Here is a 57671-nt window from a genome sequence, read left to right on the forward strand (position 1 = left end):
CTGCCTCCCGTAGGAGTCTGGACCGTGTCTCAGTTCCAGTGTGACTGATCATCCTCTCAGACCAGTTAAGCGTCATAGCCTTGGTGAGCCATTACCTCACCAACTAGCTGATACTATATAGTCTCATCCTACACCGAAAAAACTTTCCCTACTCAACTTGTGTTAAGCAGGAGTATAGAGTATTAGCAGTCGTTTCCAACTGTTGTCCTCTTGTGTAGGGCAGATTAACTATACCTTACTCACCCGTGCGCCACTAATCCACTTCTAGCAAGCTAAAAGCTTCATCGTTCGACTTGCATGTATTAGGCACGCCGCCAGCGTTCACTCTGAGCCAGGATCAAACTCTCCATAAAAAATAATTGGATAAGTTTAATCTTTTTCTTCAAAGAAAAAGTTGATTGTTAAGATTTAAAAATAAATCTTTCTGGCTCAATCGATCACTTATTTAGATTTCAAAGATTGACTATAAGATTTGATTAACAATATTAATAATTTAAAGAACAAATACTAAAAAATTAAGACAAAAAGTCTTAGCTTTTTAAAACCCTTTCGTTTGAAAAGGAAATGAAATTATAGCAATAAAAGCTTAAAGTTTTATTAAATAGATTGGATATGTGGGGAATTTGTTTTAGAATAAGAGAGATGCCGGGGGGGGGGGATAAAAAACTCCAAAAATTTTAGCAAGGCTTTTAAATTTTACATAAAACATATTTAACTATAAAGTTAAAACGCTTGTTTTGCCAAAATAATATATGGTTTTAACCAAATAGTTCCATAGCGTCTTTGTATGCACTAATTAATGAAGCTAAAGTAACAAAACCACCGATAATTAAAAAAATCATTTCGATTTTTTTTCTTTTATTCTCTTTTATCTTTTCCTTTTTATCTTCTTCTTGATTTTGTTCAATATGTAAAATATCAACAAGATTTTCTATCTGGATTTTAAGTTCTTGATGTTGCTCTAAAATATTGTAATATTGAAATATAATTTTCCATATTGCATGTTTTTGTTGGTAGTTATAGTGCACTGGATTACTAAAAAAATACTTTAGATTAAAAACATAAAAATCTTTTTTAATATCAATAACATCATGATAATTTTCTTTATCTATAATGCTTGAAGTTAAATTTAAATAATACTCCATTTTCTCACGATAAGCCAAAGAAAGCGCGAACATAGTCATTGTATCGTTAAATTTACTTTCACAATTATTAAATCTAGCCTGAAACAAAAAGCCTTTTTCTGAAAACACAACTTTAATATCTGGATTATCATAACAATTTGATTTATCTATTTTTAATGTAGAACTACCTCTTAATAGTTGCGATATTTTACCATCATTCATGTTTTCATCAGTATATGCAACTATATGATCTATCACACCTTTTTTAAATTGACAATACTCTTGACTTACCGAGACTCCATCTTTTATACATATAATACATATATCAAAAATTTTATATATTAATATTGTATCTTTGGCATACTTTTGATCTTCTATATTGGTATAAATTTCTAAATTTTGAGCCAAAAAGGTATGAAAAAAATCTTTTGTTCTTGTATCTTTTTTAAATTTATCCTTGCAAAAATTTTCGATAATTTTAACTTGATATGTATTTATCATGACATCTTCCTATTTTATAATATTATAAATTTAACTTATTGTTATAAATACGATTAAGATGAATTGTAAAAATTTAAATGCTTAAAAGAATTTTAAAATAGTGGTGCGGATGAAAGGACTTGAACCTTCACGCATTGCTGCACCAGATCCTAAGTCTGGCGTGTCTGCCAATTTCACCACATCCGCAAAAGTGGTACGCTCAAGAGGATTCGAACCTCTGACCTACGGCTTAGAAGGCCGTTGCTCTATCCAGCTGAGCTATGAGCGCAAAAAAATAAAAGTAACAATGGGCTTATGGTGCGCCCGATAGGAATCGAACCCATAACCTACAGATCCGAAGTCTGTCGCTCTATCCAGTTGAGCTACGAGCGCTGATGGGGTGAGTGATGGGAATCGAACCCACGACCCTCAGGACCACAATCTGATGCTCTAACCGACTGAGCTACACTCACCATTTATAAAAATGGTCGGGGTGAAAGGATTCGAACCTTCGGCCCCTTGGTCCCAAACCAAGTGCGCTAACCAGACTGCGCTACACCCCGATGTACAAAAATAAAGCGTTATTTTACATAAAAAAATATTAAAAGTCAAGATAAAAAAATATTTAGCATAAAAAATGCTAAATATTTTAAGAATTGTTTGTTTGTTTTTTTTGTGAAATGATGTTTAAAATTTCAACTATCAAAGAAAAAGCCATAGCTGTGTAAATATATGCTTTATCTATATGGATATCAAAACTTTCACATACTAAAACAAAGCCTATCATTACTAAAAATGCCAAAGCTAAGATTTTAATGCTTGGATATTTTTCTACAAAATCTGCAATTGGTTTAGAAGCAAAAAGCATAACTAAAACTGCAATAATCACAGCAATAATCATAACCTCTATATCTTGAGCAATGCCCACAGCAGTAATAACACTATCAAGAGAAAATACTATGTCTATCACAGCTATTTCAGCAACTACAACCCAAAGATTATTGCTAATTTTTATATTACTTTGACTTTCCTCTTGGTGCATTATACTTTCTTTAATTTCCTTAATAGACTTAACTATTAAAAACAACCCTCCAAGTAAAAGCACTAAATCCCTACCTGAAATTTCATTACCTAATATACTAAATAAAGGTGTGACAAGTTTCATTACCCAAAATAAAGACAATAATAATAAAATTCTAGTAATCATCGCAAAAGCAAGACCTAGAATTCTACCCTTATCTCTATGTTCTGGTGGTAATTTAGAAACTAAAATCGCTAGAAAAATGATATTATCAATCCCTAGTACAATCTCCAAAGCTGTAAGAGTAAGCAATACCACCCAAGCATCGACACTAAAAATCCATTCAAACATTTACTTTCCTTAAACAAAAAGCGTAATTATAGTGATGAAAAATTAATCATTTTCAAAAATTTTTACAATGGTTTCGGGCAAAAGTGTATGTTCGAGCTGGTGGATTTTATCTTCAAACTCTTCAAAGCTTAGCTTAGCTTTTTCAAACGCCTTTTGTGCAATGATTTTACCACCATCAAGCTCTTCATTAACCCAATGCACACTAATGCCTGCTACTTTCATATCACTTTCATAGCTTTCTTTGATAGCATGGGCACCTTTAAACAAAGGAAGCAAAGAAGGATGAAGATTAATAGCTTTTATATTTTGAGTGAAAATAGGACTCAAAATTCGCATAAATCCTGCTAAGATGGTCAAATCTGCTTGACTTTCTTTTATAATTTTTACTAATTCTGCGTCAAATTCTTCTCTTGAAGTAAATTTTTCATGTTCTATGATTTTAGTATCAAGATTATATTTTAAAGCTCTTTGTATGCCATAAGCTTCTTTTTTATTGCATACACACAAAACCACTTCAAAGGTATTTTTACCAAAAGTTTTTTTATGTAATTTTTCTAAAATATTTTCCAAATTGCTTCCATTACCACTAAATAAAACTGCTAATTTTATAAGCATTTTAACCCCTTTATTAATTTTAAAGCATCAAAACTAATTTTATTTTTCTTATAATTTTTAGCTACTAAAGCATGAGCTAATACTGCATTTTTAGCAGCTTCTAAAGCATTAAATTTAGCTCCAAGCAAGGCTGCTATCATGCCACTTAGCACATCCCCACTTCCACCTTTTGCCAAAGCTTCATTGCCACAATTTACTACAAAAAGTTTTTCTTTTTGAGCGATGATGGGATTAGCCCCTTTTAACACCAAAGCACATTGGAATTTAGAACTAAATTTTCTTGCATAAAAAAAGCGTTTGTTTTGAATTTCTTCTACACTTACATCCTCATTAAAACAAAGTTTTAAAAGCATAGAAAACTCTTTAGGATGAGGGGTTAAAACAACATCTTCTCTATTAAGATATGAAAGCAAATTTTCACTTTGAAAGCAATTTGCATCTAAGACTAAAGGAATGTTTTTTAATCTTTCATCTTTTAAAATACTTAAATCATCAAGTCCCATACCTATAGCAGCTGCATTTATTTTGCCTTCAATATCATCTTTTAGCATAATCAAAGGCGAAAAGCTTTCTTTAGCCACTAAAGACACAAGCCCCGCTCCAAACTCTAAAGCACCAAGTCCAGCTAAAGTACCCGCGCTTTTATTGGCAAAAATATAAACATGTCCAAAATCACCTTTATTTGAGTTAGCCTTTTTTGTAATGAGTTTTAAATCTTTTTTTTCTAGTAAAAAGCTTGAAGTATTTTGCATATAAGGTTTTAAACCCAAATTCGCAATTTTAATTTTACCTATAAATTCTTTTGCGAAATCTTCTAATAAAATTTCTTTAATTACCCCCATGCAAAGAGTATAATCAGCCTTAAAACATAGTTCTTGTCCAAGCCCGCTAGGAATATCACAAGCTATTTTTAAAGCTTTGCTTTTAGCAATTTTTTTAAAAATTCTTTGTAAATTTTCATCTAAAGCTTTATTTAAACCACTTCCAAAAACACAATCAACTATAATGTCAAAATCTTTAAATTTAGGTTCTTTTTTTAAGAAATTAAAACCTATATTTTTTAAAATTTGCTCTTGCTTGGTAAACACTGTACTTTTTTTATATGGCACAGTATAAGCAAAAGCTTTTTTTAAGTGTCTAATGGCCACAAGTCCATCAGCTCCATTTCCACCAGTACCAAGCAAAAATAAAATTTTAGCATTTTTTATGTTTTTACTTTTTTTCTTAATCAAATTTGCAAGCTCTATACCTGCATTTTCCATCATTAAAAACTCATTCAAACCTTTTTCAACAAGCTCTTTTTCATAAGAAATATTATCTTTAAATACTACTTTCATCGCTCATCTCACATTTTATAAGCTTTTGGGTTTTAGCGCCTAGCTCTTTAAGCTTTATCACTCTTGAAGCGATATTTCCACTTCCATGAGTAAGCTTTGTTTGCATATTATCTACATTTGAGTTTAATCTTTTGATGTTTTCTTTGATTTTTTCAAAATCATCTAAAACACCCGCAAATTTATCATGAAATTTGCCAAGCTCATCAAAAGCTTTTAGGATATTTTCATTACTTTGTATATTTTTCCATGAAATATTTATCGTATTTAGTGCCATAAAAAGAGTGTTTGGTGTGGTTAAATAAACCTTTTTTTTATAAGCGTATTGATAAATTTCAAGATCTACATTTAAAATCAAATCTAAGATATTTTGATAAGGTATAAAAAGCAAAACAAATTCATAAGTGTGTTTGTCATACTGCATATAAGGCTTTTTGGCTAACTCATCAATCCTTGATTTTAGATTATAAGCTAGATCAAGACAGGTATTTTGACTAATATCTTCAAAAGCAAAATCACTTGGCAAAGAAAATTTTGCATCTATGATTATACTTTTTTGTTTATCTAAAAATACTACCGCATCGGGAATATAGGTTTTACCCTCATCTTGAAATCTCTCTTGCAATTTATACTGCACGCCCTCTACCAAACCACTATTTTCTAAAACAGATTTTAGTTGTAATTCTGCAAAATTACCACGAATTTTTTTATCACCCTTTAAAATTTTAGCTAGCTTATCTGCATTTTCTGTCATATTTTGACTAAATTTAAACATATTATCAATATGAGTTTTAAGACTAATTTCATTTGAATTCAATCTTTCATTGTATTCTTTAACACTTTTTTTCACAGGCAAGAAAATTTCTTCTAATATTTTTTTTGTATCCTCATTGAGCATAAGTTTGTTTTGGTTTAAAATGCTAGCATTTTGTTTTTGTAAATTTTGTTCTAATTCTTGTTTTAATTCTACCAAACCTTGCTTGTATTTTTCTTCTAGTTTTATTAAGGTTTGAGTATATTCTTCTTTTAAGTTCGCACGCTCTTTTAAATGTATATTTAAAAGTTCTTGCTGAGTTTGTTCTTTTTGAGCTAATTTTGCTTCTAAAGCTTCATTTTTAGATAAATATAATATTTTTTCATCTAAAAGTTTGGAATTTTTTTCCATAAGTGTAGTTTTTTCAAGCTCTAAATTAGCAAGTTGATTTTGCAAAACTATGTTACTTTGGTTTAAAAATTCCAATTTTGCTTTTTCTTTTTGGCTTTTAAATACATACCATATAAAAGCTAAAATTACAACAACTAAAAAGGCTATCATGGTATTTTCCATTTTTAAGCCTTTGTTTTTTCAATAAGAAAATAAATATTTTTTTCATTACCTTCTTTAAATTGTTTCATTTGCGGTAAAAACTCTTTTACTAAAGCTCTAAAATTTTTAAAACCAAAATTTTGAGGGATAAAATTTGCGTGTTTTCTATTCATATTAGTGCGAATTTGAGCATATTCAGCACGACCTTTTTCTTCTATTAAGGCTTCTGTGATATTGATTAAATCTTTGATATATTCTTTAGTGCTTAATATTTTTTCTTTAGATTCATCTTGATCTAAATAAAAAAATTCACTAAAAGAATTCACATAAGATTTTACAGCTTGTTTTAAACCCATACCTATAACTTGCTTTTTACCCTCTTTAAGTCTTTGGATTAAACTAGTATAATCACTATCGCTTGAAACAATGACAAAAATATCAATATCTTTTTCATAAAAAAAACTCATAATCTCAGTGATTAAGTACATATCGCTTGAGTTTTTATTAGCTATAAAATTAAATTGTTGCATAGCGATAATAGAATATTGTGCGATTTGTTCTTTCCAATTTTGTATATTTTTTTGTGTCCAATCTCCATAAATTCGTTTTATAACGATTTCTCCATAATCAGAAGCGATATCAAAAATAGATTTTGCATATTTTGAAGGAATATTTTCTGCATCAATAAAGATCGCCACACTTTTGTTATCCATTTTCTCTCCTATGTAGTTCTCATTCTAAAACTTAATGCTTTTAAAATATGAGTTTTTAAAATCAACTCACTTTGCTCTAAATCTGCAATGGTTCTTGCTACTTTTATGGTTTTATTTACCCCTCTTTGAGAAAGATTATATGAATTTATAGCCTTTTGTAAAATTTCATTCGCAGTAGAATCTAAAATACAAAATTGTTTCAGCTGCTCATCATTTAATTTAGCATTAAATTCTTCTTGTTTTCTTTGCTTTTGAAATAAAAATCCTTTAAAAACCATTTCACTCATCTGTTTAGAGCTTAAACTTGTTTTATCTTCATGCGAAATCTCATCCATGGCCACATAAAGATCAATTCTATCTAAAATAGGAGATGAAATTTTATTTTTATATTTTTTAATTTCTATCTCTTGGCAACGACATGCAAGACTTTTAGAAAATAAATTTCCACAAGGACAAGGATTTTGCGCACAAGCAAATAAAAATTTAGTTTCATAAATCACTTTGGTATTAACTCTTGAAATAAGAATTTTAAAATCCTCTAGCGGCTCTCTTAAACTTTCTATGATTTGTTTTGAAAAATGGGGAAACTCATCAAAAAACAAAACCCCTCCATTTGCAAGTGCTATTTCTCCTATCTTAGCATTTTTAGTTCCTCCGCCAAAAATACTAGCTCTAGTACTTGTATGATGAGGACTTCTAAAAACCCTACTAGCACTAAAATCATCATCTAAAGAGTTTAATGACTTATAGGCATTTTGAGCTAAAATTTCTTTCAAACTTTGTGGTGGCATGATGAAAGGAAGTCTTTTAGCACACATACTTTTACCACTACCTGGACTACCTTCAAATAAAATATTATGCATACCCAAAGCTGCTATTATGCAAGCAAATTTAGCATTTTCTTGACCCTTAACTTCTTTAAAATCATAAGGGTAAATAGAATTTTTTATATATTTTTGATTATTGATTTCTATGGCATTTTCAAACAAAGGATGAGCGTTATTTATATGATAATTCTCATAATTTTTTTCTTTAAAAAAATCTATAGCTTGAGCTAAATTTTCCAAAGCATAGATTGTTAAGTTAGGTATCATCGAAGCTTTTTGTGCTATGGCTTTTGGCACCACTACTTTGGCATTTTGTACTTTTGCACTTAAAAAAAGCAAGATAGAAAATAAACTAGCAGTACTTTTAATACTCCCATCTAAACCAAGTTCCCCAAAAACAAAAAAATCATCTAAATTTTCTTTTTGAAATAAAATCAAAATCGCAATAGCTAAGTCAAAATGAGAACCATTTTTAGGGATATCTGATGGACTAAGATTGATAGTGATTTTTTGTGCTGGGAAATTGAAATTTTGACTTAATAAAGTCGCCTTAACCCTTTCTGTGCTTTCTTTGATAGTAGAATTTGCAAGACCTACTATACTAAAACTTGGCAAACCTCTTGTGAAAGTTGATTCTACATCGATAATATCAAGCTCTGTAGAAAAACTTGCACATTTTAGTTTTTTCATTTGTTCTTTTTGGATTTTTTCTTAAAGTCTTTATCAAATTTTTGGCGTTTTAAAAAAGAAAGTTTTTCTATAAATAAATGCCCATCAAGATGATCAACTTCATGTTGAATAGCCACTGCTAAAAAATCATGCGCTTGTAAACTTTGTGGCTTGCCAAATCTATCTTGATAATCAAGTTGTATATTTTTATAGCGCATTACATCTTCATAAAAACCTGGTATGCTTAAACAACCTTCATTGCAAGAAATTTTTTCATCATCTAAAGGTGTTATAATAGGATTAATAATTTCTAAAAGAGTTTGTTTATCTTCTTTTTGCTTACCTTCTTCATCGCCAATATCTACAAGCAAAGCTCTAATTGGCACATCAACTTGAATAGCAGCTAAACCTACACCCTTATTAGCTATCATTGTTTCATACATATCATCTAAAAGTATATGTAAATCTTTATCAAAATTTTCTACTTTTTTTGACTCTAAAAATAATCTTGGATTAGGATAGGTAATTATTTTTCTTATCATTTTTCTTTTTCCACTATTATAAAGGGTTCTAAATTTTTTCCTGAATCTTTTAAAGCTTCAATGCATTTTTCTATTAATTCTTCACCTTTGCTATCTTGATTAACAGCACTTATAGCCACTTCAACATCTACATCTATTTCTTTATCTGCTAGGAAAAAATTTGAATTTTCTAAAGATTCTAAAATTTTATTGCATATTTCTTGTGCTTTTTCTAAATTTGTATGAGAAATCATCATAGCAAAAATATTGTTTCCGCAATGAGCAACTATATCACTTGAAGAGACATTTTTGCTAAAAATTCTACACACACTCTTTAGGAAAGCATTTTTTTCTTTCTGGGTATAAGTTTGCTCAAGAATTTCTTCTTTTACTCTAAAAAATATTAAGGAAGTATGATAATTATATTTTGCATTACTTTCAATGCTTTTTTCTAAATTTTCTAAAAAGTATTTTTTATTATAAACTCCAAATTTAGAGTCAAAATCACTTTGCTCTTCTATATGTTTATAAGTTTGTCTAACCTCATCAAAATTTTCTTTAATCTCATCTGAATACTTGTCTAAAATACTAGAAAATCTTGAAAGATCTGCTTCAAGAGCGTGAATTACGTTAGATACTGCTAAATTGCCTGTACTAATTGCAAGCTCTGAATTACGTCTTCTTAGCATATCTTTAACTGTTTCAAGATGCCTATAAATCATAGCAATGTATTGTAATAATGCCGAAGTAGAACTAAAACTTTTTTTGATTTCTTGCTCTATATTTGCACGTTTGATACCATCATCATTTTGCTCAAATTCCATAATCTCACTAACTTTTTTCTTAAAAGCCACCGGACGTTCTTCAAGCATTTTTTGAAAATAAACTCCATAATTAGTTGGTGTTGGAGGTACATTATCTTTTACAAGCTCAGTCAAAATAGACTTTGCAAATTTTTCAAATTCACCTCCACTAATTTTTTGAATTTTTGGAGCTTCTTTGGCTGGAGTTGGATCGCTACTTAAATTTAAATCAGCAAATAAATCATCATCTAACATTGCTATGTTTTTCCTTATTTAAAACTTTTTTCCAAAACCTTATCGATTAAGCCGTATTCTTTAGCCTCTAGCGCACTCATAAAAAAATCTCTATCGGTGTCTTTTTCTATTTTAGAGAGTTTTTGTTTGGTGTTTTTAGCCAAAATATCATTTAAGATTGCTTTTAATCTTAGAATTTCTTTTGCTTGAATTTCTATATCAGTTGCTTGTCCTCTTGCTCCACCTAGTGGTTGATGGATCATAATTCTTGAATTTGGCAAAGCAAATCTTTTCCCTGGAGCACCACAACTTAGCAAAAATGCACCCATTGAAGCAGCTTGACCAATACAAATAGTACTTACATCAGCTTTAATATAATTCATTGTATCATAAATACTAAATCCACTGGTTACAACCCCACCTGGTGAGTTAATATAAAGATAAATATCTTTTTGAGGATCTTCAGCCTCTAAAAACAAAAGCTGAGCTACGATAGAAGCAGCAAGATCATCATTGATCTCACCACTTAGCATGATAATTCTATCTTTTAAAAGTCTTGAATAAATATCATAACTTCTTTCGCCTCTGCTTGTTTTTTCAACCACATAAGGTATGTATGAGCTCATTATTTTTCACTTTCTTTTTCAGTTTTCTTTTTGTCATTTTTTTTGAAAATATCAGCAAAAAGTTTTTCTTCAATTAAAGACATTTTAATAGCAGGCAATGCACCTTGTTTTTTGTAATTATCTAAATGTTCTTGCGGGTTAAAACCATATCTATAAGCTTCAAAATAAATCGCTTGGATTAATTCTTGATCGCTTACTGTAACATTCCTAAGTTTTGCTAGCTCATCTATAATGAAAGTTAATTTTACGCTTTTTTGCGCATCTTCTTTAAAACTTTCTCTTTTTTCTTTGTATTTAGCCTCATCTTTAAATTCTTTTAATTCTTCTTCGCTTAAAGTTCTCAAAGAGCTTCTAAATTGCATATCTGTTTCTTGTTCTACTATATTTCTTGGTAAAACAAAGTCAAACTTAGCTACCAAAGCTTCTGCAAATTGATTTTTAAGCTCATCATTGATAAGTTTAAAGATTTTTTCATTTTTTAGTTGCTCTTTTAATTTTGCATCTAATTTTTCAACACTTGGTTCTTTTTCTTCAGGCAACAAGCTTTTTAAAAGCTCTTCATTTAACTCAGGTAATTTAAGTTCTTGAATTTCATGAATTTTTACTTTAAATACCGCATCTTTTCCTGCTAAATGTGCTGCACCATATTCTTTTGGAAAAGTTACATTAATATCTTTTTCCTCACCTGCCTTTAAACCAATCATACCTTCTTCAAATCCTGGTATGAATTGTTTTGAACCAATTTCTAAAACATAATTTTGAGCTTTTCCGCCATCAAAAGCTTTACCATCAACAAAACCTTCAAAATCAAATTTAGCAAAATCGCCTTCTTTTAAAACTCTTGCTTCTTTAATCGCTTCAGGAGTAGCAAATCTTTTTAATAATTCTTCTTTTTTTGCATCAATTTCTTTTTGAGTTACTTTTGGTGTATTATAAGTTGGAATTAGTTCTTCATATCCATCTAATTTTACTTCTGGTCTAAAAGATAATACCATTTGAGCCTCAATAGCGCCATCTTTTCTATCAAATTTTTCAAAATATGGCTCACCTACTAAATCTTTAGCCTCTTTTTGAACTTCTTTTAAAGCACCATCTACAGCATTTCTTAAAAGATCTTGCTCCGCATCTCTTGTAAGCTCTTTTTCATATCTTTTAAGTATAGCAGCAACAGGAACTTTTCCTGCTCTAAAACCATCCATTTTCATAGTTTTAGACGCTTTTTTAGCTAATTTTTCAACTTCTGCTTTAATAGCTCCTTGAGCAATTTTCACAGTAGCATTTGCATTTGCAAAATCAATTAGTTTTGCTGTAACTTCCATAATATTTTCCCTTTTTAAATAAAATTTTTTGATAATATACCAAAATTTTCCTTATCACTTTATATAAAAATAAAAATATGTTAAAATTTTAATTTTTGATGGAGAAAAAATGCAAGAAAAATTTGAACAATCAGTAAAAAATATGTTAGAAATTATCGGGGAAAATCCACAAAGAGAAGGGCTTTTAAAAACTCCTACAAGAGTTTTTAAGGCTTTTGAATTTTTAAATAGCGGTTATAAACAAGATCCAAAACAAATACTAAATGATGCCTTATTTGAAAGTTCAAACAATGAAATGGTTTTAGTAAGAGATATAGAATTTTACAGTCTTTGTGAACATCATCTTTTGCCTTTTTTTGGGCGCGTGCATGTTGCGTATATACCAGATAAAAAAGTCGTAGGACTTAGTAAAATTCCACGCCTTGTAGAAGTTTTTGCAAGACGCTTACAAATTCAAGAACAACTCACAGAGCAAATCGCAGAAGCTTTGATGGAACATGTAGGTGCAAAAGGTGTTGGAGTAGTTATTGAAGCAAGACATATGTGTGTTGAAATGCGTGGGGTACAAAAGGCAAATTCTACCACTAGCACTTCAGCATTAAGAGGTAGCTTTTTAAAAAGTGAAAAAACAAGAAAAGAATTTTTTACCTTAATTAACTCAGCAAAACAGGTTAGGTTTTAATGGGTTTAGAAAAACTTCGTAGCAAAATTGCTTCACAAAATCTTGCTAGTGTTTTTGGACAAATTACTAAAATTTCAAGTACTAGTATAGAAATAAATGGTTTAAAAACTAGCATAGGTGATATTATTAAAATAGTTTCTAGTGAAGATGAGAGCAAAGAAGCTATGGCTATGGTGGTAGAAGTAGATGAGAATTTAAGTTATTTGAGTCCTTTTGGTTTTGTGGAAGGTTTTAAAATAGGTGATCGTGCTTTTATTAACGATGCGGGTATGCAAATAGGTGTTAGTGATGAACTTTTGGGAAGAGTGGTTGATCCTTTTATGCGACCAAAAGATGGTAAAGGGCCTATTGAGGCAAGTAAATTTATGCCTATTATGCGTGCACCTATTGATGCAATGAAACGAGGTTTGATAGAAGAAGTTTTTCCAGTAGGTGTTAAAACAATAGATGCGCTTTTAACTTGTGGGGTAGGACAAAAACTTGGGATTTTTGCAGGAAGTGGGGTAGGAAAATCAACCCTTATGGGTATGATAGTAAAAAATTCCAAAGCTCCCATTAAAGTGATAGCTTTAATAGGGGAACGTGGTAGAGAAATTCCTGAGTTTATACAAAAAAATCTTGGTGGTAAACTTGATGATACTGTCATAATCGTTGCAACAAGTGATGATAGCGCGCTGATGAGAAAATACGGAGCATTTTGCGCTATGAGTGTGGCTGAGTATTTTAAAGAACAAGGCAAAGATGTGTTATTTATCATGGATAGTGTAACGCGTTTTGCTATGGCTCAAAGAGAAATAGGCCTAGCTCTAGGCGAGCCTCCTACAACAAAAGGCTATCCGCCAAGCGTTTTAAGTCTTTTACCTCAGCTTATGGAGCGCGCAGGAAAAGAAGAAGGCAAAGGAACTATAACAGCTTTTTTTACCGTGTTAGTTGATGGAGATGATATGAGTGATCCAATAGCTGATCAAAGCAGATCAATACTTGATGGCCATATAGTGCTTAGTCGCGAACTTACTGACTTTGGAATTTATCCGCCTATAAATATACAAAATTCAGCCTCAAGGGTTATGGGAGATATTATTAGTGATGAACACAAACTAGCTGCTAGAAAATTTAAGCGTTTAAATTCTTTGCTTAAAGAAAATGAAGTTTTGCTTAGAATTGGTGCTTATCAAAAAGGCACTGATAAAGAACTTGATCAAGCCATTGCTAAAAAAGACTTTATGCAACAATTTCTAAGTCAAAATCCTGAAGAAAGTTTTGAATTTGAAGATACCATTAATATGCTTAAGATGATTGATATGCAATAATTGGAATGATTCTTGCTTTTTTATGATAAAAAGTCATGAAAAAAGGATGGATCATGTCAAATGTAACGTTTTTGGATCATCAACAAAGTTTAGGTTTAAAATATACTGATATTTGTCAAAATATTTTTGAAAGAGAAATCTTTACACATATGTTTTTAGAGTGTGTAAGCTTTGTTTTACTAGAAGATAAAGCTAAGTTAAAATACTTAAAGATTATTAATTCAAAAGAAGAATTTATCGTTGAATTTAAAATTAATAATCAAAAAAAATCTTTTATTATCAATGATAAAAAAAGCTTGAATGCAGAATTTAGTGCAAAAAGAATGACTCAAGATGAGTACGAAAGAGAAGTAGCTAGAATCTATCAAATAGAAAGATATTTAAAAACACAAAGTAATCTTCAAAATTTTTCTAGCGAAATTAGCGCTACCATGAAAAATCTTTTTAAAGATATGGATGAGTTTAAAAACTATATCGATATGCTTGAAGCAAAAGAAAACACTCACAATCACTACTTATCAAAAATTTATAATATAGCTTAATATTAACCAAACTTTGCCGATAATATTACTAATCCAAACAAAAGGAGTATGTTATGGGCGAAGTTACTAACAATCAAGCAAGTTTAATGCTTAACATTGCAACTACTATGATGAAAAAAACCATAGAAGCCAATGAAAATGCAGTAATGCAAGTACTTGAAGGCGTAAATGCAAACCCTGCTCCAACTACTACTCCTAGCACTAGTTCAGGATTACTTGACATTTACGCTTAATTTTTCTCTTCGATTCAAAAATTTTGGCATAGCTTTTGCTTTTTTAAAGCTAAGCAATATTTTTGAAGAGAAGAGTTATGTTTGTAAATTCTAATGTCAATCCGTATCAGAATTTTGCAAATTATCCTTTTGCAAAGACTGGACACGCAGAAGAAAAAAAAGAAAATACTAATATTAAAAGTGATTTACTTGATATAAAAAGTTCTAATTTAGACTATAAGGTGACTTATGCAAGTGAATTTGGTTTTAGAATCAATGAGCAAGGTTTTTTTGAAAAAGATCTTAATAAAGCAGCTGCTTTGCCTCTTGATTATGATATTAATATAAAAAGCATAAGAGAAATTTCAAAACAACTTATAAAGCTTGATGAGAATTTAAACTATAACAAAATAGACTTACCAAGACTTTTAAATACTTATCATAATACATTAAAAACCATCAACCATGAATTTCAAAAAAATGATAATGGCTTTTTAAATAAAGCTCAAATTTCAGAGTTAAATCAAGGCTATAGTTATACTTATGAAGGAAAAATTTTAAAAGTTTATGAAAATGCTAAAAGTTTACAAAATGCAAAAGAAACAAATAAAAATTTAAACACCTTAATGCTTGATAATAAAATAGGCGACTTTGCGTTTAATACAAGCATTGAAAATACAGCTAGCAATCCTATTATAAAACCTTATTTAAACCGTCAAGGCGCAGTTTCTAAAAGTGGATTATTGCTTAATTATATTTATCATGATTTAAAAGAACAAAATCATCAAAAGGCTAATTTCTTTTTATCTCCTATTGAGTTAGATATGTCTTCTAATGTAAATTTTCAAAAACTCATGAGAGGTCAAATGAGCATGCAAGATTATCTAAGTGAAAGCAATAAAGAAAAAATGAGTTTTGATCTATACTTACATATTAATGGGGTAGATAAAAATAACACTTCAGAAGATAAGCTTTCAGTTTTTTTTCAACAATACATTAACTATCAACACAGTATCAATATGCAAGAATTTGCCAATTCAAGCTCTATTTATAGTCTTTATAGTGAACAAATTAGCAAAGATTTTGAAGTTTTAAAAAAAGACTTCAATCAAAATGATTCTAATATCGATCTTGAAAAGATTAATACCCAAAAAGAACTTTTAGATACTCAATTTTTAGAAAATCGCAAAAGGCAAGCAAGTATTAATAAAATTTTACACTCTTATTTAAACGCTATGGCTTAAACTTGTGCTAAAATAATAATAAAAATTTTTGCACAAGTTAAAAACTTACTTGATTTAATATTAAATTTAATATTTTAGTGTATATTAACAAAAAAGATAAAAATTATCCTAATTAAAGGAGCATAATTTGAGAGTTTATTTAGATAACAATGCAACAACACAGCTCGCACCAGAAGCTTACGAGCTTATGAAACCTTTTTTAAAAGAACATTATGGCAATCCAAATAGCCTTCATCAATGGGGTAGTACAACTCATCCTGCTTTAAAAGAAGCTATGGATAAACTTTATACAGGACTTGGAGCAAGCGATTTAGATGATATCATTATCACTTCCTGTGCTACAGAGAGTATTAATTGGGTATTAAAAGGTGTGTATTTTGATAGAATTTTAAATAGCGATAGAAATGAAGTAATTATTTCTAGTGTAGAACATCCTGCAGTAGCAGCTAGTGCTATGTTTTTGAAATCTTTAGGAGTAAAAGTCATAGAACTTGGCGTTGATCATGAGGGTGTTTCTAGTGTAAAAGATTTAAAAGAAGCTATTTCAGATAAAACTGCGCTAGTAAGCATTATGTGGGCAAATAATGAAACTGGTATGATTTTTCCTATAGAAGAAATGGCTCAAATTGCTCATGAATATGGAGCATTATTTCATACTGATGCAACTCAAGCTGTTGGAAAAATCAAGGTTAATTTTGCAAAAGCTGGGGTTGATTTTGCTTCATTTTCTGCACATAAATTTCATGGTCCAAAAGGTGTAGGTGGACTTTATATTAAAAAGGATATAGAATTAACTCCGCTTTTACATGGTGGTGAACATATGGGTGGTAGAAGAAGTGGAACTTTAAATGTACCATATATTATAGCAATGGCAGAAGCTTTAAGAATTGCAAATACTATGCTTGATTTTGAAAACTCACACATTAGAAGATTAAGAGATAAATTAGAAGATTTAATTTTAGCTATGCCTGATACAAGTGTAGTTGGAGATAGATCAAGAAGAGTTCCTAATACAATATTAGCAAGTATTAAAGGCGTAGAAGGCGAGGCTATGCTTTGGGATTTAAACAAAAATGGTATAGCAGCAAGCACCGGTTCAGCCTGTGCTAGCGAAGCACTTGAGAGTAATCCTATCATGGAAGCAATTGGCGCAGAAAATGACTTAGCACACACCGCTCTAAGACTTTCTTTATCAAGATTTAACACAGAAGATGAAATTGATTATGTAGCAGAGCAAATAAAAAAAGCAACGCAAAGACTTAGAGCAATCTCAAGTACTTATGCATATAAGCCTGAAAACATTTAAAGGATAAAAAATGGCAAAGAATAATTTAATTGGCGGATCAATTTGGGATGAGTATTCTCAAAAAGTACAAGATAGAATGAATAACCCTCAGCATATGGGTGAATTCACACAAGAAGATGCGCAAAAAGCAAATGCAAAACTTATTGTTGCAGATTTTGGAGCTGAAAGCTGTGGTGATGCGGTTAGGCTTTATTGGTTAGTGGATGAAAAAACTGATAAAATCATTGATGCTAAATTTAAAAGCTTTGGCTGTGGTACAGCAATAGCAAGTAGTGATACTATGGTTGATCTTTGTATAGGTAAAACTGTAGATGAGGCTGTAAAAATTACAAATTTAGATGTTGAATTTGCTATGAGAGATAACCCTGAAACTCCTGCGGTTCCACCGCAAAAAATGCACTGTTCGGTTATGGCTTATGATGTTATCAAACAAGCTGCAGCGCATTATAAAGGTGTTAATCCTGAAGACTTTGAAGATCAAATCATAGTTTGTGAATGTGCTAGAGTAAGCCTTGGAACCATCAAAGAAGTAATTAAACTAAATGATTTACATACAGTAGAAGAAATCACGCAATTTACTAAAGCAGGAGCTTTTTGTAAATCTTGTGTTAAGCCTGGAGGACATGAGAAAAAAGATTATTACCTTGTAGATATTTTAGCTGAAACTAGAGCTGAAATGGAAAGAGAAAAGCTAAAAGATCAAAGCAAAACCGATATTGCTTTTGATGATATGACCATGGTTAAACAACTAAAAGCAGTAGAGGCTGTTTTAGATAGCGATGTGCGTCCTATGCTACATGGAGATGGTGGGGATTTAGAAGTAATTGATATTCAAAAAAGTGACAATAAAAATATAGATATTTACATACGTTATCTTGGAGCATGTAGTGGCTGTTCAAGCGGGAGCGGTGCAACCTTGTATGCTATAGAAAATATTTTACAAGAAGAACTTAGCCCAAATATACGCGTTATACCTGTTTAAGCAGTTTTTCTGCTTAAACTTTAAATTTCAAGCCTTTTTATGTTAAAATAACGCATTAATTAAAAATTTAAAAAGGCTATTTATATGCAAAGACTTCAAACCTTTGTTAAAAGCGAAACTTTTCCGGGTGTTTTGCTAATATTTTTTACCGTACTTGCATTAATTTTACAAAACAGCTCTTTAACGGATCAATATACCAATTTTTTAAATATTCCTTTTGGGTTTCAAGCAGGAAGTTTAGAAATTTTTAAACCTTTGCTTTTATGGATTAATGATGGACTTATTGCGATTTTTTTCTTTGCAATAGGGCTTGAATTAAAATATGAAGTAACAAGAGGACAGCTAAATAGTATAAAAGCTATGTCTTTACCTGTATTTGCTGCACTTGGTGGTATGATAGTACCTGCATTGATTTTTGCGTTTTTTAACTATAAAGATGCTTTTGCTTTACAAGGTTGGGCTATACCAACAGCGACTGATGTGGCTTTTGCAGTAGGAATTTTAATGCTTTTAGGCAAAAGAGTACCTACTTCTTTAAAATTATTCTTACTTTCTTTAGCTATTTTTGATGATTTGGGTGCGATTATTGTGATTGCTTTATTTTACACAAGCGAGCTTTCAGTATTTGCTATGATCGCTGCTTTGGTATGTATATTAGCACTTTATTTGCTAAATCATTTTCATGTTACTAAAAAATCCTTTTATATCATTATAGCTATAGTATTTTGGATAAGCATGTTAAAAAGTGGAGTGCATGCAACTTTAGCGGGTGTGATTACTGCTTTATTTATACCACTTCAAACAAAAAGTGGTGAATCTTTTTTAAAAGAAATCGAACATGATTTAGCACCTTGGGTAAGTTATTTTATTTTACCTATTTTTGCCTTTGCAAATGCAGGTGTTGATTTAAAAGATATGGATCCAAGTTTTATGTTTTCTTCTGTTAGCTTAGGTATTATTTTAGGTTTATTTTTAGGAAAACAAATAGGTGTCTTTTTATTTTCATATATTAGTATAAAACTAGGTTTAGCAAAACTTCCGCAAAATGTTAATTTCAAACAGCTCTATGGGGTTTGCATACTCACAGGTATAGGTTTTACCATGAGCTTTTTTATAGATGGCTTAGCTTATCAAAATAGTGATATTTTTGCATATTCAGATAAGCTTGCTATTTTAATAGCCTCTTTGTTAAGTGCTGTGATTGGCTATGTTTATTTAAAACTCATTTATAGTTTCAAAAAATGAAATTTAAAAACCTCCAAAGCTTTTTATCTCTTGAAATTTTAGGAGGATTGTTGCTTTTAATAGCAACAATCTTTGCCTTGCTACTCAAAAATAGCCCTTATGGACAACACTATATGAATTTTTTAAGTGTAGAAATGGGTGTAAAAGTGGGTGTTTGGGAACTTTTTAAACCTTCTTTGTTATGGATTAATGATGGACTGATTGCAATTTTTTTCTTTGCAATAGGACTTGAATTAAAAAAAGAATTTGTTCAAGGAGAATTTAAAACTCTTAGCAATATTACTCTACCCTTAATAGCTGCTATAGGTGGTATAGTGGTACCTGCTTTGATATTTTGTGCTATTAATTTTAATGATACTTATGTTTTAAAAGGTTGGGCCATACCTACTGCAACTGATACTGCATTTGCTCTAGTTATACTTGCAATGCTAAAACAACGCATACCAAGTTCTTTAAAAATATTCTTAGTATCTTTAGCGATTTTTGATGATGTAGGAGCTATTTTAATCATTGCTATTTTTTATACAGGAGAGCTTTCTACTTTAGCTTTTTTTGTTGCCTTTTGCTGTATTGTAGGTTTGTTTTTACTTAATCGTTTGGGCAATGAAAGAAAATCATTTTATTATATACTTGGAGCATTACTTTGGCTTAGTGTATTAAAAAGTGGAGTACATGCAACTTTAGCAGGTATCATCACGGCTTTATTTATTCCTGTGCATACAAAAAACAACCATGGCCTATTAGAAGAAATTGAGCATGGTTTAAAATTTTGGATAGCTTTTATAATACTGCCACTTTTTGCTTTTGCTAACGCAGGGGTTGATCTTTCAAAAATTGAAGCACATATGCTATTTAGTGGTGTAAGTGTAGGGATTTTCTTAGGCTTATTTGCTGGAAAACAACTCGGTGTATTTGGCTTTGCTTATATGGCAATTAAATTTAAACTTGCAAAACTGCCAAAAGATGCTAATTTTAAACAACTCTATGGAGTTTGCATACTCACAGGTATAGGTTTTACTATGAGCTTTTTTATAGACGCCCTTGCCTATGAAGCAAGTGATATATTCAATTTTGTAGATAATTTTGCTATTTTACTAGCTTCCTTAGCTTCAGGTGTATTTGGCTATTTTTATCTACGTTTTGTAAAATAATTAAGCTTTTTTTAAATTAAATAAGATATAATTTCATTTCTTAATTTAATGTTTTGGCCCATTCGTCTAGCGGTTAGGACATCGCCCTTTCACGGCGGTAACACGAGTTCGAGTCTCGTATGGGTCACCACTTTTTAACTTCTAGATACAAAAATTGATTATAAATTCTGACATTCCATAAGGAGATTTCATTTGTGCATATAATAAATATATCAGACAAAAAAGATCTGTCAACAAAAGCTTCCAAATGGTTTTCTGAAAAATGGGGTATAGATGAAAAAATTTATTTTGAAAGCATAGAAAGTAGCTTTAACAGTCAAACTATTCCTCAATGGTATTTAGTTTTAGATAAAAACTCTATTATAGCTGGAGCTGGAATTATACAAAACGATTTTCACAACAGAAAAGATTTGGAGCCAAATTTATGTGCTTTATATGTTGAAGAAAATTACAGAGGAAACAAATTAACTAATCAATTATTAAAATTTATAAAAAATGATTTGAAAACAAAAAATATAAATAAATTTTACCTACTGACAGAACTTGTAGGATTTTATGAAAAATATGGTGGAATTTTTATTGAAAATATTATGGATAATGAAGCTTGTTCTTTAAGAGTTTATAAGATAGAATTTTAGCTTTCTTTATTTTCTCCATCCTTAAAAGAAAATATAGGTAAACTTAAACCATAATATATAGCCAAAAGTCTTGCTATGGTTCCTACAATCAATGAAGCAAGAATTACCCATAACTCATCTACGCCCAAAATATACAATATATAATACAAAGCACCTGTTAATATAGCAACACCCGCGTAAATTTCTTTTTGAAATACAAGTGGTATCCTAGCACACAATATATCTCTTAAAATCCCACCAAACACACCAGTAATCACAGCTGAACTCACAGCCACTATAAAACCATACCCCATTTGTATTGCAATTTGTGCGCCTAAAACACTAAAAACAACCAAACCTATAGCATCTAAAATCAAAAAAAGTTTTTCAAGTCTTATAACATATTTAGCAATTTTTGTTGTAATCATAGCTGCAACACAAATTAAAATCACATACTCAGGAGTTTTAATCCAAGTTAGTGGATGATGATCAAGCAAAATATCTCTAATCGAACCTCCGCCAATAGCTGTTACCAAAGCTATAAATATCACTCCAAAAAGATCCATTTTATGCCTTCCTGCAGCAATAGCTCCTGTCATTGCATCAACAGTAATTCCGATAATATAAAGTATAGTTAAAAGCATAATAAGTTTTAAAAAACCCTTGTTAAAACAAGGGTTAATTTTTACTTACGATATCAATGATATTTTGAGCTACTTTTTTAGCAATAGGCTCAACAAATTCAGCAGGAGAAGTAAATCCTACACAAGAGCAATTAATCTCACCTAAAACATACTTATCTTTACCATTCTCATCTGTATCTAAGATAAAATCAGCAGTCCAAATCAAAGGAATATCATAATTTCCAAGTTTTGAACGAATTTCAGGTAGGGTTGCTAAAAACCAATCAACCAATCCTTGCCAATCTTTTGGCTCATCATATCTATATTTTGCACCTGAAAAAAGTGTAGCAGAGAATGCATCAGCACCTTCTGCAGGCTTTTTATGCACTACATAAATTGGAGTATGATAAAGCATTAAAATTCTAATTTCACCTTCTTTAATACGCGGTAAGAAAGTCATATCTACAAGCATACCATTATCACCTATAATGTATTGCTCACAAAAGTCCATAAACTCACCAAGTTCTCTTTCTTCTGTATGATTATCTTTTGCTTCTGTGCATTTGATTTTTGCATTTAATGGCACGCTCACAGCTCCTGCTGGTAGCTCATCTATCAATCTCACACGCCAAATTCCCTCACCTGTTGAGCCACGATTTTGTTTTAAAACCCTCTCACCCTTTGCTAAAGTTTTTGGGAAACTTTCTTTAAAAGTTTTAATATCATAATACGCATAAGTATCTTCAGGTACTAAAGCTGTTTTATTAAGCTTAGTAAGTGCATCTTTAGCGCCATATCCTATCATCGCATCAGGATGAGGCATACCTATAACTCCATTTGCACAAAGTTTTCTGAGCATATCAAAATACTCGTTTTCTTCTTTTAAATTTCCTGGGTTGATTCTAGAAACATAAGCATCAGCATTGTTTTTTACATATTCATAAATTTCATCTTTTTTCTCTACTTCAAAAAAGATAACCTCAGCATTCCAACCTTGTTCTTTTAAGGCATTTACCATAGGCATAGTATCTTTTCTATGACCATCTTCACCTTTATCGCTACCACCTCTAACTTCAAAAAACACAATATTTTTTTTCATATTTCTCCCTTTTTAAAGATATTTTATCATCATATCTAAATAAGTATTAAATTTTTATTTATTTTTTACATAAACTCGTTGTAAATTTTGCAAATTTGAGCTTGCATTTAAAAGCAAAGCATCAGCCATGCAAATTGCCACCATAGCATTTACCACAACACTACCTCTTATACCTACACAAGGATCATGCCTGCCTTTTAACTCGTGTATAATATTTTCTCCTTGAATATTTTGTGTTTGTTGGGGTAAAAATATAGAAGGGGTTGGTTTAAAATATGTTTTTATATCAATAAAATCCCCATTAGAAATTCCACCTAATACTCCACCACTATGATTACTTAAAAATACCTCATCTTTTAACTCATCATTATTTTGACTTCCATACATATAACTACTTTGAATACCGCTTCCTATTTCTATAGCTTTAACCGCATTTACCCCCATAATTGCATGAGCAAGTTTAGAATCAAGCTTATCATACAAAGGCTCACCTAAGCCTTTAATAGGATTTTTTACTCTAGTAAACACTCTAGCACCTATACTATTTTTAGCCTTTTTAGCCTTTAAAATTTCATCTTTGAAGTTTTGCTCTAAATTTTTATCTAAAGCATAAACTTCACTATTTTTAGCATAATCAAAATCAAACTCATCATTACTAAGTTTGCTATCAATGCTTCCTACTCCAAAAACTCCGCTCATTATTTCTATATCAAATTCTTTTAAAAGCATTTGTGCCACAGTTCCTGCTGCTACTCTTACTACACTTTCTCTAGCACTAGCTCTTCCACCACCTCTATAATCTCTAATGCCATATTTGTGATAATAAGTAAAATCAGCATGTGCGGGACGAAACACATCTTTTTCATAATCTTTCGAGCGTGTATTTTCATTATACACCAAAACACTTATAGGAGTTCCTGTCGTATAACCCTCAAAAACCCCACTTAAAACTTGAGCCTTATCTTCTTCTTTTCTAGGGGTGCTAAATTTATTTTGACCTGGCTTTCTTTTATCTAGCATTTCTTGTAAAAAATCAAAATCAAATTTCACCCCTGCTGGCATACCATCTATCACACAACCTATAGCTTGACCATGAGATTCACCAAAGCTTGTAAATTTAAATCTTATTCCAAAGCTATTCATAGTTTTCCTAATTTCTCAAGTGCAATTTTAGCACATTGTTGTTGGGCTTCTTTTTTACTACCTGCTGTAGATCTTGCTACTTCTATACCTTGAATTTTCACTGCAATTTCAAATTGCTTTTTATGATCAGGTCCAAAAGCCTTTACTACGATATACTCAGGCGTGCCTGCCATATTTGCTTGTGTAATTTCTTGAAGTCTTGTTTTATAGTCTTTAAACAAACTTTGTGTGTCAATATGCGGATAAACTTCGTTAAGTAAATTTAATGCTATATTTTTGGTTTTTTCAAAACCTATTTCTAAATACAAAGCTCCCATTAGCGCCTCAAAAGCATCAGAAAGTATGGAAGGTTTATTGCGTCCATCGTTATTTTCTTCTGCAATAGACATAAAAATACATACTCCAAGATCAAGTTTTTGCGCTAAAGTTGCAAAAGATTTTTCATTTACCAAAGCTGCTCTAAGTTTAGAAAGATTTCCTTCTGAGTCTTTTTGAAATTTAAAAAACAAAAACTCCCCTACTACTAAATCCATTACAGCATCACCCAAAAACTCTAATCTTTCATTATTATAAGGCTTTTTGTAACTTTTATGCGTTAAAGCTTCGATGAGCAATTGCTCATTTTTAAAATGATAATTTAGTCTTTCTTGGAGTTTTTTAAGCATTTATTGACCTTTCTTCTTGGAGCTTTAAGGCTGCATTTCTTGCTAGCTCATCGCAACGTTCATTTAATTCATGGCCATTGTGTGCTTTGATCCAAAAAGCAGTTATTTTATGATCTTTAGCCACACTTAAATACTCTTTCCAAAGATCAATATTTTTTTTACCTTTAAAATCTTTTTTTATCCAGCCCTCAAGCCATTCATTAATACTTTGTACCATTAAATTTGAATCTGTATATAATTTTACCTCACATGGTTCTTTTAAAGCTTTTAAAGCCTCTATAATAGCCATTAACTCCATACGATTATTTGTTGTATTCTCACACGCCCCACTTTGTTCTTTTTGATGATTTTTATAAGTTAAAACATATGCCCACCCTCCAAAGCCAGGGTTGTTTAAACAAGAACCATCAGTATAAATTTCAATATTTTTCAAGCTTTTACCTCATAATAAATCTCACATTTTCCAAATTCATAACAAAATGGACAATGATAAAAAAACAAAGGACTTTGATTTTTACAATTATTACACACATAAGTAAAGCTAAGATTTGCACTTAACTCATTATCGTTTAAAATTTTTAAAATTTTTAGTTTGTGATTTTTGATAGGAATAGCTTTTGTGCTTAAATTTTTTGCATAAAAAAACTCATGATATTTTTCATCTTCAAGATTAAGCGGACTTTTGCATTCATTAAGTAAATCAATGACATTTTCAAATTGAGGCATTTGAGTAAGTTTATCTTTATAATGCAAAAAGCAAAGTCTTAAAATATACTCATTATCCTTGCTCAAAGCTAGAATTTCTTTTAGTTTTTGCTCTTGCTCTTTAGAACTTGCTTGAATTTTCAAAGCCTTTATCAAAGCTTTTTCTGCATATATATTTTCTCCTAGCTCAAACAAACACTCTAAAACATCTAAAACCTTATCATAATCTTTGAGTTTTAAATAAACAATTTTTAAAAGTTTTAAGCTTTCTTTATTGCGTGCTTTGATCTTTAAAGCATTTAATAAAGCTTCCACGCTACGCTCTAAAAACCCTGCTTTTAAATAAACTTGTGCTAGTGAAAAAAAGATAAATTCTTTTTGGCTTGCTTCATTTGCTTTTTGCAAAGCTATGAGATAAATCCCCACAGCTTTTTCAAATTCACCGCTTTTAGTAAAAATTTGAGCTAAGAAATTTAAATTTTCTATACTTAAATTAGCATTTTTTAAAATTTGTTGGTGTGTAGAATTAATTTCAAATTTTTTTACAAAACGATCAAGTTTGCTTTTTTGGTCTTTACTTGCAAAAATACGCCATATATAATGTGAGCTAGCTATGATAAAAACCAAAGCAGTTAAAACAATAAGACCAAATAAAGGATCGCGGTATTCTACAAAGAAAAAATCCATAACCTTACAACTTAATTTTCAAATTTATAACAATTATAGCTAAATGCTTATATAATTTTCTTTAAGGTTTAAAGATGATAGAACAAGCAAGTATAGAACAACTTTTACAAAAAACAGATATTGTTGATATCATAGCTCATTATGTTGAAGTAAAAAAACAAGGCTCAAGCTATGTTTGCGTTTGTCCTTTTCATGATGATAAAAATCCTAGTATGCATATTAATTCTATTAAAGGATTTTATCATTGTTTTGCATGCAAGGCTGGGGGTAATGTTTTTAAATTTGTAATGGATTATGAGAAATTAAACTTTGTTGAAGCAGTAGAAAAAGTTGCTTCATGGAGTAATTTTTCACTTACTTACACCTCACAAAAACAAGATAATAAAAAATCCATCATTCATATCTTGCCTACTCTTAATGCTTTTTATAAACAAAACCTAGCTAAAAACAAAGAAGCCTTAGCTTATCTTTATAAAAGAGGCTTAAATGATGAGGATATTAGAACCTTTGAACTAGGCTTTGCGCCAAGTTCCAATGAAACACTAAGACTTTTACAAAATGAGCAAATCACTCAAGAAGAAGCTTTAGAGGTAGGTGCGATAAAACAAAATGAAAATGGCGCTTATGCAAGTTTTATCAACCGCATTACTTTTAGCATTTATGATCATAAAAATTTACTCATAGGCTTTGGTGGTAGAACTTTAGATGAAAACAATATGGCAAAATACGTTAATTCTCCCCAAAGCAAACTTTTTGATAAATCACGCGTTTTTTACGCACTCAATTTAGCAAAAGATACCATTTATAAACAAAAAGAAATGATAATTTGCGAGGGCTATATGGACGCTATAGCCTTTCATAAAGCAGGATTTAAAAATGCTGTAGCGGTTTTAGGAACAGCTTTGGGTGAAAATCACATACCTTTGATAAAAAGATTAGAGGCAAGAGTGATTTTGTGTTTTGATAATGATAATGCAGGGCTTAATGCTGCTGTGCGTTCAGCACATTTGCTAAGTTTAGCAAAAATTGATGGAAAAGTAGTCTTAATAGAAGGCGGGAAAGATCCAGCTGAACTTGTAGCAAGCCATCAAGAAAAATTACTTTTTAATATTTTAGAAAAAGGCATAGAGCTTGGAGAATTTTATATAAGAAGTTTGATTGCAAGTTGTGATTTAAGCTCAGCACTTAGTAAACAAAAGGCTTTAGAAGAGGTACAAAAATACACTTTTAATCTTGAGCCTTTAGTAGCAAATTCTTACACTACCTTAGTAGCAAATCTTTTGGGTGTAAATATTAATGATATAAAACTTTCTAAAAATACAAGAAAAATAAGCTTTACTAATCCCATCAAACAAAGTAAAATCAATAATATAAGCGAATTAGAGCTTTTGAAATTTTTATATGAAAATAATGAAATTATAGGGCTTTTTAAACTTTTAAGCGCAAAAGAATATTTTTTACACCAAGATATCACTAAAGCTATTTTAGAACAAAAAAACTTTGAAGATCCTAGCATAAGAGAGCTTTATGAATTTGAAAATATCAAAAACTTAAGCAATTTAGAAGAATTTTTATATGCTATTTGCAAGATCAACCTTGCATATTTTAATAAATTAAAAAGTTTAAATTTAAAACAAGCCTTTAAAAAACAAATTTATAATTTACTCAATCAAAATTTAGAAAAAATCAAAAAAAGCTATCAAAACGATGAAGTTTTTTTTAATCACTTGATAGAAGTTTTAAAAAGCGTGCATTTTTTAGATGATGAGGAAAGCTTGGAATTATTTTTAAATAGACTACAAAAAAATATCAAAGATAAAAAAGCAATTCATTATAACTTCGAAGAAGAAGTTTTTTAAATAAAAACTTGCACAAAAATTAAAAAATATTCACTACAATATGCCAAAAATTTCGAAAGGAAAAAATGAAAGCATTAGCACTTTTTAGTGGCGGGCTTGATTCTATGCTTGCTATAAAACTCATAAGCTCTCAAGGCATAGAAGTAAAAGCTTTAAATATCAATATAGGCTTTGGTGGCACAAGTGATAAAAGCGAACTCATGGCAAAACGTGCTGCTATGGCAGGAGCTAGTTTTGAGATGATAGATGTAAGAAATGCTTATTTGCAAGAAGTTTTATTTAATCCTCAATATGGATATGGAAAACATTTTAACCCTTGTATAGATTGTCATGCTTTTATGTTTAAAACTGCTCTTTCTATGTTAAAAGATGAAAACGCAAGCTTTATCATCACAGGAGAAGTGGTTGGCCAACGCCCAATGAGCCAAAGAAATGATGCTATGGCAAAGGTTAAAAAACTAGCACTTGATGAAGAAGATTTAATCTTGCGTCCAATGTGTGCTAAAAATTTACCTCTAACCAAACCTGAGCGTGAGGGTTGGGTTGATAGAGAAAAGCTAGAAAGCATAAGTGGAAGAAGCAGAAAAAGACAACTAGAACTAGCTGCCAAATTTGGTTTTGAAGATTTTGAAAGTCCAGGTGGTGGATGTTTGCTCACACTTGAGAGTTTTTCAAATAAAATCAAAGATTTTATTAAATTTGATAAAAATATGCAAGTTAATGATGCGCAACTTTTAAAATACGGACGCCACTTAAGACTTCCAAATGGCTCTAAAATGATAGTAGGTAGAAATGAGTTAGAAAATCAATTTTTAAAAGAATTAAAAACTCAAAAGTATGAAGAATTAAAACTTTTTGATTTAATAGGTGCTTATTCTTTAGTAGATGAAAACATCAATCCGCAAGATCTTGAACTTGCTCTAAGCATAGCGCTAACTTATGCTAAAACTCAAAATAATACAAAATACAAAATAGGCTTTAAAGATAAAATTTTCCAAAGTATGGCTTTTGAAGATAAAAATAAAATTCAAGAATATTTTATAAATTAAACTACCCTTTAAAGGGTAGTTTTTTAGAATTTCTTTCTTCTAACCTCTGCTACAATATCAGCTGACATAGAATCAACTTCATTTGCTACAGAATTTGTTGCGTGCGCAATTTGTGAATTTTCTTTAGTTAAACCATCTATTACTGAAACAGATTGATTAATTTGTGAAATTCCTAAAGCTTGCTCTTTAATACTCTCACCCATTTCATTAATAGATTGAACTAAGATATTAGTATTAGCTTCAATCTCACCTAAAGACTTTTGAGTTCTTTCAGCTAGATTTCTAACTTCATCCGCAACAACAGCAAAGCCTCTACCATGTTCTCCTGCACGAGCTGCTTCAATAGCTGCATTTAATGCAAGCAAATTAATTTGATCAGCAATATCTCTAATAACATCAGTTACATCTTTGATATCGCTACTTTGTTTAATAACCTCTTCAGTTCTTGCTGCTACTGCATTCATAGAAGCACTCATTTCCTCAACCGCAGCGGCACTTTCTTGTAAAGAATCAGCTTGTTTTTGCGCACCATCATTAAGTTTTAATACACTTTCTTTTAAAGCATCAGCTTTAGTTTGAAGCATTTCTCCTTGACTTAGCGAAGCTTGAAGCATTTTTCTAATCTCTGCACCTACTGCATTAAGTGATTTTTCTATCTCTCCTTCTGCATTGTCAAGTTTATCTGAGAAATCAAGATTTTGAAAACTAGCAAAAACTCTTTCTATTTCATTTAAATCTTTACCTATTTTCATTTGCATATCATCAAGCATTTTATTTAATACTTCTTTTAACTCTACAAGTTTTGGATTTACAGGATTTGCATTTATTCTTTGAGTAAAATGTCCTTTTTCTATGTCGCAAGAAACTTCTAGAATATTTTGCACTGTTATTTCATCTTTTTCTAAGCACGTATGAATATATTGAACATTATCATTAATCATTAATGCCATTTTTCCAAGCTCATCATTATATCTAGGTGTTAAAACTTCAACAGATGCTACTTCGTGATTTAAATATTTAAAAAATTTCATCAAATGGTTTTGCAATCTTTGTATTCGTATTGAGACAATTCTTTTTACCGAAGTACTAATAACAATCACAATGAAAACTACCGCAATAACCGAGCTAATTAGGATAATATTTCTAAGTTCTGTAATAGGTGCATAGACAGTTTCATTTGGCACAATAGCTAACATTGCCCAGTGAATTCCTGTATTTGGCCATATTTCAAACACCCTTATAGCCCCATGATATTCGCTACCATCATCTGCTATATAATTAATTGGACCAGCATAGGCTGTTTTTTGTAAATCCACTATAAAAGCTGCATTTTTATTCACATCAGAAATTTTTTTCGTAACAAATTCCGCATTTGGATGTGTAGCTATAACACCATTACTTGCTATTAAAATTCTTCTTGCACCTTGATAAATCGATCTTGAAGAATCATTCAAAAATGTAGCAATAGGCTTAAGATCAAAAAGCATACCGACAACACCTATTGCCTTGCCTTTTTTATCTGTTATAGGTGCAGCTACGTTAAGCCCTAAAAACTTGTTTCCATGAATGTTATACCATCTTGGTTCACCAAAATATAACTTATTTCCATTCATTAAATTTTTAACGGCCCTAGTTTTTGCAATCTCTTCACTTGCTGCTAAAGTTTGCATTCCTCCAGCATTGTTTATATCCGAATCTCTCATCAAAACCATAAATTCGTTATTATTGGTAAAATATTTTTCTTCAACATCCAAATTCTTATACATTGTTCCATCTTGCAAATAGTAATACCCATAAGCTATGTCACGATTTGCATCAACAGCTTCTCCAAGAATATTTTCTATTCTTTTTGGATTTATAGCACCTTCTGAAATAAGGTTATTTAAAGTTCTTTGCGTACCAATGGTACTAACAAACAAAGATTTAATAGATGCCTCAGCTTGATTTCCATAACGATGCACAGAAGCTGTGAGTGTATTTTCTATTTGTGTATTTAAAATAGTAGTAGACCTGTTAATAATAAGCACAGATAAAATACTCAAAATCAAAACAACCGTGATAATAGCTATAGCAACAATTTTTGCACCAAGACTCCAATTACGCATTTTTTCTCCTTGAGCGTGTGGTAAAAATTTTTTGTTATTATAAATCTTTTTTATTAAAAAAGTATAAAAATTGTTTTATTTTTATTTATTTTTATAATAATCATAATTACTTTTACTTTTTTACACAAAAGCCTATAAAATGGGGGAGGGTATATATGTTTTTTAACTAATAATTTTTATTATTTATATTTAAAATATATTAAAATTTATAAAATCATTTACACCATTTTCACTAATAATATTAAGAGTATATTTACCCTTTTTTAAATCTAAAGATAAAAACTCTTCTTTTCCTTCAAAAATCAATTCTTGATTTAAATACCAAAAAAGTTTTTCTTTTTTAGGATTTATAAGCTTAATTAACAATTTTTGCTTATTTTTTAAATCTTTTGGCAAAATGATATTAAGATTATTTAGCGGATATATGATTTTTAAATTTTGGCTAGAGCTTTGTAAATTTTGCTTTTCTTTAGCAAAAAAAGCTTGTGCATTAGAAGGTAAATTTAAAATAATCTTTTTCTTTGCATAAAGGAAATTTTCATCTAAAGAATCAACTTCTTTGTTTTTATACATAAAAACTTCTTTTAAAAATGGTGAAGTCCTTAAAACATTTGCACTTTGTGGGTAAAGCACTTCTTTAAAGTCAAATTTATAATCATATCTATATCCTGTTTGATTTTCAATTTTGATAGTAACTAAATCATTAGGCTTTTCAAATTCTAAATTAACCCCATCAAGTAAGGCTAAAAGCTCAAAAAATAACTCTCCTGCTATATTTACACCATATAAATTTGCATTTGCTTCGCCATTAAAATTTCCAACCCATACTCCTAAAGTGTATTTAGGAGAAGTTCCTATAGCCCAGGCATCTTTTCTCCCATAACTTGTGCCTGTTTTCCAAGAAATGATGGTATTAAAATCATATTGTCTTAAACCTGCTCGATCTAAATCCTTTAAGGTTTGTAAGGTTAAAAAGCTTGCTCCATCACTAATAAGCTTTTTATCTTCTTTAGTAAATGCATTTTCTTCATATAAAAGTTCTTTAAAATTTCCATAATTTCCAAGCCCTAGATAAATTTTTACCATATCTTCTAAACTCAATTCTTTTGTGCCTAAAATCAAAGAAAGTCCGTATTTTTTAAAATTTTCATCTTCAAAATCTAAAATATCTTTGAGTTTATAAAAAAACTTCTCATACCCATATTCTGCAAGTAAGCTTACAAAAGGAATGTTAAGTGATTTTTGTAAAGATTCTTTTGCGCTAATAAGGCCATGATATTTTTTATTTGCATTTTGCGGGGCAAAGTTAGAAAAAAATGTAGGTACATCAAGCATTAAAGATTCAGGCGCTATAAGCCCCTCATCTATAGCAAAAGCAAAAAGTAAAGGTTTTAAGGTTGAACCTACACTACGCTTTGCAATAACCCCATCAACTTGACCAAAACTTGCAAAATCATAAAAATCATTAGAGCCTACATAAGCTAAAACTTTATTTGTTTTGGTATCTGCTAATAATATAGCTAAATTTTTTATACCCTTTTGCTCTAATTTATAAGAATATTCCTTAGCTTTTTCTTCAAATTTGATTTGAATTTTTTTATCTATACTAGAAATGATTTTTTCTTTATCCGCTAAAAGCTTACGTGCTAAATGTGGAGCTAAGTTTTTTCTTGCTTTAAAACTAGGAAGTTTTTCAGCCTTTGCAAGAGTTAAGATATCTTTAGAAAAATATCCCTTTTCAAAAAGCCTATCAAGTAAAACATTGCGTTTTTTTAAAAGCTTATCTTTGTTTTTTTCAAGATTAATCAAACCTGGATTATTAGGAAGCACTGCAAGCAAAGCTGCTTCACTCCAAGTAAGATCTTTTAAATCTTTTTCAAAATAAAACAAACCCGCACTTGCAACACCTACTAAATTTCCCCCATAAGGAGCATTGTTTAAATAAAGCTTTAGAATTTCATCTTTTTCGTAAGCACTTTCTAAAGCAAAAGCTTTGATAATTTCGTTAAATTTATTAAAATATGTGCGTTTATTTTGCTCTAGAAGTTTGATTGTTTGCATAGAAATCGTGCTTGCACCACTTCTTTTACTTGAAAAAAGATTATTTTTAAGAGCTCTTATAAGCGCTAAAAAATCTACTCCATAATGAGAATAAAAATTTTTATCTTCATACAAAATAACTGCACTTTTTAATTTTTGTGGTATAAACTCACTCTCTAAATGCCATTGTTCATTAGCATCTAAAAATACACTAAGAATTTCTTTATTTTTATCAAGCAAAACCTTGCTATAAGTGCCTTTAAATAAATCCTTGCTATCAAAACTAAAATAAACTAAGCCTATGTAAAAACATAGGCTTAAAAAGCATATTGCAAGGCTTATTTTGATTTTCACTGCACTACTTTGACTCTTTTACTCTCACTTAAAGCTTTATAAGCATTATCATACATTGCTTCAGCATAAGCTCCACTCAAAGTATAAACACCTGGAGTAACAGCACTTAATTTCACAAAAAATTCTCTTGACTCATCAAAATATAAAGGAAAGAAATACATAATCTTATCATCTCTTATATCCACAAAATCATAATAAGAATTTTTCACAAAATCAGGAACTTCATCATCTAAAAGATCATGCACTATCTCCCATCCGCTTGGTAAAATTTGAGTTAAAGCTATATTAGAAGTGCCTGGATAATTTTTATTTGATATTTTTAATTTCATATAAAAAATTTGAGAACTTTTTATAGCACTTTCATCTATTTCATTTCCGTTTTCATCATAAAAACTTCTTTCTATATACATACGCTGTGCAAAAGGCTCGACAATACCTTTTTTAATACCCTCTACTCCAAAATGCACATAAGTATCTTCTTTAGCTTCTATCAAAGCGCTACCTTGATTAAACTCAAATTTAGAAAAACTTGTATTGAGTTTTTTACTCTCACCGTTAATTTTTACTCTTGCATTGATAGTTTTAGAGCTTTCATCGCTAAAGCTATTTGCCAAAGCATATAAAGCATAGCCTGTGCTTTGAGTGCTAAGCCAAGCTTGGCTTTCTAAAGTTTTTTTAATATCATCTAATAATTCATCATTATCTTTACTATAGATTATTTTATACGCATTTGCAATAATAGCTTCATCTCTTAGAAAAGATCCATAAGTATGAGTATAATTAGCTTTTTCATCAGGCTTTGTGCTTAAATTTTTAGCTATATTTAAAGCCACCTCATCAAAACCCGCTAATTTATAAGCTGCGCTAAGTTGCCAAAGACTTACATTATTTAGGCTTTGCAAATAAGCACTATCTTCATAAATAGCATTCATTATGCTTAAATTTGGCTCTTTGGCTAAAGCTAAAAGATATAAAGAATTTATTCTAATTTCTTTATTTGTTTGAGCTTTTAAAACATAGCGTTTTTGATAATCAAGCCATGCTTTAAACATTCCCTCACTCACATAATAACCTCTTTCTTTGGCTAAAATCATAAACATACCCGCATAATTACTTCCCCAAGCATCAGAATCTTTAAGTCCTTGCCAATAAGCAAAACCACCATTAGCAGTTTGGAAATTTGCATATTTACTTAACAATGCATTGATATTGTTAATATTTTTTTGTTCATTTGTTCCTTGATCAAGTTTTTGTAAAAAGAGTTGTGGTAAAACTGCTGAAGTACTTTGCTCTATACATCCATAAGGATAATTTTGCAAGTATTTTAATCTATGATTTATATTTAAAATAGGCTTAGAACTCACACTTAAAAACGCCACTGGATTAATATAATCTTGTGTGATTTTAAACTCCATAGAAGTATTTGCAGGAATTTTAAAAGATTTACCCTCATAAGTAATGGTATTTAATGCTTTTATATCAATTTGCGTATTTTGAGTATAGGTGTAATCTTTTGTATTTAAACTTAACTCTATTTCTTCTACTCCAAGCTTGTTTGAATTTACTTTTGCGTTAATATAAATATCTTTTGTTTTTTCATTACCAAAGTCAATTAAAATTTCATCTTTTTCAAAATTTATGAGTGAATTTTTTGTTTTTAGTTTAAGTTTTGCATTTTTTACATCATCATCTACTTTAAATACCTGCACCAAAAGCTTAAACTCATCATCAAGTCTTAAAGCTCTTGGCAAAGTTTCAAGCATTACAGCAGGTGCGCTAACTTGGATATCTTTAGAAGCACTGCCAAAACCTGCTAAGTTGTTTGCCACTACCATAACCCTAACCGAACCTAAATATGATGGCATATTAAATTTTAATTTTGCATAACCATTTTCATCACTTTGCACTGGCTCTTGAAACAACACAACCGGTTTAAAGCGTCTTGCTTTTTCATCATTTTTACTTTTATTTGCTCTACTTTCTAAGAAAACATCACCACCCGTAGTTAATACCTTAGAAGCATTAGAAATATTTTTAGCAATGATTTTATCATAGGTATCATATATACTCATGTTAAAGCGTGTTTTTTGGTAAAAATACCCCCAAATATCTGGAGTTTTAAAAGCATTCACATCAAGCAAGCCCTCATCTACAATAGCGACAGTATAAGTATAACTTTGCTTGTTTTTACTTTGAATTTCTACTTCAAAATCTTGTTTTGGCATGATTTTATCCGGTACTTTTAAATCAAGCTCGATTTTACTTTGCTCATCTACTACATTTAAAGGCACCACACCAAAAAGTCTTAAGGCTCTATCGTTGGTATATTGATCATAATCTTGAAGTAAAATCACGCTCGCATAAACATTTGGCATATATTCTTTAAGAATAGGAATTTCAACCTTTGTAATATCTTCATGCGTATCTATCACAAAGCGTTTTAAAACCTTTGCATTATCATTTAAAGTAACAATAGCTTTTGCACCCTTAACACTTTCAAATTCTATAAAAGCTGTTTCATTTGGCTTGTATTCTTTTTTATCACTTTTAATCTTTAAAGAACTCACTATATCAGCATTACTTGGCGCACCAAAACTACTAATATAAAAAAACTCTCCTGTGCTTGTTTTACTTTGTACATCTTCAAGTTCTATGAACATTTCACCATGGTATTCTTTTGGATCAAATTCTATTTTAACCGGTTTATCCTTACTTAAAATACTTCCTTGAGTAATGATTTGTGTGTTTTTATCTTTTTTGAGTGATTTTAAAAAATCATCATAATTATCATAATCCCACCACCAAGAATAATCATTTGCATAAATAGTATATTTAATTTCCCTATTTGCTATCAAATTCTCATCTAAATCACTCACAATGGCTTCAAAATTGATAATAGAACCTGAGCTTAAATAATGATTTTTTAAACGCTTAATACCCACAAAATACTCATGCAATATTACTTGTGAATTTACAAGCGCTTCAACTGATCTTGAACCTTTTTCAAAAACCCTAGCCCTTATGCTAGCTTCTAAATTATATGGAGTATTTTTAAAAAAGTCATTTAAAGCAAATTCTTGCTTTGTAAAGCCATTTTCATCTAACATACCTTTTAAATTATCTTGATATTTTTGCACTAAAACACTAGGATTTGAAAAAAGATATTCTGGGTATTTTGAATTTTTATATTCTTTTTTACTTACAAATAAATCAGCTTGATATTGTAAATTACTCGCTGGTGTTCCAAAAAGGTATTTTGAGCTAATATTAAAATCTAATTTTTCATTTTCTTTTATACTTTTTGGAGCTTGCATAGATACTTTTATACGATTTGGCACTATATTTTGCACTAAAATTTCTTTATCAAAAATAGCATTTGCTAATTCAACCCTAGCTAAATACACTCCACTTAAAGCTTGTTGATCAAGTGAAATCTTTTTATAAAAAGTTCCATTACTCAAAGGTTCAAGTTTAATTTTATCCAAAAGCTTTTTATTGCGTGGATCAAAAAAACTTAAAAATATAGGGTGATTAACAGCTCCTTTATCATTTCTTGCAACCATAGTTAAATGGATATCATCACCTGGTCTATAAACCCCTCTTTCTGTGTAAATAAATACTTTATTTTGAGAAGTTAAATCAAAACCATCAACATCAAAACCATCATATAACAAAGGTGAACTTAAACGCAAAATAGAAGCTTGTTTATCTTTTGAAGCAATGATAAATAAAGCTTTTGACTCATCAATATCATCAAAAACAACCAAACCGTTATCATCGCTTGTCTTAGAAGCTAAAACCTGATTACTTTTGCTAATTATATCAACCTTAACCCCGCCTAAAGCCTTTTGTGTGGTAAAATCTCTCACATCTACAAAAAGCTTTTTATTTAAATTTTGAGCAATCAAAGCGATATCTGAAAAAATTAAGTTCTTGCTTACTTTTGCTTTTTGGTTAAAAAATCTATATTTTTTCCAACTCTCCATTCCCTCATCAAAAGCATAATCAACATCTTCTTCTTTAAAATAAAGCTTGACTATAAATACACCACTTAAATCTTTTAAACCATCTAACACTATCTCGTTTTCTTGCCATTGATTTTTAGTATTTTTTATATCAAAGTCTTTTTTTAACACTATTTCACTAGTATAATCACTCTCTGAAAAAATATCACTATCATAATCGCTTAAATTTTTAGCACCTTGAAGATTTTTATATCTTAAATATTCACTTAAGTTATTTGAAAATACTTGATGAACTTCTAAATGAACCTTTTTAACATTCATACTCTTAAAAGCTATTTTTTTACTTGCCTTGCTAGATAAAAACACCCCTTGATTTGTAAAACTTATAGCAGGCTCATAGTCTTTTAAACTTACTTGAGTTTTGTAATTTTCTTTTGTACTAATTCCATCAGCACTTTTAATCCCTTGAGCAAGTTGAATTTCATAAGTTTTATTTGGAGAAAAATCACCTGTAAGTTTAATTTTATTTCCAAAAGCTAATGCTTTAAAATCTACTTTGGGAGTAATAAAAATCAATTCTTTTAAATTTTGATCTTGTGAAATATTTTGAGAAAAAAATAATTCTATGTTTTTATTAACTATATTTGCATTTTGGAAAACAAATTCGCTCTTTGCAAGCAAAATATATTCTAAATCTATATTGTTTTCTAAGCCCAAAATATTTTTATCAAAAACCACTTTTACATTAGTATTAGTATTTTTGATACTCAGCGCTTTAGAATACACACTTGCCATATCACCCTGAATGATGATTTTATCTATTTGAATTTCTTTTTCTTGTGCAGTAATCTTAATAGCTTTTAACAATTCATCTTTATTAAGAGTATAAAAACTTTGAACATTTAAAACTAATACACTCTCATCATTTGAAATATTTTGAAAATATCCTTTAATATCTAGTTTTTCAAAAGGAGTTTGAACTTTTAATTGCACTTTTTCATTTGCTAAAATATCATTTAAGTCTATAAAAATATCATATTTTTGATTTGCTTTTAAAGCTGTGAAAATATTTAATCTTGTAGGTGTTTCAAGTTCGTATTTTACCTTTGTCTTTTGATTATTAACAATAATCTCTCTTTCTTTTATAACACCTATTTCTTGATTAATAATATTAGCATTAAACTCTACAAAAACACTTTGTGTATTTTCATTAAAACCATAAGCTCTTATAGCAGAACTTTTATCCTCATTTTTAGAGCAAGCAAACAATAAACTTGCAAGTAAAAAAGCAAAAAAACAATGTAAAAATCCTCTCATGTATACTCCATTTAGTAAATTTTTCAAATTATATCTAAATTCACTCTTGCTTCACTCAAAAAATTATATAATTCTTGCATAAAAAATAAAGGAGAAAAAATGAAAAAGAAAATCGCTACATTATTAACGGCTTTAAGCCTTTCAAGTCTTGCTTATGCAGATGGAATTTATGGGGTAATTGTAGATGTAAATGATGGCGCAAAAACTATTTTAATTGACACTACTTATGGTCAAAAAATGAATGTAAAAATTCTACCAAATACAGAAATTGATATGGATGATTGTGGTATTTTTGGTATGGATAAATACGGCACTTTTAGAGATTTAAAAGTAGGAACTTTTATAGAAGCTGAAGTTTTCCATGGCTATGCTCAAACAACACCAAATCCACAAACGCCAAATCAAGTTCAAAATATCACCGCTAAAGAAATCAAAATCGAATGCAAAAAAAGAGCTTATTAAGTAAAATAACTCCTAAAAAGGAGTTATTTTAATGCGTTTTTTTCTTATATTAATTTGCATTAGCACTTTTGCATTTGCCTATAAAGTTCAAGGTATCTTAAAAAACACCACTACAAATTCATTAAGCATTCAAACAAGTTTTGACAATAATTTAATCATCACGGTCTTACCCCAAACACGCATTGATATTTATAGTTGCGGAATTTTTGGAAGTAATAAAAAACAAGCTAATGTACAAGATTTAAAAAAAGGAAGTCTTGTTAAAGTTAAGGGTAGTAAAAATGGAAGTATTATCATCGCTGAAAAAATTATAGTAGAATGTGATGATCAAAGAAGAGCTTATTAAGATAATAACTCTTCTTTGTCTTCTTTATTGATTTTTTCTATATAAAGGCTTTGCGAAGGAAAAGCAAAGCTAAGCTTATTTCTTTCAACAATTTTCATCAACTCAAGCAAAATACTCTGTCTTGCCTCTCTAAAACCTGCAGCATCTACTGCTTTAGTATAAAAATATACTTCTATATCAATAGAGCTTGCACCAAAACCACTTACAGCCACATAAGTATTGTTTTTATAACCTTCCAAGTCATTTACTGAAACTAGATTTTGTCTATACCTAGCGCGGGTTCCACCATGATTTAACGCACTATCATCAACTTGAGCTATCAAAGGACTAGTTGCTAATAAATATCTTATATCTTCTACACATTGTTCAAGTTGCTCAGGTCTTGCATCATAAGTTACACCGATAAATAATTTTACATGGCGCCCTATTTTTCTTTTGCTCCAATTTTTTATATTTGTTCCCATGATGGTTGAGTTTGGTAAAAACACTAAAGAATTATCAAAAGTTCTAATAGTGGTTTTTCTAAGTCCAATCTCTACTATAGTTCCTTCTATACCTGAAATTTCCACCCAATCGCCTTGATTAAAACTATTATCAAAAAGCAAAAGCACAGAAGCAAAGAAATTTGCAATAATATCTTTAGCTGCTAATGCCACAGCCAAACCACCAATACCTAAAGATGCAATCAATGCTGAAATATTAAACCCTAAATGCGCTAAAACAAATAAAACAGCTATCACTATAATGATGAAATATAAAATTTTAATGATTAAATTAACCACTTCGCGCTTGCCACTTTTTTCAGCTAGCTTTGCCACAATCACCATACCATAACTATCAAAAATATTTATAACAAGCCAAGCAGTTAAAACAACATAAACAATTGATAAAATATTACTAATTCTTATATCAACAGGTGCAGGATAGTAAAAAATAGTAAAACAAATTCCTATAGCATAAGCAAACAAAAACCAACCAACTGGCCCTTGGAGCTTTTCTAGAAAATGAGTTTTTATCTCCACATTTTCTGAATTTTTTCCAAATAAATGTATCAATACAAAATACAAAATTTTTGCAAGATAAAATTTCAAAGAATAAAAAAAGACAATTACAGCAATAGAAATAACGATTTTTCCAACATTTACACTACTTATAGAAGTTTGCTCATTGATATAATTAATTGCATTTTGCAAGCCCAAGCCTGTAAATAAAAAGTTAGTTTCAAGTAAATTTGCATTGTTTCTTAGATAAACTAAAATTTCATTATAAGATTTAATAGCATTTCTTAAATTATTTTCATTGATTTCTAAGGTTCTAAGCTGAGTAATATCATTAATTTTTTCTTTATCTAAGGTAAAATTAAACACCATATCTTCTTTAAGCACATCAATACTCTTATCGATAATGTTTTTTATGGTCTGACTTTGCGCTCCTTCGATAAAAACTTTTTCTAATTCAAAGATACATAAATAAAAATGCTCCGCGGAGGTTAAATTTAAAAGTTTGATTTTATTATCCACATAATCATAATATCTTTTTTTAGCTTGAGCGTTTTCAACACTTTTTTGTAAAGCATTTTTAGTTTTTAAAAAATCTTTTGCTTCTTTATCATCAATTTTTTGAGATACCATTTTTAAAGGCAAAGTGGTTAAAAGTGCGGTTTTTTGTTTTTCTATTTCTTTAATATTATCTTGAAATTCGCTGCTATTTGTATCACTATTTTTAAAGCTTTCCAAAAGCAAATTAAGTTCTATATAATTTTGCACCAAAGCAAAAATACTATTTTTATCTTCTAAAATATTTTTTTCTTGCGCTTGCAAGGTATTAATAAATAAAAAAAATAAAACAATACTAATAATCTTTTTCATGATTTTCTCACCCTCTCTTGAATTAAAACAAAATTTTCAAAATTAAAATCATACTCATAAATTTCACCCGTTTCTATGATGTAATACCAAGCATGGAGTTCAATATCATTTTTATTTAAAGCCTCTTCAATACCTGGATAAGTTAATAAATTTTGCAAAGAATTTACCAAATTCATTTTTTCAGTCATCCAAGCACGCATAGCCAAATCACTACCTGCAACTTTTAAAACTTTATTTTTTATAGGCTCAAGCAAAGTAAGCCATTTTTTAACATTAGGCATATTTTTTAAATCACTTTCATTTGCATATAAAGCCGCACAGCCACCACAATTACTATGACCGCAAACTATAATATTTTTTATATGTAAAGAATTAAAAGCATACTCAATAGCTGAAGTTGTTGCTAAAAAATCATCTCCTACTCTATAAGGTGGGACTATATTGCCTATATTTCTTACGACAAAAAGCTCCCCTGGGCCTGTATTAGTGATTAAATTGGGTATCACTCTTGAATCAGCACAACCTATAAAAAGCGTATGAGGATTTTGCTTGTTTTTTAAACTTTCAAAAAGCTCTGCATGCTCTTTGAAATCTTCTTGCATAAATTTTAAAGCACCTTCGATCAAGTCTTTCAAGAAAAGTCCTTTTTTGGTTTTAATAAAACATTATACTAAATTATTTTTACTTAAAATAAATCTATAAATTTATTTTTTGTTGCATTTTTATGTGGTTTTAATCTTTCATTTATCTTTTTTTTGTAAATTTTAGTTTTAAAAATTATTGGAGGATTTTAATGAGTCTTTATGATAGAGATTATTCTAACTCTAAAACTCAAGAATTTGAAGGTTATGCTAGAAGTGATTTAAGCATTTTTATAAAACAAACTTATCAGCTTTTTGCTGCTTCATTGTTAGCTGCAACAGCAGGTGCTTATATAGGAATTTTTGCCTTAGCACATTTATTTGCACAATCTCAAGCAACTTTTTGGATTTTATTTATTGTTGAAATTGGTTTATTGTTTGCATTGCAATGGAAAAAAAGAGAAGCTCCGCTTAATTTAATTTTACTTTTTGCCTTTACTTTTGTTTCAGGGCTTACTTTAACACCACTTTTATATTCAGTTTTAGCACTTCCTGCAGGGGCTAGCATCATCGCTCAAGCTTTTGCTTTAACAACAGTAGCTTTTGGTGCTTTAAGTGTATTTGCTATGAATACAAAAAGAGATTTTACTATGATGGGAAAAATGCTTTTTATAGCTTTAATCGTTATCGTAGTAGCTTCTTTAATTAATCTATTTTTCCAAAGCTCACTTGTGAGTTTAGCAATTTCTGGTATTGGTGCGATTTTATTTTCTTTTTACATTCTTTATGATACTCAAAACATCATTAGAGGAAACTATGAAACACCAATCGAAGGCGCAGTTGCACTTTATCTTGATTTTATCAACCTTTTCATCTCTCTTCTTAATATTTTAAGAAGCTTTAATAGCAGATAAAAATTTGCGAGATTTTTTCTCGCAAATTTTATTTACCTCTTTCAAGTTTTTATCAAACTTTTTAAGTTACAATACTCATTTTATTTTCAATAAGGAAAATTCATGACTACTCTTTTAATTATTTTGCAATTTGCAATTGTTGTGATTATTTGTATTGCGGTTTTATTACAAAAAAGCTCAAGTATAGGACTTGGAGCATATAGCGGAAGCAATGAAAGTTTATTTGGAGCAAAGGGTCCTGCGGGGTTTTTAGCTAAATTTACTTTTGTAATGGGTGTTTTGCTTATTGCTAATACAATCGCTCTAAGTTATATGTATAATAATGCTAACTCTAACTCACTTGCTGAAAAAGCAGAACAAATTTTGCCAAAAGCACCTGAAACAAATACAACTAGCATTCCAGTCGCACCAAGTGCCCCAATTAGCGAAAGCAATACTAGCAAATAAAAGGAAAAATCATGCTAAATGAAATTTATACCAAGCAAAAACAACAATCAGACAAAAGCTTAGAGGCTTTAAAAAAAGATTTTACCACTATAAGAACTGGTAAAGTAAATATCAATATACTTGATCATATTCATGTAGATTATTATGGTAGTGCAACCCCGCTTAATCAAGTAGCAACAGTTTTAGCAACCGATGCTTCAACTATTAGCATTACTCCTTGGGAAAAATCAATGCTAAAAGCCATAGAAAGTGCTATAGCTGCAGCAAATATAGGAGTAAATCCAAACAATGACGGTGAAAGTGTAAAATTATTCTTTCCACCTATGACAAGAGAACAAAGAGAAGAAAATGCTAAAAATGCCAAAGCTATGGGAGAGAAAGCTAAAGTAGCCATTAGAAACATTAGAAAAGACGCAAATGATGCAGTTAAAAAACTAGAAAAAGATAAAGCAATTTCAGAAGATGAAGCTAAAAAAGCTTATGATGAAATCCAAAAACAAACTGATAGCTACACAGCAAAAGTAGATGAACTAGTTAAAAATAAAGAAGCAGAACTTTTAAAGGTTTGATAATGAACTTAGAACAAATTTATAAAGATTGTGGAGCATACCTACAAGGGCATTTCTTGCTTAGCTCAGGGAAACACTCTGAGTTTTACCTTCAAAGTGCTAAAGTTTTAGAAAATCCAAAACTAGCGGGTGAACTTTGTGAGGAGCTTGCAAAAGTTATTGCTAGTTTTAACATTGAATTTGATAGTATTTGCTCTCCTGCTTTGGGTGGAATTTTAGCAGGTTATGAGCTTGCTAGAGCTTGCAATAAACGCTTTATTTTCACTGAGCGCGTAGAAGGAGTGATGAGTCTTAGACGTGGTTTTGAAGTAAAAAAAGGTGAAAAATTTATCATTTGTGAAGATATTATTACAACAGGTGGTTCTGCACTTGAGAGTGCAAAAATCATCGAAAACTTAGGTGGGGAAGTAGTAGGCTTTGCAGCTTTAGCAAATCGTGGTTTTTGTGCAGTAAAAAATTTAAACAATCCAAGAAAAGAAAATGCAAAACTGCCTGAAAATTTACCACTTTTTGCACTAGGAAATTTTGAATTTGATATTTATGAAGCAAACGCTTGTCCACTTTGTGAAAAAGGCACCAAAGCTATCAAACCTGGTAGTCGTGGAAACTAATGAAAACTAAAGCAAAAATAGCTACTCGCTTTTTAAGATTTAAAGCTTTTTTGATTGATCTATTTTTGCTTTATGTGCCTATTTTATATTTATTTTATTTTACACTTGGCTCTAAAGAAGCCTTTTTAAACAATCAACTTACAATTTTTTTATGTTCTTTAATTTTTGGGCTTATACAGGCCTTATTTTTAGCAAAAAAAGCCCAAAGTCCTGGACTTAAAGCTTATGATTTATATTTAATTGATCTTAAAAATGGCCAAAAACTTAATTTTTTTAGAATACTCTTACGCTATATAATTTTTATCGTAAGTTTTGGTTTATTGATTGGGTTTTTGGTAAGTTTTTTAAGAAAAGATACTTTGGCTTTGCATGATATTTTAAGCCAAAGTGTTATTGTCACAAAGGTAGAAAAATGAATAGAAAAAGAATTTATAATCCAAAATCAAATGAAACTTTAAATGATAGAAAAGTATTTAATGGTAATCCTCATGGGATTTTAAATTTCACCAAAGCAAAATACACTTGGGCTTTAAAGCTTTGGGATTTAATGGAAGCAAATACTTGGTTTCCAAAAGAAGTGGATACAACTAAAGACGCGCTTGATTATCGTTGTAATCTAACCGTAGCAGAAAAAAGAATGTATGATTTAGTTTGGTCTCAACTTATCTCAATGGATAGTTTTCAAACAAATAATCTTGCTGATAATATCAATCCTTACATCACAGCACCTGAAATCAATGCAGTTTTAGCAAGACAAGCTTATGAAGAAGCAAATCACTCAAAATCTTATGCGGTAATGGTTGAAGCAATCTGTGAAAATACGGACCTAATTTATGAAATGGAAAAACACGATGAAACTTTAAGAGAAAAAAATGATTTCATTTCAAGTATTTATGAAGAATTAGCCGGTGAAGTAGATGATAATAAACTCTTACTTGCAATGGTAGCAAATCAAATCTTAGAAGGGGTGTATTTTTACAGTGGTTTTACTGCTATTTATGCTTTGGCACGTGCAGGGAAAATGCTAGGTTCAGCGCAAATGATACGCTTTATACAAAGAGATGAGATTACACATTTGCTATTATTTCAAAATATGATTAATTCTGTACGCAAAGAAAGACCTGATTTATTTAATGATACCAATGTAAGTAAAATCTATGATATGTTTAAAAAAGCAGGCGAACTTGAAATTAAATGGGGTAAATACATCACTCAAAATCAAATCATGGGCTTTACAGATGATATTATAGAAGAGTATATTCACTATCTTGTTGATCAAAGACTAATTGCTATCAATCTTGATAAAATCTATAATGCAAAACATCCTATTAAATGGGTGGATGATTTTTCTAAATTTAATGACCAAAAGAGCAATTTTTTTGAAAGCAAAGTTACAAATTACTCTAAAGGAAGCTTAAGTTTTGATGACTTTTAAGTCACAAAACTACTCATTTTATTACATTTTTTAAATCAAATCTATTTTTCAATTTAATATTTTATTTTTATTTATTCTAATATAGTAAAATCGGCGGTTTTTATTTTATTTATAAGGAGTAATTATGGAGTTTTTAGAACTTTTGTTAATCTTTATCGCCATAGTTCTCATGATAGTTAAACCAGAAAAAGAAAAACTAGCTTTTTCTATACTTGTAATTTCATGGGCTATTATGGTATTTGACTATTTAGGTCGCAAATCAGGCGCAATCTTAGGCCTAATGAATCTATAAGGTGGCAAATATGTGTGATATTAACAAAACTAAATTCTTTTATTTTTTAATGTGTTTAGCAGGTTTTTTGGTTATCTTAATGCCTGTTGGAACTGCAAATTTAATCTTTGGCTATATGCTAGGTGATAGTCCTTGTACTTCTTGTTGGGGCCAAAGAGAATCAATGATTTATATCGGTGTGGCAGCTTTATTTATTGTACGCTATGGTATGAAAGGTAAATTTTTAGCTTTCCTTTTAATCGCGACTGCATTTGGTTTATGGCAATCATTTAATCATGTAAGTGGTCATGCACACCGTGATCTTGATCAAGGTTTTGGTTTACCTATTTTTGGTTTACATACTTATTTTTGGGCTGAAGTGGTATTTTGGGCTGTAGTTTTATTGCTTGGTGTTATTTTTGCCTTTGCTCCAAAATTTGGTTCTTTTGAAAAAGAAATGGAAGGAGCTAGCTTTAGAAAATTAACTAAATTTAACCTAGCTGCTATGATTATTGTTGCTTTTATTGTAGCTTCAAATGTATTCCAAGCTTTCGTAAGCACTGGTCCTGTTCCATATAGTGGGCAAGGTGATCCGGTTCGTTTTAGCTTAAATCCTAAATACATCATTTGGTCTGATTCAGGCTGGAGTAAAAGTTGGAAAAGTGTTTCTTTCTTAGGAAAACGCGATGTTAAAGAACCTGATTTTGCTTTTGCACCTGCTAGTGAAAAACTAGGCATTCGGTTTGATAATAATATCAGCAATGCTCCATTTGCAAGTATTGATGAAAATCTAAAAATAACAAATGAAACAAAAATTGATTTTCCTAAGCCTATTAATACTCTTGATTATATTAATGGAGAGTATGTTGCAAGCTCTAAATGGGAAGTATTTTTCTTAGATGATAATTTTAGCACTAAAACAGATTTTCTATTAGATCCATATTTTTCAGCTACAATTAATCCTATCGTAGGAATTATTCCTTATTTAGATAACAAATACATCTTAATGGGTTCTAATAAATCCTTCTTAAGATTTGCTCAAAATCCTAATGCAGATGAAGCATTACAATATGCTGATTTTATAAGAGGAGCAAATAATTTCGAGGGTCAAGGTAAAGATCTTGGTCGTGGTAGAATTGATACAGTTAGAGCTAAATTCCATCATGTTTTAAGCACAACAACAGATGGAAAATATATGTATCTTGCTACCGTTCCAAATAATAAAGACGCTAAAACTTTTGTAATTTCTAAAATTTCTTTAGCAGATAGAGTTCTTTCAGCTGAATTTACCCCTAAAGCTGACTTAAAAGAAGGAAAAACTTTAGGCGATCTTTATGTAACTTCAATGGCATTTAAAGATGGTAAAATTTATGCATTAAGTAAAAAGCATAATGTTATTGCTGTAATTGATTTAGATAAAGAAGAAGTTGTAAAAACTATTTCTTATCCAGAAAATATAACTAATGCAAGAAGCTTATTCTTTAAAGATGGCAAAATGCATATCTTATCTTATCAAGATAGCTCAAACATCCTTTATACACTTGATTAATCTTAAGGCGTTTTTACGCCTTAAGGATTTTAAAGCTAGATAAATAAAATTTAAGATAAAATAACGCTTTTTATCAAGGAGTGCTTATTGATTCATATATTTGAACAAAAACAATGTCAAACAATGGCAGAAGAAATTCGCAAAAATACTTTCATCAATGAAGAATTATTTGAAGCTTTTTGTTCTACTCCAAGAGAAATTTTTTCACCTTTAAAAATGCATGCTTATAGACTTGATGCGCTTCCTCTAATGGGAAATCAATGGATAAGCTCGCCTTTAACTGTGGCTAAAATGACCATGGCACTTGATTTTAAAGATGCTGATAGTGTTTTAGAAATAGGTTGTGGTAGCGGGTATCAAGCTGCGATTTTAAGTAAGCTTATTAGAAGAGTTTTTACCATAGAACGCATTGAAAAACTTGCAATTAGCGCTATAGAAAAATTTAAAAAACTAAACTATGCTAATATTCATGTAAAATTTGATGATGGGCAAAATGGTTGGAAAAATTATGCGCCTTATGATAGAATTTTACTCTCAGCCTATATAGAGCATATTCCAAATGTATTATTTGATCAACTTGAAAACAATGGAATTTTAGTAGCTCCTTTACTCATAGGAAATCAACAATTTATCACTAAATTTACCAAAAAAGATGGCGAGATTAGCAAAGAAGTTTTAGACGAATGCCTTTTTGTACCTATCAAAGATGGCAAAGAATAGTTAAAATTTCATTTTTAAAACAATAAAACCATATTCATCTTTATATTCACTCTCTTGTAAAAAACCATTTTTCTGATAAAATTTATATGCCTTATAATTATCTTTATTTACTTCAACATATTTCAAATGATAATCATTTATAGCTTTAGATATTAAAGCAGTGCCTATACCTTTATTAAAATACTTTAACCTTAAAAACAACATTTCAATTTTATCGTCCACAAATGCTAAAAATCCAATCATTTCATCTTTATCATAGCAAATCAAATAATTTAAACTAAAGAATACTTGAGAATTTAAAAGATTATTTTTAATCTTTTCTCTATCAAAATCAGATAAAAAATCATGGGAATGTTTCACACTATCCTCCCATATATCGATCAATTTATCCTTAATATTATCTGTAATTTTTTTAAAATATTTAATTTTAATATAATTATTTTTAAACATAAGCTTTTTATAGGATTTATTTTTTTATAATTATACTAAAAAAGGAATATTATGGATTTTAAAAAAATACTTTTTAGTTTATTTACCACTAGCATGCTTTTTGCCTATGAGCAAATGCCTCAAAATGCCTCGCATGGAAATTTCATAGACAAAGATAAATGGAAAAATTTAGATAAAAACTGGATTTATTGTGAAAGTGGTTTAAATCAAGATTTTATCAATATAAATAGCAAAAAGACTACAAATAAAAATCATTCTTTAGAATTTAACTATTTAAACGATTCTTTTGGTTTAATAAATGATGGTTATACCATAAAAATGCATTTTGCAAGCAATGGAAGTCATATCGTGCTAGATAATATAAGTTATAATTTATCGCATTTTCACTTCCATAGCCCATCAAAAATTTCTATTGATAAAAAGTCTTATCCTTTAGAAATTCATTTTAGTCATGTAAGTCAAAAAGGCGATATAGCAGTGGTTGTGCTGTTTTTACAAGAAGGTGCGGAAAATCCTTTTATTAAAAAAATCATTCGTGCTTTTCCTAAAAAAGAAGGCGATAAACTTTATGTTCAAGGCTTAAGTGCTAATGAATTATTGCCAAACAATCTTCAATCTTTTTATATCTTTAAAAATAAACTCAACAAGCCTTGTAATCAAAAAATCACTTGGATAGTTTTAAAAGATATAAGCTATGCCTCTAAAGAGCAAATCCAAACCATACAAAATTTAATGGGAAAAAATGAGAATTTAAAAATACAAGAAATTAATAATTTAGAACAAAATGATTAAGTAAGCTAAACTTAATCATGTATAAAAGCTTGAATTTTTTCTAAATTAGCTCTAAAAAGTTTAAAATTTAACTCACTTGAAATTTTTAAATCAGCAAAAAAAGGATTTTTCAAACTTGCTATGAGCAAATAATCATCTTTTTTTAAAACTCTTTGTGTAGAAAATTCTTTATCCTTTACTTTTTCAAAAATACTTTCATTTGAGTTAATATCTTCTTTTAATTTCTTACTATAAAGCAAAATTCCACAAAAGAAATTCCCAAATTCATCTTTAAATTTCACATCATAAAGAATAAAATCATCAAAAACAAAAGAATTTTGAGAATGATAAGTTTTTAAAGAAAAATCAAAAGCAATTTTTTCAAAATCTTTTTGATCAAAACCTTGTTTGTCAAATTTAGCATTGTTTTGCTTTAAAAATTCCTCACACATTTTAAACACAAGCTCATTGCGTCCCCACATAAGCTTTCTTCCTAAAATTCTAAAAAACAAAACTCCTGCTAAAACAGCAAAAAATAAAGCTATAATCACATCTTTACTAAATTGAAAAGCAAGAAAAAATATAACCAAAGCTTCAGCAAATGCTAAAATTTGTAAAGCTTTGAGTCTCTTGTTTAAAGCTTGTCTTATGGCTTCAAAATCCATTAAGACTTAGCCTTTTCCATTCTTTTTCTTTGAGTAGGATCAAGATATCTTTTTCTAACTCTAATATTTTGTGGAGTAACCTCTACAAGCTCATCTTCTTCTATCCATTCTAATGCTCTTTCAAGGCTTAATTTTCTAGGTGGCACAAGCTTAATTGCATCATCGCTTCCACTTGCTCTAACATTCGTTAAATTTTTACCTTTAATCGGATTAACATCTAAATCATTTGGGCGCGAATGCTCACCTATAATCATACCTGTATATACTTTTGTTTGAGGATCGATAAACAATACTCCTCTATCTTGCAAATTAAATAAAGAATATCCTAGCGCAACACCATTTTCCATAGAAATTAACGCGCCATTATTTCTTTTTTCAACTGCCCCGCTAAATGGACGAAACTCTAAAAAGCTATGGTTCATTACACCCTCGCCTTTGGTATCTGTTAAAAATTGTGATCTAAATCCTATAAGCCCGCGCGCAGGAATTTCAAACTCAAGTCTTGTTTGACCATCTCCAGTTGGTGTCATAGTTTTCATTTCAGCTTTTCTTTTACCTAGTTTTTCAATCACTACTCCGGTAAAATCATCAGGCACATCAATCACTAAATGCTCAAATGGCTCTGTTTTAACCCCATCTTCTACCTTAACGATAACCTCAGGTCTTCCCATACAAAACTCAAAACCTTCTCTACGCATATTTTCAGCCAAGATAGTTATTTGCAGTTCGCCTCTTCCACTTACTTTAAATTTACCCTCACCTGTGCTTTCATATTTCATAGCAATATTAGTTTTCATTTCCGCTTCTAAGCGTTCTGCGATTTTATTTGAAGTTACATGCTTGCCTTCAGTACCCGCTAAAGGGCCATCATTTACTGAAAATACTATGCTTAAAGTTGGTTCTTCTATATGTAAAGGATCAAGTGGCATAGGGTTGTTTGGATCTACCACACTATCCCCCACATCTAAAGCTTCAAAACCTGCAATCGCTACAATATCGCCTGTCCCTGCTTCTTCAATATCCATTTTTTCTAGACCCATAAAACCAATAAGTTTTGAAATTCTTCCATTGATTTTAGAACCATCTGCCTTAGCAAGCATTACATTTTGATTTTTCTTTACTTTACCATTAAAAATTCTTGCAATTCCTATTTTACCAACGAAATTATCATAACCTAGAGTAAAAACTTGAAGCTGTAAAGGGTTTTCATCACTGCCACTTGGAGCAGGTACACGCTCAAGTATAGTCTTAAACAACGGCTCCATATTAGTGCTTTCATCTTCAAGTGCAAGTTTTGCATAACCATTTTTAGCAGCTGCATAAACCACTGCAAAATCAAGTTGCTCATCATTTGCCTCTAAAGCCACGAAAAGATCAAAAATTTCATTGATTACTCTTTCAGGATCAGCAGCTGGTTTGTCGATTTTATTAATAACAACAATAGGTTTAAGTCCTAAAGATAAAGCCTTTTTTACCACAAATTTAGTTTGAGGCATAACCCCTTCTTGCGCATCAACTAAAAGCAAAACTCCATCAACCATTTTTAACACACGCTCAACTTCACCACCAAAATCAGCATGGCCTGGAGTGTCTATGATGTTTATTTTGGTGCCTTTATAATTAATAGCAGTATTTTTAGAAAGTATAGTAATACCTCTTTCTTTTTCTATATCGTTGCTATCCATTACGCGCTCTGCTATTTGCTCACGCTCGCTAAAAGTTCCTGATTGCTTTAAAAGCTCATCTACCATTGTTGTTTTACCATGATCAACGTGAGCTATAACGGCTATATTTCTAATATTATCCAAGTTTTTCTCCAAAGTCTTAAATTTAAAATCTAATATTATATAAAAAAAATGCTTAAAAATTAAGATTAGCAAATTGGAACACTTGTTGCTTTTGTCTTGGATAAGAATTATTTTTAAGGAGAAAAATATGTCAAACCTAAACACTCAAATCTTTAACGCTAACTTAGAAAAACAAGGAACTTCAGTTTTAAATAGTAAGCATTTTATGGAACTTTTAAATTATTTAGAAGTTGTAAATTCAAACGAAGAAAAAGAACTAAACTATGCAAAACTTTCAAGTAAAGTAAGTGAAATTTTAGATGATGCTCATAATGAAAATGCAGTTTTAAATGCTAAAAATATAGAAGAATTGTTAGTAATATTTAAAAACTTTAATCTTTCTCATGAAAATTTAAAACTTGATTGTGCAGCACAATTACAAAATTTATTTCCAAATTTAGCAAAAAATAATTTTTTAGTAGGTTAATTAATGTCAAATATCCAAGCAAGCGATGCTTTAAACTTACTAAGCATCGCTCCACAAAATGAAAATCCTAGCAAAGAAAGTACTAATTCACAAAGCGATGGAGAGGAATTTTTAAATTCCTTATTGCAAGCAATAAATGAAAAAGATGGAAGTTTACCAAAAGACTTTAAAGCACCACAAAAAGAAAATAAAAATGAGAGCTTAAAAGAAGCCATTGATGATAAAGCTCAACTAGATGAAAAAGATGCTATAAAGCTTTTTGAAGGTGCAAGTTTTATGCAAATTCTTTCTTTATTAGAGGTTTTACAAAGCGATAGCAAGGATATAAAATTAAACAAACTTGTCCAAGATAATACTGCTATTTTAGCTCTTGAAAAAAACTTGCACAAGCTAAAAAATATCAAAAATATTAATGAGATTTTTAATATAGCAAAAGAGCTTGGATTAAATATCAAAAATATAAAATTTGAGCAAATTAAAGATTTAAAAGAAGTCTTTCCAAATCTTGACAAAAAAGGCTTCTTTAAAACACCAAATTTAAATAATAAAGACTTAATTGAACCACAAAAACAAAACAATACTAATGTTTTTCAAGATTTAATCAATCAAAAAATTACTAAACTTTTAAAAGAAGAACCAAATTCAAACAAAAATATAAAAAGCAAAGAAAATGAAGGTGTTTCTTTACTTTCTTCTGCTTTAAAAAACATAGAACTTCCAAAAAAAGATGTAAAAGCAAAAGAAAATATTCAAAACATAGATTTTGAAGAAAAACTAGTAGAAAAAATTCAAGATAACAAAGAAATCAAAGACACAAAAAATATAAAAAATATTAGTAAAAATGATAAACTAAATGATATTGAGCTTATCAATCTAACTCAAAATCCAAACTTAAAAAAAGAAATTAAAAACAAAGAAAAGATAGATTTTAAAGAGATATTAAAAAATGAAAAATTAACCACCAGCGAAGATAGCTTTAGTAAAAAAATAAGTTCTGTTTTAGAAAATTCAAAAGATTTAAAAACCGAATTAACAAATACAAAAAATATCCAAAATTTACAAAATCAAAATCAAGATTTGAAAATTAACTTAGAAAATTTACTAAACACTCAAGACAAACAATTAAAAACAGACAAAAATACTCAAAACACAGATAATTTTAGTGATATTTTTAAAAGCACTAAAGAAGTTATAAAAGATGAAAAAGATCATAATGAGGAAAATTTAAATTCTTACGTGAAAGAAATGAATAGAGTTTCTAATAATTTTGTAAAAAATCAAAATATTCCTATGAAAGAAACTTTCAATGATTTTGCTCAAGAATTTAAAGAAAAACTAGAAAGTTATAAAGCGCCTATAACACGCTTTAGTATAACTCTAAACCCGCACAATCTCGGGGAAGTAGAAGTAACTTTAGTCCAAAGAGGATCTAACCTAAACATCAGCTTTAATTCTAATCAAAATACTTTAAATCTTTTCATACAACATCAAGCTGAGTTTAAAAATGCTCTTGTAAATATGGGATTTACAAATTTAGAAATGAATTTTAACAACCAAGAAAGAAAAGAGCAGAATAATCCACAAAAACAAAAAAACAATAATAACAAAGAAGATAAGGTGAATTTTGAAAAAGAAATTCAAGAAAAACCAAGCTTAGAGATGGTTTTAGCTAAATATTTTTAGTATGGAATATTTTTTGCTTTAAGCTTTAAAAACATATAAAAAAGGATTTTTATGTCAAATATAAATACACAAACTCTTCAAGGTCCTTTAGCAGCACTTAACACCAAAGATATGCCAAATGCCAAAGGAAATGCTAGAGCTGGGGAAGGCGATAGTGGGTTGATTTATAACCCTGGAGCAGAGCTTGACAAGGATGCATTTTTAAAGCTTCTTTTGATAGAACTTCAACATCAAGATCCAACTGATCCTATGGATACTGAAAAAATGCTTACTCAAACAGCACAACTTTCAGCGCTTGAAATGCAAGATAATACTAATAAAACTATGACTCAGCTTGTAGTAGCAATGACTAAATTACAAAATTCTATTGCAGCAAGTACTGGTATGAGTGCATTAGCTGCGGTTGGAAAACTTGCAACGGTTAAGGATAATTATCTTGTAGTGGCAGATGATGATATACAATTTCAAATTAATATGTATTTACCACAAGAACCACAAAAAGGTAAAAAGACTGATATTGATATTGAAGGTTTTGAACTTAAGAAAAATGGTGAAGATAAACTAGATATCACAGGTAAGGTAGATAAAGAAATAGCAGGACCTGGAGAAACTATATATGTAAAATTAGTTGATGATAAAGGCCAAGAAGAAACTGTTAAAGCAGTAGTTGGAGAAGATCAAACCTTTAAGGTTATAGGACATACTCCAAGCGTTGATATCAAAACAGCTAAGATTGATTCAGCTTATAAATCAGATAGTGAACCTGTAACATTTACTATTTATAATGAAGCAGGAGATCCTGTAAGAACAATGAAAGTTAAAGATATGACTGCTGGTATGAAGCAAATTGTTTGGGATAGAACCGATGATAGTGGAAATCCTGTACCATCTGGCAAATACTATGTAAGAGCAAGCTATATAGGCGAAGATGGAACGACAGTAAACTCAACTTATGGTGCATACCCAATTACAGGTGTTAAATTTGAAGATGGCGAAGCTCTAGTTGGTATGGGCGGTAGCTGGGTTAAATGGGAAGATATTAAAGAAATTACAGGATAAAATCATGTTTACAGCATTTTATAATGGGGTAAATGGAGTAAAATCCCAAAGTTATGGTATAGATAATACTGCTCATAATATAAGCAATGTCAATACAGTCGGTTTTAAATACTCCGATGTAGCTTTCAAAGATGTATTTTATAGCACCATAACAACGCAATCATATAATAAAGGTCAAACTGGTTATGGTAGTGTAGCAGGAGCTACTAATGATATTTTTGAACAAGGACCATTAGTTTCTACTGACAATGAATTTGATGTGGCTATTGCTGGAAAAGGCTTTTTTGGTGTAAGTAATGGCAATGGAGTTTATTATACTAGAAATGGTGCTTTTAAACCTGATGCAAATGGCTTTTTAGTAGATTCAAACGGAAATTATGTGCTTGGAACTATGAACCCATCATTAAAAGAAATTCAACTAAGCGATAGGGTTTCAAATATGTTTGGTCAAGTTATGGGACAAAAAGTTACCACAGCTTGGAGTGGAACACCTGGACAGAATTTCCAAATGGGTGGAGTTAATACTCAAGGACCTATTTCTGTACCTAAAAATCTTTATTTGCCACCTCAGCCAACACAAAATATCACTTGGAGTGGCAATTTAGACACAAGCACCAAAACAGAAGCTGTAAATGTAGATGTAGATGCTTCTAAATTTGAATTTAGTAAAAATGAAGATGGTAGTGTAAAAATTTCAGGTAGTGTAAAAGATGAGCAAATTTATGGCTTAAAACCTGGCGATACTATATATTTTAAAATTACTGATGAAAAAGGTGCTAGTCAAACATTACAAGCTACTTTAGATGAGAATTTAGCTTTTAGTATTGATAATCAAAAACTAGATAAAGTAGATTTAGAAACAGCTAAGTTAGAATCATCTCATTTAAGCGTAGAAAAAGAAGTGGCTGATAGCTCAGAACTTTCTGCAAAATTAATTAATCCTGATGGTTCTATTAGTTGGGTAAGAGTTAAATTAGATAGAGTTTTACCACAAAATGGCACAGACTTAGAATACAAAGCTGTTGCTCAAGTGTATGATAATGATGGCAATAAAATAGGTGGAACTACCGAGGGTTTAATCACCTTTAATGAAGCTGGAGCTTTAGTTTCTAATACCTTAAATTCAGTAGATAACAACGGTACAAGAGTTAATATAAATCTTGGTTCATATTATGATCCAAATATACCAAATTCAGGTTATGATGGACTTCATGCCTTACAAAACAAACAACCTTCAGTACATACACAAACAGATGGTAAAGGCGAAGGGTTTTTAAATAATTATTCTATTAACACAGATGGTACTATCATTGCCACTTTTACTAACGGCGATCAAATAGCCATGGCAAAACTTGCTTTGTTTAATTTTACAAACGAACAAGGCTTAGAAAAGCTAGGAGAAAATCTTTATGGACAAACTAGCAACAGTGGCAATCCAACCTTTTTGCTTGATGCTAATGGAAATTTCAGCACAGCAACATTTAAAGGCTCTTATTTAGAGCAATCTAATGTAGATTTATCGGTAGCTTTTACAAATTTAATTACTTTACAAAAAGCTTATGATTCAAGTAGTAAAAGTATCACAACAGCTGATCAAATGATACAAAAAGCAATCAACATGAAACGCTAATTTTAGCCTTTCATGATGGTTCTTTTGAATTTTTTTCTAAAATATATTTTATTTCTTGCTCAAAAAACTCATACACCCTAAGTTGCACCAAAGCTTCTTCTTCATTTTTATCCATCAAACGCTCAAGCCTATGGAAATTAATCTTTTTTGCATATCTTGGATTTTTCTTTAAAAGCAAAGCAATATTTTTAAGTAAAGCATCTAAACTAAGCTCATTTTTTAAAACTCTATCTACATATTCTTTAGAAGTTTGTACTAAAATCGCCTGCCTACTTTTATCATCTGGATAAACTTCATTTGCAATATCAGCCAAAACTTGCCAAATTTCTGCTTTTATAGTCTTATTTGCCACGATAATAGCAGCAAAAGATTTTGCTCTAAATTCTAAAGACAAATGGCTAGGAACAAAAAATTCTCTAAATTTAGATAAAAAGTTTGCAAATATACTCAACATACTTCACCTCAATGTTTTTTAAGATATTTTAAGGTATTATTTCAACTGCCTTCTCTTAGACCTGTGC

The 57671-nt window shown here is 30.0% G+C and carries 53 protein-coding genes, 6 tRNA genes, 1 rRNA gene, 1 other RNA gene and 2 pseudogenes (1 of these 63 running past the window's edge); 30 read left to right on the forward strand and 33 right to left on the reverse strand.

Features of this window, described 5'->3' with window-relative positions; genetic code table 11:
• From L8W55_RS04115 to tig, 17 genes are all read right to left on the reverse strand, one after another.
• Window positions 1–353 (reverse strand): 16S ribosomal RNA (locus tag L8W55_RS04115); the annotation flags it as partial.
• Between the two features lie 405 nt (window positions 354–758).
• Window positions 759–1625, reverse strand: a complete 867-nt coding sequence (locus L8W55_RS04120) for a hypothetical protein (RefSeq protein ID WP_263677466.1) — start codon at window positions 1623–1625, stop codon at window positions 759–761.
• 101 nt (window positions 1626–1726) lie between these two features.
• Window positions 1727–1811, reverse strand: a tRNA-Leu gene (locus tag L8W55_RS04125).
• 5 nt (window positions 1812–1816) lie between these two features.
• Window positions 1817–1893, reverse strand: a tRNA-Arg gene (locus tag L8W55_RS04130).
• Between the two features lie 27 nt (window positions 1894–1920).
• Window positions 1921–1997, reverse strand: a tRNA-Arg gene (locus L8W55_RS04135).
• Window positions 1998–2000: 3 nt separating this feature from the next.
• Window positions 2001–2077 (reverse strand) — tRNA-His (locus L8W55_RS04140).
• 12 nt (window positions 2078–2089) lie between these two features.
• Window positions 2090–2167: transfer RNA gene (locus tag L8W55_RS04145), tRNA-Pro, on the reverse strand.
• An 86-nt stretch (window positions 2168–2253) separates the two neighbouring features.
• On the reverse strand, window positions 2254–2976 hold the full coding sequence (locus L8W55_RS04150; protein ID WP_263677467.1) for a TerC family protein: 723 nt from the start codon (window positions 2974–2976) through the stop codon (window positions 2254–2256).
• A 42-nt stretch (window positions 2977–3018) separates the two neighbouring features.
• Complete coding sequence (gene purN / locus L8W55_RS04155) at window positions 3019–3591, reverse strand: phosphoribosylglycinamide formyltransferase (protein WP_263674990.1); 573 nt, start codon at window positions 3589–3591, stop codon at window positions 3019–3021.
• Window positions 3582–4928: an NAD(P)H-hydrate dehydratase gene (locus L8W55_RS04160; RefSeq protein WP_263677468.1), complete on the reverse strand. Its 1347-nt coding sequence runs from the start codon at window positions 4926–4928 to the stop codon at window positions 3582–3584. The genes purN and L8W55_RS04160 overlap by 10 nt, the downstream gene beginning before the upstream one ends.
• Window positions 4912–6252, reverse strand: coding sequence for a DNA recombination protein RmuC (gene rmuC / locus L8W55_RS04165; protein ID WP_263677469.1), 1341 nt, complete (start codon window positions 6250–6252; stop codon window positions 4912–4914). Before rmuC ends, L8W55_RS04160 begins: the two co-directional genes overlap by 17 nt.
• A 2-nt stretch (window positions 6253–6254) precedes the next feature.
• A complete protein-coding gene (locus L8W55_RS04170) occupies window positions 6255–6944 on the reverse strand; it encodes an NYN domain-containing protein (RefSeq protein ID WP_039619378.1) in 690 nt (229 codons plus the stop codon).
• 8 nt (window positions 6945–6952) lie between these two features.
• Window positions 6953–8461, reverse strand: a complete 1509-nt coding sequence (locus L8W55_RS04175) for a YifB family Mg chelatase-like AAA ATPase (protein ID WP_263677470.1) — start codon at window positions 8459–8461, stop codon at window positions 6953–6955.
• The gene (gene def, locus L8W55_RS04180; protein WP_263677471.1) at window positions 8458–8982 is read right to left on the reverse strand and encodes a peptide deformylase; all 525 of its coding nucleotides are present in this window, start codon (window positions 8980–8982) and stop codon (window positions 8458–8460) included. The genes L8W55_RS04175 and def overlap by 4 nt, the downstream gene beginning before the upstream one ends.
• Entirely contained in the window at window positions 8979–10019 is a 1041-nt protein-coding gene (locus L8W55_RS04185; RefSeq protein ID WP_263677472.1) for a GGDEF domain-containing protein, read from the reverse strand. Before L8W55_RS04185 ends, def begins: the two co-directional genes overlap by 4 nt.
• A gap of 14 nt (window positions 10020–10033) precedes the next feature.
• A complete protein-coding gene (clpP, locus tag L8W55_RS04190; protein ID WP_039619386.1) occupies window positions 10034–10624 on the reverse strand; it encodes an ATP-dependent Clp endopeptidase proteolytic subunit ClpP in 591 nt (196 codons plus the stop codon).
• Window positions 10624–11943 (reverse strand): trigger factor, encoded by a 1320-nt coding sequence (tig, locus tag L8W55_RS04195; protein ID WP_263677473.1) that lies wholly within the window; start codon window positions 11941–11943, stop codon window positions 10624–10626. The genes clpP and tig overlap by 1 nt, the downstream gene beginning before the upstream one ends.
• 109 nt (window positions 11944–12052) lie before the next feature.
• Here tig and folE point away from each other — a divergent pair, with 109 nt between their 5' ends.
• The 11 genes from folE to L8W55_RS04250 all read left to right on the forward strand — a co-directional run bounded on the left by folE (window position 12053) and on the right by L8W55_RS04250 (window position 21255).
• Complete coding sequence (folE, locus tag L8W55_RS04200; RefSeq protein WP_012662169.1) at window positions 12053–12625, forward strand: GTP cyclohydrolase I FolE; 573 nt, start codon at window positions 12053–12055, stop codon at window positions 12623–12625.
• Window positions 12625–13935, forward strand: coding sequence for a flagellar protein export ATPase FliI (gene fliI / locus L8W55_RS04205; RefSeq protein ID WP_039619391.1), 1311 nt, complete (start codon window positions 12625–12627; stop codon window positions 13933–13935). The genes folE and fliI overlap by 1 nt, the downstream gene beginning before the upstream one ends.
• A gap of 53 nt (window positions 13936–13988) precedes the next feature.
• Window positions 13989–14477, forward strand: coding sequence for a hypothetical protein (locus L8W55_RS04210; protein WP_263677474.1), 489 nt, complete (start codon window positions 13989–13991; stop codon window positions 14475–14477).
• A 53-nt stretch (window positions 14478–14530) separates the two neighbouring features.
• Window positions 14531–14710: a putative motility protein gene (locus tag L8W55_RS04215; RefSeq protein WP_039619394.1), complete on the forward strand. Its 180-nt coding sequence runs from the start codon at window positions 14531–14533 to the stop codon at window positions 14708–14710.
• Between the two features lie 77 nt (window positions 14711–14787).
• Window positions 14788–15933 (forward strand): hypothetical protein, encoded by a 1146-nt coding sequence (locus L8W55_RS04220; protein WP_263677531.1) that lies wholly within the window; start codon window positions 14788–14790, stop codon window positions 15931–15933.
• 127 nt (window positions 15934–16060) lie between these two features.
• Window positions 16061–17239 carry a NifS family cysteine desulfurase gene (locus L8W55_RS04225; RefSeq protein ID WP_263677476.1) on the forward strand — a complete coding sequence of 393 codons (1179 nt, stop codon included), beginning with the start codon at window positions 16061–16063 and terminating at the stop codon, window positions 17237–17239.
• 10 nt (window positions 17240–17249) lie between these two features.
• Window positions 17250–18221, forward strand: coding sequence for an iron-sulfur cluster assembly scaffold protein (locus tag L8W55_RS04230; RefSeq protein ID WP_087685319.1), 972 nt, complete (start codon window positions 17250–17252; stop codon window positions 18219–18221).
• Window positions 18222–18305: 84 nt separating this feature from the next.
• Window positions 18306–19466: a Na+/H+ antiporter NhaA gene (gene nhaA / locus L8W55_RS04235; RefSeq protein ID WP_263677477.1), complete on the forward strand. Its 1161-nt coding sequence runs from the start codon at window positions 18306–18308 to the stop codon at window positions 19464–19466.
• Window positions 19463–20617 (forward strand): Na+/H+ antiporter NhaA, encoded by a 1155-nt coding sequence (gene nhaA, locus L8W55_RS04240; protein WP_263677478.1) that lies wholly within the window; start codon window positions 19463–19465, stop codon window positions 20615–20617. Before nhaA (L8W55_RS04235) ends, nhaA (L8W55_RS04240) begins: the two co-directional genes overlap by 4 nt.
• 55 nt (window positions 20618–20672) lie before the next feature.
• A tRNA-Glu gene (locus L8W55_RS04245) sits at window positions 20673–20747 on the forward strand.
• Between the two features lie 64 nt (window positions 20748–20811).
• Entirely contained in the window at window positions 20812–21255 is a 444-nt protein-coding gene (locus tag L8W55_RS04250) for a GNAT family N-acetyltransferase (protein WP_263677479.1), read from the forward strand.
• Here L8W55_RS04250 and L8W55_RS04255 read toward each other — a convergent pair.
• Genes L8W55_RS04255 through L8W55_RS04280 form a run of 6 tightly spaced genes read right to left on the reverse strand, consistent with a single transcriptional unit; the run spans window position 21252 to window position 26156 of the window.
• Entirely contained in the window at window positions 21252–21878 is a 627-nt protein-coding gene (locus L8W55_RS04255; protein ID WP_039629140.1) for a trimeric intracellular cation channel family protein, read from the reverse strand. The two genes, L8W55_RS04250 and L8W55_RS04255, sit on opposite strands and share 4 nt — an antisense overlap.
• Window positions 21879–21912: 34 nt before the next feature.
• Window positions 21913–22956, reverse strand: coding sequence for a Cj0069 family protein (locus tag L8W55_RS04260; protein ID WP_039619407.1), 1044 nt, complete (start codon window positions 22954–22956; stop codon window positions 21913–21915).
• Between the two features lie 54 nt (window positions 22957–23010).
• The gene (aroC, locus tag L8W55_RS04265) at window positions 23011–24099 is read right to left on the reverse strand and encodes a chorismate synthase (RefSeq protein WP_263677480.1); all 1089 of its coding nucleotides are present in this window, start codon (window positions 24097–24099) and stop codon (window positions 23011–23013) included.
• Window positions 24096–24764 carry a ribonuclease III gene (gene rnc, locus L8W55_RS04270; protein WP_263677482.1) on the reverse strand — a complete coding sequence of 223 codons (669 nt, stop codon included), beginning with the start codon at window positions 24762–24764 and terminating at the stop codon, window positions 24096–24098. Before rnc ends, aroC begins: the two co-directional genes overlap by 4 nt.
• On the reverse strand, window positions 24757–25197 hold the full coding sequence (rnhA, locus tag L8W55_RS04275; RefSeq protein ID WP_263677484.1) for a ribonuclease HI: 441 nt from the start codon (window positions 25195–25197) through the stop codon (window positions 24757–24759). Before rnhA ends, rnc begins: the two co-directional genes overlap by 8 nt.
• Complete coding sequence (locus L8W55_RS04280) at window positions 25194–26156, reverse strand: hypothetical protein (protein ID WP_263677486.1); 963 nt, start codon at window positions 26154–26156, stop codon at window positions 25194–25196. The genes rnhA and L8W55_RS04280 overlap by 4 nt, the downstream gene beginning before the upstream one ends.
• Before the next feature lie 74 nt (window positions 26157–26230).
• Between L8W55_RS04280 and dnaG the strand changes: the two genes are divergently transcribed.
• A complete protein-coding gene (gene dnaG / locus L8W55_RS04285) occupies window positions 26231–28015 on the forward strand; it encodes a DNA primase (RefSeq protein ID WP_263677489.1) in 1785 nt (594 codons plus the stop codon).
• Between the two features lie 65 nt (window positions 28016–28080).
• The gene (locus L8W55_RS04290) at window positions 28081–29064 is read left to right on the forward strand and encodes an MnmA/TRMU family protein (protein WP_039629150.1); all 984 of its coding nucleotides are present in this window, start codon (window positions 28081–28083) and stop codon (window positions 29062–29064) included.
• A gap of 23 nt (window positions 29065–29087) precedes the next feature.
• Here the strand turns inward: L8W55_RS04290 and L8W55_RS07970 are convergent.
• The 4 genes and pseudogenes from L8W55_RS07970 to L8W55_RS04305 form a co-directional block, all read right to left on the reverse strand.
• Window positions 29088–29468: pseudogene (locus L8W55_RS07970) on the reverse strand (methyl-accepting chemotaxis protein); the annotation flags it as partial.
• A gap of 1071 nt (window positions 29469–30539) precedes the next feature.
• Window positions 30540–31169, reverse strand: a pseudogene (locus L8W55_RS07975) (hypothetical protein); the annotation flags it as partial.
• A gap of 189 nt (window positions 31170–31358) precedes the next feature.
• A complete protein-coding gene (gene pbpC, locus L8W55_RS04300; RefSeq protein WP_263677492.1) occupies window positions 31359–33563 on the reverse strand; it encodes a penicillin-binding protein 1C in 2205 nt (734 codons plus the stop codon).
• Window positions 33560–38845 (reverse strand): Ig-like domain-containing alpha-2-macroglobulin family protein, encoded by a 5286-nt coding sequence (locus tag L8W55_RS04305; protein WP_263677493.1) that lies wholly within the window; start codon window positions 38843–38845, stop codon window positions 33560–33562. Before L8W55_RS04305 ends, pbpC begins: the two co-directional genes overlap by 4 nt.
• Before the next feature lie 99 nt (window positions 38846–38944).
• Between L8W55_RS04305 and L8W55_RS04310 the strand changes: the two genes are divergently transcribed.
• The gene (locus tag L8W55_RS04310; protein ID WP_263677494.1) at window positions 38945–39307 is read left to right on the forward strand and encodes a hypothetical protein; all 363 of its coding nucleotides are present in this window, start codon (window positions 38945–38947) and stop codon (window positions 39305–39307) included.
• 31 nt (window positions 39308–39338) lie between these two features.
• A complete protein-coding gene (locus L8W55_RS04315) occupies window positions 39339–39653 on the forward strand; it encodes a hypothetical protein (protein WP_263677495.1) in 315 nt (104 codons plus the stop codon).
• Here L8W55_RS04315 and L8W55_RS04320 read toward each other — a convergent pair.
• Together L8W55_RS04320 and L8W55_RS04325 are read right to left on the reverse strand one after the other, a co-directional pair.
• Window positions 39650–41521 (reverse strand): mechanosensitive ion channel family protein, encoded by a 1872-nt coding sequence (locus tag L8W55_RS04320; RefSeq protein WP_263677496.1) that lies wholly within the window; start codon window positions 41519–41521, stop codon window positions 39650–39652. The two genes, L8W55_RS04315 and L8W55_RS04320, sit on opposite strands and share 4 nt — an antisense overlap.
• Complete coding sequence (locus L8W55_RS04325; RefSeq protein ID WP_263677497.1) at window positions 41518–42156, reverse strand: carbonic anhydrase; 639 nt, start codon at window positions 42154–42156, stop codon at window positions 41518–41520. The genes L8W55_RS04320 and L8W55_RS04325 overlap by 4 nt, the downstream gene beginning before the upstream one ends.
• A 158-nt stretch (window positions 42157–42314) precedes the next feature.
• Here L8W55_RS04325 and L8W55_RS04330 point away from each other — a divergent pair, with 158 nt between their 5' ends.
• The 9 genes from L8W55_RS04330 to L8W55_RS04370 all read left to right on the forward strand — a co-directional run bounded on the left by L8W55_RS04330 (window position 42315) and on the right by L8W55_RS04370 (window position 48618).
• On the forward strand, window positions 42315–43016 hold the full coding sequence (locus L8W55_RS04330) for a Bax inhibitor-1/YccA family protein (protein ID WP_039619421.1): 702 nt from the start codon (window positions 42315–42317) through the stop codon (window positions 43014–43016).
• A gap of 102 nt (window positions 43017–43118) precedes the next feature.
• Entirely contained in the window at window positions 43119–43463 is a 345-nt protein-coding gene (gene secG, locus L8W55_RS04335) for a preprotein translocase subunit SecG (protein ID WP_133319019.1), read from the forward strand.
• A gap of 11 nt (window positions 43464–43474) precedes the next feature.
• Window positions 43475–44032, forward strand: a complete 558-nt coding sequence (frr, locus tag L8W55_RS04340) for a ribosome recycling factor (protein WP_263677499.1) — start codon at window positions 43475–43477, stop codon at window positions 44030–44032.
• A gap of 2 nt (window positions 44033–44034) precedes the next feature.
• On the forward strand, window positions 44035–44643 hold the full coding sequence (gene pyrE / locus L8W55_RS04345) for an orotate phosphoribosyltransferase (RefSeq protein WP_263677500.1): 609 nt from the start codon (window positions 44035–44037) through the stop codon (window positions 44641–44643).
• Window positions 44643–45059 (forward strand): RDD family protein, encoded by a 417-nt coding sequence (locus tag L8W55_RS04350; RefSeq protein WP_263677501.1) that lies wholly within the window; start codon window positions 44643–44645, stop codon window positions 45057–45059. Before pyrE ends, L8W55_RS04350 begins: the two co-directional genes overlap by 1 nt.
• Entirely contained in the window at window positions 45056–46078 is a 1023-nt protein-coding gene (locus L8W55_RS04355; protein ID WP_173786944.1) for a ribonucleotide-diphosphate reductase subunit beta, read from the forward strand. The genes L8W55_RS04350 and L8W55_RS04355 overlap by 4 nt, the downstream gene beginning before the upstream one ends.
• Before the next feature lie 124 nt (window positions 46079–46202).
• On the forward strand, window positions 46203–46370 hold the full coding sequence (locus L8W55_RS04360; protein WP_039619427.1) for a hypothetical protein: 168 nt from the start codon (window positions 46203–46205) through the stop codon (window positions 46368–46370).
• A gap of 10 nt (window positions 46371–46380) precedes the next feature.
• The gene (locus L8W55_RS04365) at window positions 46381–47898 is read left to right on the forward strand and encodes a disulfide bond formation protein B (RefSeq protein ID WP_263677502.1); all 1518 of its coding nucleotides are present in this window, start codon (window positions 46381–46383) and stop codon (window positions 47896–47898) included.
• A 90-nt stretch (window positions 47899–47988) separates the two neighbouring features.
• Entirely contained in the window at window positions 47989–48618 is a 630-nt protein-coding gene (locus L8W55_RS04370) for a protein-L-isoaspartate(D-aspartate) O-methyltransferase (RefSeq protein WP_263664091.1), read from the forward strand.
• Here the strand turns inward: L8W55_RS04370 and L8W55_RS04375 are convergent, their stop codons facing one another.
• Complete coding sequence (locus L8W55_RS04375; protein WP_263677503.1) at window positions 48619–49002, reverse strand: GNAT family N-acetyltransferase; 384 nt, start codon at window positions 49000–49002, stop codon at window positions 48619–48621.
• Between the two features lie 117 nt (window positions 49003–49119).
• On the opposite strand from L8W55_RS04375, the gene L8W55_RS04380 reads away from it, so the two are divergent.
• Window positions 49120–49860, forward strand: coding sequence for a carbonic anhydrase family protein (locus tag L8W55_RS04380; RefSeq protein WP_263677504.1), 741 nt, complete (start codon window positions 49120–49122; stop codon window positions 49858–49860).
• Window positions 49861–49871: 11 nt separating this feature from the next.
• Here L8W55_RS04380 and L8W55_RS04385 read toward each other — a convergent pair whose 3' ends face one another.
• Complete coding sequence (locus L8W55_RS04385; RefSeq protein WP_263677505.1) at window positions 49872–50504, reverse strand: poly(A) polymerase; 633 nt, start codon at window positions 50502–50504, stop codon at window positions 49872–49874.
• Window positions 50504–52312, reverse strand: a complete 1809-nt coding sequence (gene typA / locus L8W55_RS04390; protein WP_039629177.1) for a translational GTPase TypA — start codon at window positions 52310–52312, stop codon at window positions 50504–50506. The genes L8W55_RS04385 and typA overlap by 1 nt, the downstream gene beginning before the upstream one ends.
• Before the next feature lie 127 nt (window positions 52313–52439).
• Here typA and L8W55_RS04395 point away from each other — a divergent pair, with 127 nt between their 5' ends.
• The 4 genes from L8W55_RS04395 to L8W55_RS04415 are packed head-to-tail and all read left to right on the forward strand — an operon-like array spanning window position 52440 to window position 57150.
• On the forward strand, window positions 52440–52778 hold the full coding sequence (locus L8W55_RS04395; RefSeq protein WP_039619431.1) for a hypothetical protein: 339 nt from the start codon (window positions 52440–52442) through the stop codon (window positions 52776–52778).
• 3 nt (window positions 52779–52781) lie between these two features.
• The gene (locus tag L8W55_RS04400; RefSeq protein ID WP_263677506.1) at window positions 52782–54461 is read left to right on the forward strand and encodes a flagellar hook-length control protein FliK; all 1680 of its coding nucleotides are present in this window, start codon (window positions 52782–52784) and stop codon (window positions 54459–54461) included.
• Window positions 54462–54512: 51 nt separating this feature from the next.
• Complete coding sequence (locus L8W55_RS07980) at window positions 54513–55520, forward strand: flagellar hook capping FlgD N-terminal domain-containing protein (RefSeq protein WP_412175268.1); 1008 nt, start codon at window positions 54513–54515, stop codon at window positions 55518–55520.
• Window positions 55521–55524: 4 nt separating this feature from the next.
• Window positions 55525–57150, forward strand: coding sequence for a flagellar hook protein FlgE (locus tag L8W55_RS04415; protein WP_263677507.1), 1626 nt, complete (start codon window positions 55525–55527; stop codon window positions 57148–57150).
• A 10-nt stretch (window positions 57151–57160) separates the two neighbouring features.
• Here the strand turns inward: L8W55_RS04415 and L8W55_RS04420 are convergent, their stop codons facing one another.
• Entirely contained in the window at window positions 57161–57604 is a 444-nt protein-coding gene (locus L8W55_RS04420; RefSeq protein WP_263677508.1) for a hypothetical protein, read from the reverse strand.
• Between the two features lie 52 nt (window positions 57605–57656).
• On the opposite strand from L8W55_RS04420, the gene ffs reads away from it, so the two are divergent.
• An RNA gene (gene ffs, locus L8W55_RS04425) (signal recognition particle sRNA small type) lies at window positions 57657–57671 on the forward strand; it runs 83 nt beyond the window's last position.

It is taken from the genome of Campylobacter sp. FU_520, assembly GCF_025772385.1.
In the GTDB taxonomy this organism is placed as follows: Bacteria; Campylobacterota; Campylobacteria; order Campylobacterales; family Campylobacteraceae; genus Campylobacter_D; species Campylobacter_D lari_C.

Excerpts from the sequence above, each read along its gene's own strand:
- L8W55_RS04120 (WP_263677466.1), bottom strand. The coding sequence starts at position 1,625 with ATGATAAATACATATCAAGTTAAAATTATCGAAAATTTTTGCAAGGAT.
- L8W55_RS04150 (WP_263677467.1), bottom strand. The coding sequence starts at position 2,976 with ATGTTTGAATGGATTTTTAGTGTCGATGCTTGGGTGGTATTGCTTACT.
- purN (WP_263674990.1), bottom strand. The coding sequence starts at position 3,591 with ATGCTTATAAAATTAGCAGTTTTATTTAGTGGTAATGGAAGCAATTTG.
- L8W55_RS04160 (WP_263677468.1), bottom strand. The coding sequence starts at position 4,928 with ATGAAAGTAGTATTTAAAGATAATATTTCTTATGAAAAAGAGCTTGTT.
- rmuC (WP_263677469.1), bottom strand. The coding sequence starts at position 6,252 with ATGGAAAATACCATGATAGCCTTTTTAGTTGTTGTAATTTTAGCTTTT.
- L8W55_RS04170 (WP_039619378.1), bottom strand. The coding sequence starts at position 6,944 with ATGGATAACAAAAGTGTGGCGATCTTTATTGATGCAGAAAATATTCCT.
- L8W55_RS04175 (WP_263677470.1), bottom strand. The coding sequence starts at position 8,461 with ATGAAAAAACTAAAATGTGCAAGTTTTTCTACAGAGCTTGATATTATC.
- def (WP_263677471.1), bottom strand. The coding sequence starts at position 8,982 with ATGATAAGAAAAATAATTACCTATCCTAATCCAAGATTATTTTTAGAG.
- L8W55_RS04185 (WP_263677472.1), bottom strand. The coding sequence starts at position 10,019 with ATGTTAGATGATGATTTATTTGCTGATTTAAATTTAAGTAGCGATCCA.
- clpP (WP_039619386.1), bottom strand. The coding sequence starts at position 10,624 with ATGAGCTCATACATACCTTATGTGGTTGAAAAAACAAGCAGAGGCGAA.
- tig (WP_263677473.1), bottom strand. The coding sequence starts at position 11,943 with ATGGAAGTTACAGCAAAACTAATTGATTTTGCAAATGCAAATGCTACT.
- folE (WP_012662169.1), top strand. The coding sequence starts at position 12,053 with ATGCAAGAAAAATTTGAACAATCAGTAAAAAATATGTTAGAAATTATC.
- fliI (WP_039619391.1), top strand. The coding sequence starts at position 12,625 with ATGGGTTTAGAAAAACTTCGTAGCAAAATTGCTTCACAAAATCTTGCT.
- L8W55_RS04210 (WP_263677474.1), top strand. The coding sequence starts at position 13,989 with ATGTCAAATGTAACGTTTTTGGATCATCAACAAAGTTTAGGTTTAAAA.
- L8W55_RS04215 (WP_039619394.1), top strand. The coding sequence starts at position 14,531 with ATGGGCGAAGTTACTAACAATCAAGCAAGTTTAATGCTTAACATTGCA.
- L8W55_RS04220 (WP_263677531.1), top strand. The coding sequence starts at position 14,788 with ATGTTTGTAAATTCTAATGTCAATCCGTATCAGAATTTTGCAAATTAT.
- L8W55_RS04230 (WP_087685319.1), top strand. The coding sequence starts at position 17,250 with ATGGCAAAGAATAATTTAATTGGCGGATCAATTTGGGATGAGTATTCT.
- nhaA (WP_263677477.1), top strand. The coding sequence starts at position 18,306 with ATGCAAAGACTTCAAACCTTTGTTAAAAGCGAAACTTTTCCGGGTGTT.
- nhaA (WP_263677478.1), top strand. The coding sequence starts at position 19,463 with ATGAAATTTAAAAACCTCCAAAGCTTTTTATCTCTTGAAATTTTAGGA.
- L8W55_RS04255 (WP_039629140.1), bottom strand. The coding sequence starts at position 21,878 with ATGCTTTTAACTATACTTTATATTATCGGAATTACTGTTGATGCAATG.
- L8W55_RS04260 (WP_039619407.1), bottom strand. The coding sequence starts at position 22,956 with ATGAAAAAAAATATTGTGTTTTTTGAAGTTAGAGGTGGTAGCGATAAA.
- aroC (WP_263677480.1), bottom strand. The coding sequence starts at position 24,099 with ATGAATAGCTTTGGAATAAGATTTAAATTTACAAGCTTTGGTGAATCT.
- rnc (WP_263677482.1), bottom strand. The coding sequence starts at position 24,764 with ATGCTTAAAAAACTCCAAGAAAGACTAAATTATCATTTTAAAAATGAG.
- L8W55_RS04280 (WP_263677486.1), bottom strand. The coding sequence starts at position 26,156 with ATGGATTTTTTCTTTGTAGAATACCGCGATCCTTTATTTGGTCTTATT.
- dnaG (WP_263677489.1), top strand. The coding sequence starts at position 26,231 with ATGATAGAACAAGCAAGTATAGAACAACTTTTACAAAAAACAGATATT.
- L8W55_RS04290 (WP_039629150.1), top strand. The coding sequence starts at position 28,081 with ATGAAAGCATTAGCACTTTTTAGTGGCGGGCTTGATTCTATGCTTGCT.
- L8W55_RS04305 (WP_263677493.1), bottom strand. The coding sequence starts at position 38,845 with ATGAGAGGATTTTTACATTGTTTTTTTGCTTTTTTACTTGCAAGTTTA.
- L8W55_RS04310 (WP_263677494.1), top strand. The coding sequence starts at position 38,945 with ATGAAAAAGAAAATCGCTACATTATTAACGGCTTTAAGCCTTTCAAGT.
- L8W55_RS04315 (WP_263677495.1), top strand. The coding sequence starts at position 39,339 with ATGCGTTTTTTTCTTATATTAATTTGCATTAGCACTTTTGCATTTGCC.
- L8W55_RS04320 (WP_263677496.1), bottom strand. The coding sequence starts at position 41,521 with ATGAAAAAGATTATTAGTATTGTTTTATTTTTTTTATTTATTAATACC.
- L8W55_RS04330 (WP_039619421.1), top strand. The coding sequence starts at position 42,315 with ATGAGTCTTTATGATAGAGATTATTCTAACTCTAAAACTCAAGAATTT.
- secG (WP_133319019.1), top strand. The coding sequence starts at position 43,119 with ATGACTACTCTTTTAATTATTTTGCAATTTGCAATTGTTGTGATTATT.
- frr (WP_263677499.1), top strand. The coding sequence starts at position 43,475 with ATGCTAAATGAAATTTATACCAAGCAAAAACAACAATCAGACAAAAGC.
- pyrE (WP_263677500.1), top strand. The coding sequence starts at position 44,035 with ATGAACTTAGAACAAATTTATAAAGATTGTGGAGCATACCTACAAGGG.
- L8W55_RS04350 (WP_263677501.1), top strand. The coding sequence starts at position 44,643 with ATGAAAACTAAAGCAAAAATAGCTACTCGCTTTTTAAGATTTAAAGCT.
- L8W55_RS04355 (WP_173786944.1), top strand. The coding sequence starts at position 45,056 with ATGAATAGAAAAAGAATTTATAATCCAAAATCAAATGAAACTTTAAAT.
- L8W55_RS04360 (WP_039619427.1), top strand. The coding sequence starts at position 46,203 with ATGGAGTTTTTAGAACTTTTGTTAATCTTTATCGCCATAGTTCTCATG.
- L8W55_RS04365 (WP_263677502.1), top strand. The coding sequence starts at position 46,381 with ATGTGTGATATTAACAAAACTAAATTCTTTTATTTTTTAATGTGTTTA.
- L8W55_RS04380 (WP_263677504.1), top strand. The coding sequence starts at position 49,120 with ATGGATTTTAAAAAAATACTTTTTAGTTTATTTACCACTAGCATGCTT.
- L8W55_RS04385 (WP_263677505.1), bottom strand. The coding sequence starts at position 50,504 with ATGGATTTTGAAGCCATAAGACAAGCTTTAAACAAGAGACTCAAAGCT.
- L8W55_RS04395 (WP_039619431.1), top strand. The coding sequence starts at position 52,440 with ATGTCAAACCTAAACACTCAAATCTTTAACGCTAACTTAGAAAAACAA.
- L8W55_RS04400 (WP_263677506.1), top strand. The coding sequence starts at position 52,782 with ATGTCAAATATCCAAGCAAGCGATGCTTTAAACTTACTAAGCATCGCT.
- L8W55_RS07980 (WP_412175268.1), top strand. The coding sequence starts at position 54,513 with ATGTCAAATATAAATACACAAACTCTTCAAGGTCCTTTAGCAGCACTT.
- L8W55_RS04415 (WP_263677507.1), top strand. The coding sequence starts at position 55,525 with ATGTTTACAGCATTTTATAATGGGGTAAATGGAGTAAAATCCCAAAGT.
- L8W55_RS04420 (WP_263677508.1), bottom strand. The coding sequence starts at position 57,604 with ATGTTGAGTATATTTGCAAACTTTTTATCTAAATTTAGAGAATTTTTT.